Raw genomic sequence first — 49,532 nt, 5'->3', positions numbered from 1 at the left:
TCCAGGTACTCGACGATCACGCGCGAGTCGAACACCGCTTCGCCACCTTCCATGACCAGGCAGGGCACCTTGCCCAGCGGGTTGGAGGTGGTGATCTGCGTGTCGGCCGACCAGACGTCTTCCAGGATGAGTTGGTAGTCCAGCTTTTTCTCGGCCATGACGACACGCACTTTGCGCACGTAAGGGCTGGTGATGGCGCCGATGAGTTTCATGGAGGACTGCAAGGTGAGGACGGTTGCCCGTGGGAACGCGATTTTAGCCAGCCGGTCCTCGGCCCAGCTGACAAGGTCCACCGAAAGCCCCCGCCTCCTACAATCCCGGGATGCGCCCGACCACCCCAACTCCCTCCGCCTCCACCCCCGCTGCCGCCGCTTCCCCGGCCCTGTCCCCCATTTCTGCCCTGTCCCCGCTGGACGGCCGCTACGCCGGCCGCCTGGGCCAGTTGCGCCCGTTCATGAGCGAGCTGGGCTACATGCACCGCCGCGTGCAGGTCGAAATCGCCTGGTTCATCGCCTTGTCCGACGCCGGGCTGGCCGAGTTCAAGCCGCTGTCACCCGGTGCACGCACCTACCTCATGGGCCTGGTGAAAAACTTCAGCGAAGCCGACGGCCAGGCGATCAAGGACATCGAGAAGATCACCAACCACGACGTGAAAGCGGTGGAGTACTGGATCAAATCCAAGTTCGAAGCCCGGCCCGAACTGGAGAAAGCCGCCGAGTTCGTGCACTTTGCCTGCACCAGCGAAGACATCAACAACACCAGCCACGCGCTGCAGCTCAAGGGCGGGCGCGACGCGGTGCTGCTGCCCTCGCTGGACGCCGTCATCACCAAGCTGCGCGAGATGGCTCACGCCTTCGCCGCCGTGCCCATGCTCAGCCGCACCCACGGCCAGACCGCCAGCCCCACCACCGTCGGCAAGGAAATCGCCAACGTGGTGGTGCGCCTGAGTGCCGCGCGCGAGAAGATCGCCAGCGTGAAGCTGCTGGGCAAGATGAACGGCGCGGTGGGCAACTACAACGCCCACCTGAGCGCCTGGCCCGAGTTCGACTGGGAAGCCTTCAGCCGCAACGTGATCGAACAACCGGAGCCACTCGGCCTGGGCCTGGTCTTCCAGCCCTACAGCATCCAGATCGAGCCGCACGACTACATGGCCGAGCTGTTCGACGCGGTGGCGCGCACCAACACCATCCTGATCGACCTCTCGCGCGACATCTGGGGCTACGTGAGCCTGGGTTATTTCAAGCAGCGCTTGAAAGCCGGCGAAATCGGTTCGTCGACCATGCCGCACAAGGTCAACCCGATCGACTTTGAAAACGCCGAGGGCAACCTGGGCCTGTCGAACGCGCTCTTGCGCCACCTGTCCGAGAAGCTGCCCATCAGCCGCTGGCAGCGCGACCTGACCGACTCCACCGTGCTGCGCAACATGGGCGTGGCCCTCGGTTACGCGGTGCTGGCCTACCACGCCATGGGCGTGGGCCTGGGCAAGCTGGAGATCAACGAAGAAGCGCTGGCCGACGACCTGGACCAGGCCTGGGAAGTGCTGGCCGAGCCGATCCAGACCGTGATGCGCCGCTACGGTGTGTCGGGCGCTTACGAGAAGCTCAAGGAAGTCACGCGTGGCAAGACCGTGACGGCCGAAGCCCTGCACGGGCTCATCCGCAGCCTGGAGATTCCCGAGTCGGAAAAAGAGCGGCTGCTGGCCATGACGCCGGGCAGTTACACCGGCAAGGCGGCCGAGTTGGCCAAACGGGTCTGAGCTCGATTCACCGCGCCCGCTCCGCGTAGCGGTTGAAGCGCCAGGCGTCGTCTTCGATGGTGATGCGCCGCCAGGTGGCGCGTTTTTCGCCGGGCGACATCTCCGTCCAGCGTTGCACCTCGTCAAAGAGGCGGCCGCAGCCCTTGCACACCTCGTCGCCCTGGCTGGTGGAGCAGATGGCGATGCACGGTGTGTCGGGCGTGGTGTCGTACCACGTCAGCCAGGCTTCGCGCGCGGCGCCGGGCAAAGTGGCCTCGTCGGCCTCGGTTTCATGGAAATACACCATCAGGGCATACACCTCGGCCAGCGCGCGCGTGGGCTTGGGCAGGGCCACACCGTCGGGCGAGGGCGCGCGCTCGCGCCAGAAATTGATCGCGGCTTCGATGTCGGTGATGTGGATGCCGGCCATGGGTGGGTCTCTGGAGGGAGGCCGATCATAGCCAGATCGGTCCCGGCCTTGAGCCCGCGCGGGCGCTGTGGGAACTGCGTATCGCGTTCAAGAAGGACAGCCCAGTACAATCGCGGGCTTCGAAGGGGAGTAGCTCTCCGCTCCAGCGCCCAAGGCCCCGCGCCCTGACGCGCCGGACAGTCGGTTTGTCGTCAATACGAAGCCCCTGGCTTCCGGCAACCCGGGCCTGGTGACCCTGTCACCGTGTCGAGCAAGACCTTTGATGGGCTCACCGCGGGTCGATCAAGGCACTGTCCTAACCCTTCGCCAGCGCGACAGCGCCCGCAGGTGAGAGAGACGGGCCTCGGTCGATCACAAGATGCCCCGCGCCCCGCTCTTTTGAACAAACGACAACGAGGAATTTATGGACTTCCTGACTTCGCTTCCCTTCTGGATCGCCCTCGGGCAGATCATCATGATCGACATCCTGCTGGGCGGCGACAACGCAGTGGTCATTGCGCTGGCCTGCCGCAAGCTGCCGCCCGCGCAACGCACCCAGGGCATCATCTGGGGCACCGCCGGCGCCATCATCCTGCGCGTCATCCTGATCTTCTTTGCCATGACGCTGCTGGCCCTGCCGTGGCTCAAGTTCGTCGGCGCGATCCTGCTGGTGTGGATCGGCGTCAAGCTGCTCGCACCCGACGAAGACGGCCATGGCGAACTGGCCACCAGCGACAAGCTGCTGGCCGCCATCAAGACCATCATCGTGGCCGACCTGGTGATGAGCGTGGACAACGTGATTGCCATCGCCGGTGCCGCGCAGAACGCGGGCGAACACCAGATGCTGCTGGTGGTGCTGGGTCTGTTGATCTCCATCCCGATCATCGTCTGGGGCAGCCAGCTGGTCATCAAGCTGATGGCGCGTTTCCCGATGATCATCACCGCCGGCGGCATGCTGCTGGGCTGGATCGCCGGCGGCATGCTGGTGTCCGACCCGGTGATGGCCAACCCGGACAAATGGCAGTGGATGCTCAAGCTGCCACAAAACGACATGGTCAAGTACGGTGCTTCGGTCGCCGGCGCTCTGATCGTGCTGGTGATCGGCAAGTACGTGGCATCGCGTCAGGCCAAGGCCGCACCGGCGCACTGAGATCGGACCCAAGCCAGCTGACCCGATGAAACTCATCGTCAAATGGCTGCTGGCAGCCTGCGCCCTGCTGCTGGTGGCCTACCTCTACCCGGGGGTGCAGATCCAGAGCTTCACCGCCGCGCTCATTGCCGCGGCGGTGATCGGTCTGTTCAACGTGGTGCTGCGCCCGGTGCTCGTGATCCTCACGCTGCCGGTGACGGTGATCACCTTGGGCCTGTTCCTGTTCGTGATCAATGCGCTGCTGTTCTGGGCGGCGGCCAGCCTCATGGACGGTTTTGGCGTCAGCGGCTTCGGGGCCGCGCTGCTGGGCTCGCTGATCTACTCGGCGCTCATGCTGGTGGTGGACGCGGCGGTCAAAGCCGTGCTCTGACAAGCGCTCAGCGCTTGCTTTCTTCCTCGTCGCGCACGCTTTCACGCAACTGCGCTTCCACTTCACGCCGGCGGCTGTCGACGATGGCAAGCTCCATCGGGTCGGCGTTGCGCTGCGCCACCGGCAGTGACTGGGCCGCGCGGAAGCGGTCTGCAGCGCCGGCGTAATCGCGCTGCGCAGCCCGTGCCTCGGCCTCGGCCCGCACCGCACGCAGGGGCTGACCCTGCACCTGGTAGGCACGGGCCAGGGTTTGCCACGCCAGCGCATCGCGCGGCTGCAGCACCACCCAGCTTTGCAGCCGGCTCACCGCCCGCTGCGGTTCGCCTGAAGCCATGGCCGCCTGCGCACCCAGCAAAACACCAGCGCGCGCGCTGCTGCCCAGAAACCGGTCCCGCAGTTCGGCCAGCAAGGCGGTCTGTGCCGGTGTGGCGGGCGAGGTGGCCGGCGACAGCAGCAACTCCAGCATCAGGGCATCCGCCACAAAGCGGGTGTCGGGTGTGGCCGAATCGCGCAGCTTGTGCGCCAGTTCCAGCGCAAGGTCGCGCTGGCCCAATCGCAAAGCCGAGAGGGTGGCCGCGTAGCGCTCACCCGGTTTGGCGTTGGCCGCCCGTCCCACCTGCAGCCAGCTGCGCATGCGGTCGGGCCCGTTTTCGGCCAGCACACGGGCGCGAGACGACATGAGGCTGTGCACCGCCACGCTCGGTCCGGGCCGCCCACCAGCGGCGGGCAGGCTGGTGTTGTCGGCACTGAGACCCGGCAGATCCAGCTTGAGACCAGCAGCCATGGCCGGCGTTGCCGAGCCCGCCGCGGAGGCCGGGCCGGGCGCCGTCGCTGGGGCAACCGGCCCCTGAGGCAACCGGGCACGCATGTCGGCGATGCGCTCGCTGCTCAGCGGGTGGCTGCGCAGGTAGGGAAAGGCACCGTCATCGTTCAGCCGCGAGGCCTGCTGCAACTTGTCGAACATGGTCACAAAGCCCTGGCCATCAAAACCAGCACCCGACAACACACCGAAGCCCACCCGGTCAGCCTCGCGTTCCATGTCGCGCGAGAAGTTCAGCTGCGACTGCGCCGCCACCGCCGTGCTGCCAGCGATCGCCGCGCCCGCCACCTGCGCGTTGGAGCCGGCGGCCAGCGCGCCGAGGATCATCGCGCCCATCATCCAGGGCGCCATGCGTTCCTCGCGCGTCATCAGGCGCGCAATGTGCCGCTGCGACACGTGGCTGAGCTCGTGCGCCAGCACGGACGCCACCTCTTCCGGCCGATCGGTCACCGCCAGCAGGCCCAGATTCACACCCAGATAACCCCCCGGCATCGCAAATGCATTGACCGTGCGGTCGCGAGAAATCATCAGCTCCCAGGCCAGGCGCTCGGCCAGCTCCGGCGGCACATCCCCACGGGCCCGCGCGGCACCCATGAGCGGCTGCCAGAGCGCCTGCAAGTAGTCGACCAACAAAGGGTCGTCAAGGTAGTCCGGGTCTTGGTAAATGGAGCGCGCGATCCGGTCGCCCAGGCGCCGCTCCGCTGAAATCGACATGCCCTCGGCGCCACCCAGGCCGGGCAAAGCTGACGTGTTGGCTGGCTCGGTGACACCTTGCGCGCTCGACAACGAAGCCGGCAACAACGTGGTCGAAGCAACGATCACCGCACCGAGGGACCACAGGCGAAGTCTGCGCGGACGTGTCGGGGTCGTCGACCGTGAGGTCTGGGGAATGAAACGCATCGCCGTATGATGCCGCCAAGCCGCCCCGGTTCAGTCAAGCCCGTGCAAAACACACACCATGTCCGTTACAAACCCGCCCGCCGCCAGCCCACCGTCCAGTCCGCTCACCCACTTTGACGCCCAGGGCCAGGCCCACATGGTGGACGTGGGCGACAAAGCCAATACCCGCCGAGTCGCCGTGACCGAAGGCCGCATCACCATGCTCCCCGAGACCCTGGCACTCATTCAGGCCGGCAACGCCAAAAAAGGCGACGTGCTCGGCATCGCCCGCATCGCCGGCATTCAAGCCGCCAAAAAAACCAGCGACCTCATCCCCCTGTGCCACCCGATCGCACTGACCCGCGTGGCGGTCGAGTTCGAGATCGAGCCCGAAACCCACAGCGTGCTCTGCCGCGCGACTGCGGAATGCACGGGTCAGACCGGCGTGGAAATGGAAGCCCTGTCCGCCGTTTCAGTTGCACTGCTCACGATTTATGACATGTGCAAGGCGGTCGATCGGGGGATGGTGATCGGGGGGGTGCGGTTGATGGAGAAGATGGGGGGGAAGAGTGGGCGGTTTGTGGCGGATGTCTGAATGACATCTTCAAGAAGCTGTTTTCTTCAGTTTCACTTAGCTTCTCTCAACCTCGCTGCACTCCATTCGGAAAATTCTTTTGGCCATGCCGCTCTAAAACGCTCGGTGTGAAGCTCAACCAAGCTTGTCTCACCATTCATATTCCCAGCCTCAATCACTTTGATAATGATTTCAGGGTCAGGAAAATCCTTGAGTACCTCAAGTGCTGCATCGAGCACCAAGCTAGCGTTGGCCGCGTCTACTTTGGTCGTGTTCACAACCGCGTAAAGCACATAGGATTGGAACAGCCAACTTTTTCCTACCTTTTTCAGAGTTTCTGATCGATAGCTTTCGTGCCGATCAACGCTGGTCAAGAAGAGTTGTGTCACCTTGAAGTAATCCCAGGCAACATAGGTCAAGCCAGCGAGCGCTAGCGCCGACAATGCAGCTCGTACCGGAAACGACGAAAAAATTATGAAGAGTTCAGACATGCCGGCCAGATTTTTGCGATTGCTCCGCCAAATCAGCCAGACTGCACATATAGCCATCAATTGAGGTACTCCGAACCACAATGGATATTCAAGCATGCTATGCAAGCCCAACAGCAGCAGCACCCCCCAAGCAAGCTGTTCTGACGATTCTTGAGCATTCCATGGTTTGAATTTCAATACAAACAACATTAAAGTCAAAATCATCAACAGAGCCATAGGTAAGCCAATACTGACGGCAAGTTGAAGCGGCAAGTTATGTGCATTGGATAACTTTTCACAGAATCGAAGACCATCGTATGGCGTTATGTAGTGGGCGTATGCAAGCCCATCCCAGCCCCAGCCTGTCCAAGGCTTCATTGATATCAGTTGCAGCACGTTCGACCAAATCACCTTCCGGCTGGAGCACGGAGATGTCACAGCAAACCGGCTAACCAGGTCCCGGCCAGAGGCAACGCCCAGGGTTTGCTGCAGCCACGGCAGACACACGGCCGCGAGTGCGTAGAGAAGGAGTCCGACAGCAACCGCAACCGCAACTCGCCGATCGAGTCGTCCCCAATACAGCAGCAGCCCAGACACCAGAATGGCATGAAGCATCCCTGTACGAGATGCGGTCGCTGCTAGGGAAGTAATCAGCAGCACAGCAATGGTGCTGGCCAAGAAGGGCTTGAGGCGCCGATTCGTCACCATCCACCAAAGGCTCAACAAACCTGCGCCCAACAATGTTGCGAGCAAATTGACTTGATGGACGTTTGCGAGCACGTCACCTGGTCTCGTCAACAGCACCCACGGAGAAAATTTGTTCTCAAGATCAAAGAACTGCAATAGCCCTATCGCCGCACTGACTGTAGCGGCCAAGAGCCAGCCTGTGGCAATTGCAATGGCTGCCCGCTCACGTGTCCATGGCAAGAGCACGAACAGCGCAGCTCCAGATGACCACGCCACAAGATTCGGCCACAGTTCGTTTTTCGGTCCGTACAGCAAGGGCCACAACCAAGGCAAGGCCACCAAAAAACAGCAGGCTGCAACGGCAACCGACGAACCAGCCGGCCCACGCTTGCCGCTTGTGGATTCAGATTTGAGTGTGGTTGCCGACGAGAACAGAATCATCACCATCCATCCAAATGCAGGTAAGCGAGCAGCCGGCCATCCGAGCGATCCACCAACACCACCCAATCAGTGACCACATCGAGCACGAGGGGCAGATATCCCACTTGTTCGCTATTCAACTTCAATTCAGCCAGCGAAGCATTGAGCAAGTTCACTTTCTCGGCGTTTTTGGCGCGAAGTTCATCCAAGGGTTTGAGTTGCGCCAACACCTCAGGAAACTGGGATTCGTAGTTCCGCCAACGCGAAGGACGAAAGGCTGGATGCAGTCCCTGGATGGACATTTGCAGACTGGGCAAATGGTCAGGATCACCGGACTTTGCCAAGCGCACGCCAATGACTTTGGGCCCCAAGTAACTCAAAGATTGCAGTTCTGAGGGTGCCTCGCTCAAACGGTCGGCATTCACATCCAGCGCTTGGACAATACGAAAGCGGTCTCCTTCAAACGCCACGAAGACTGGACGCGCACTGGCAACCTGACCCAATCCGTACACCAGGGCTGTCAGCTGGATGAGCACAATCAGTCCAAGATCCAGCGACCACTTTTTCCTCGATTTGGCGGGGCTGTAGAGCACCAGTGTGAGCACCGGACCACAGACCACATCCACGGCCATCAGGATGAAAAAAAGTTCAACGCCACTGGTGAGTTCGCGCAATGCACCGGGGAACCATGCGACAAAAACCAGCCACGCAACGCCCAGCGCCACCAGAAGACTGGCGGAAAAATGCAGCAAGGCAATGCGCGTTGCCGACCGAATTCTGATGCTCAAAGACATTCTTGAACTCTCCAAAAAAAAGAGCGCCGAAGCGCTCTTTTTTAGCATGTAGATAACTTCACTTGCATTCAGAGGGCGCAAAACGAGCTGCAAGCTGTGTAGCAACGGGCGCTGGAATGCCCACGAAGCCTGCGGCACCAGCGCCAGCTGCGGAGCAACGCCATGCAACTGACTGCGCAGGGGGCGTGAAAGTGACACCAGCAGCAGGAGGAAGAACCACACCAGTCGGAGCATTGGGTGTCATGGTCAACACACCTGCGCCTGCGGCGGCGGTGGTGGTGATGGTGATCACACCGGTGTTGGGAGTAATTACGATCGAGGCAACATTTCGCGTTGCTGCCGGGGCGGTAAATCCACCAGCGTATCCGCTCGCATCAAGTTGTGGGTTGCCTGAAGACAACACATCCTGAACGTTAACCTTAGCAGCAGAAGCGCCGACCAGACCTTCAGAAACACGCGCACGAACCGTGTAGTCCTGATAAGCCGGCAGAGCCACAGCAGCCAAAATACCGATGATGGCCACCACGATCATCAGTTCGATCAGGGTGAAACCTTTTTGCATGGAACGCTTCATGGAAAAAACTCCTTGGGGGTTTGGGTTGGGAACGCGTTCTACTGAGCAGACGGCGTGCCAACTGAAACTGGGGTGTTTTTTGCGGTCTATTTCACGCTTCACGGCCTACCAGTGACGGTTTGTGACATCTGGGCCGGTTCTTGACCGACGTTTTTTGTCACCTCGGCCAGCCTCGACCGTTTTTGTCACCCGGCCGTGGGCGCTTTCAGAGCTCGAAGGTCTGTCCGGCGCTGAGCCAGCGGATGTCGTGGCGGGTGTTGTCTGCGGCTTGAGGCACATCGTCGAACCGGCGGATCTCGTCCATGATCAGGCCGGTTTCGGCGGGCTTGGTGTGGGTGATGTAGATCGGGTAGTGCTGGTGGCTGTCGATCTGCGCCAGCTCTTCGGCCAGCAGGCCTGGCGCCAAGTGCAGGCTGCGTTGGGCCAACGCTTCTTCGCGGTCGCTGAAGGCGGTTTCGATCACCAGTTGGGCCACATGCAACTGGTTGATGCGCTGCCAGAAGGCGGGGTTGCGGCCGGTGTCGCCGCTGAACACCCAATGGCCCGATGGCGTGTTGGCAGCAAAGCCCACCGCCGGCACGGTGTGCACCGCCGGCAGCACTTCGACCGCCTTGTCACACACCTGCAGCACATCCCCCACTGCGATGGGCACGAAGCGCATGAGCGGGCGTTCGGCGCTCGGTATGGCCGAAAAGTCGGGCCAGATCAGGTTGTTGAAGATGTGCGCCCTCAGGGCGGCGATGGTGCCGGGCAAGGCGTGCACCTGGAGTGGCTGTGCACCGGCAGAGAGCCTGCGGGCGGCCACGGCATCGAGCATGAGCGGCAGAGACGCCACATGGTCCAGGTGCGAGTGCGTGAGCAGCACGTGGTCGATCTGCGCCATTTCGTCCAGCGTGAGGTCGCCCACGCCGGTGCCGGCGTCGATCAGGACGTCGTGGTCGAGCAGAAACGAGGTGGTGCGGCAGCCATGGGCAATGGCTCCGGAGCACCCCAGCACGCGTACCCTCATTGGCTGTTTGGCATGGTGTGGCCGGCCGCGCCGGTCCCGGGTTGCGGGGCTTGAAGGGTTTCGATCGGCGTTGTGCCGTCCCATGCGGGAGCCAGCGGCAACTGCCTGCGGAAGGCTACCCTTTGCGCGTACAGGCGGTAAAGGACTTTTTTGGCATTTTGCCGCTGCAGGTTGAGCAGATGGACGTCGCACGCATCCCAGTCTTGAGCGCGCCATGCCCGCAGGGCTTGCTGCCACAGTCGCAGTTCGTCCCGCACATCGGCGGGCAGGTCGTGGGTGGTGCCGAGGGGGGTGTACAGGGCAATGGGCGCACCACCCGGCACCACGGTCAGGCGATCGATCTCCTGCCACACCAGATCGGGCTGACGCTCTCGGTCGTGGTCGGTGACGACCTGATCGACACCGTAGATGGCGCGCAGAGCGGCTGGGCTCAGCGTGGCGGGCCAGCCGGCTTGTCCGCCAAAAAATCGCCCGATGCGAGCGCTGGACAGCCCCAGCAAGGTCGCGGTCAATACCATCAACACGGTGGCGGCCAGCGGCAACACCAGTCCCTGGCGCAGATGCAGCCAGGTGTTGAGTCCAGCCACCACCGCCAGCACGGCAACGCCCAGCGCCGCGCCCGACCACAACCCCAGGCGAGGCAGGGCGATGGCCAGCAACAGGCCCGACGCAACCAGGACGACCAGCTCGTAGCCCATCGCGTAGTCGGGCTTGACGGGGAGGTGTCCGTCCAGCAAGCCGGTGATGAGGTTGGCGTGGGTTTCGACACCGGGGTAGTCGGCACCCACGGGCGTGAGGCGCAGGTCCTTGAGTTCAGGCGCGGTCGTGCCCATGAGCACGATCTTGCCTTTCAACTGCTCTGCGGGCAGCCGCCCTGACAGCACCTCGGCGGCCGAGACATATGCGAAAGATCCACCCTCGGGGCCCCCACGTCCACGGTACGGCACCAGAGCTGACACGCGCTCATCCACCGGGATGGCGGCGGTTTGCCCGCCGTGCTGGAGGCGCAGGCTCTCCAGGCCGCTGAAGCGGCGCGCCATCATGAACCCCGACGCAAACCCGGGCTCGACCGCAGGGTTGCCCAGCACCCGGCGAAAAACAGCCAGGGCCAGCGACTCATACACACGGCCCTCGTGCTCGGCCAGCAACGGCAGGGAACGCACCACGCCGTCCTTGTCGGGCAGGGCATTGAAAGCGCCCGCTTGCGGAGCCGCCTGGGCCAACGCCGGGATGTTGGATTCGGCTGTATCCCAATGGGTGATGCGCACCGGGCGACCCCGCAAAGCATCGGCCGCCAGCACCGGGGCTGGCAACACGCCGCTGGTGCGGGCGGCCGGCTCGTTGCTGAAAAAGTAGCCCAGCACCACCGGGCGGTTCCGAAGCGCGTCGGCCAACAAGGCATCGCCTCCTGCCAGCGGGTCGGGCTGGGGAAACACGATGTCGAAAGCCAGCAGCGCGATGTCTTGCTGCTCAAACAGCGTGTTCACCAAGCCGGCCACCCGGTCGCGCGGCCAAGGCCAAGGCCCCACCGCCTGAAGGCTCGCACGGTCGATGTCCACAATGACCACGCGCGATTCAAACGTGCCAGGCATGCTGGCGCGCAGACGGACGTCGTACAACTGGTGGTCGAGCCGATGGAGCGCATCGGTCGGAACAAAGCCCAGCGCATGCAGCAGGGCCAGTCCGAGCGGGATCAATGTGATCAGGGAGCGCAGACCGCGCTGTTTCAAGGTCTGCAGCATGAGGGTGGGGCGGCCCGCGACCTGGACCGTGGTGGTCACGCGCCCCGGTCGTTCGCGACAGAGGCAAAGCGGGCGGAGGTGGGGTTATTGCTGCACGAACTGCATTTTGGTTCCGGCCAACTCCAACATGTCACCGTGGCGCAGGTTGACCGCGTCGGTACCGATGGGGTTGCCGTTGATGGTGGGCTTCTGCACACCTTCGACCAACGCGACCACGAATCCATGGGGGCGGCGGGTGATGGCGGCCACGGCGACACCGGGTTTGCCGATGGTGGTGACCACTTTCACCAGCGGCACCTCGCGGCCGGCTGCGGTGCCCGACATGACCTTGATGGCGGCGTTGGCGACCACCATGGCCACCGTGGGCTCTGGCGCCACGACCGAGCCCGCATTGATCACCATCGTCTTTTCGTGGCTCTCGCTGGCGCCTTCGTGCACGAACTTGATCTTGTATTTGCCGAACTCGACCGTGTCACCGCTTTGCAGCTGCTGCTTCTTGATCGCCTTGCCGTTGACGTATGTGCCGTTGGTGCTGTTGAGGTCTTCGAGGAACACGTCGCTGCCGGACATCTGCATGACAGCGTGCTCACCGCTGACGGCCAGGTTGTCGATCACGATGTCGTTGTAGGGACGGCGGCCGAGTGTGGTGCGGTCTTTGGTGAGCTGCACTTCCTTGATGACGACACCGTCGATGGAAACGATCATTTTCGGCATGGCCGACTCCTCTGGAACCTGTAGATTTGTTGGTGGAAGTCTGAGTTACTTGCCCAGCATGCGCGAAAGTATGCCCTTGCGCACCGGCTTGGATCTAGCATACGCCAGTATCACCGATATGTTGTCCCGCCCCCCGCAGTCGTTGGCAGCGTCGACCAGGGCCTGGGCTTTTTCTTCCAGCGTGCCTGCTGTGACCAGTATGGCGGCGATGCGCTCGTCGCTCATCATGTCGCTGAGGCCGTCCGAACAAAAAAGGTAGAGATCTTCATCCTCCACCCGGTATTCGTTGACTTCGAGCAACACCGTGTCTTCCACGCCCAGCGCGCGCGTCACCAGGTTTTTGTGGGTGGCGTATTGCGCCTGTTCGAGCGAGATCAGTCCGGCGTCGATCTGCTCCTGCAACAAGGAATGGTCGCGCGTGATCTGGGTGAAGCCGCCCTCGCGCAGGCGGTAGCAGCGCGAGTCGCCCACGTGGCCGATCATGGCCCGCACGCCCAGGAACACGCCCATGACCAGCGTGGTTCCCATGCCCGCGTACTGCGGATTGGAGTTGGCGGCGTTGAAGATGGAGCGGTTGGCGTTGTCGATGCAGATCTCCATCGCCCGGCGCAGCTCGCGCACGCTCGCTTCATGGCCACCCTCGGCCATCCAGCGTCCCAGTTCGGTCTTGATGAAGGTGGTGGCCATGGCGCTGGCGACTTCGCCCGCGTTGTAGCCGCCCATGCCGTCGGCCAACACCACGATCTGGTTCTCGGCATCGAGCGACACCGAATCTTCATTGTTGTCTCGAACCAGACCCGGGTCGGTCAGACAAAAATACTCAAAATTCATAGTGTTCAAGTTATACCCGCAGAACGATGCTGTCTTTTCAGGAACCGCGTGCCGAGTCGGGGCGAGGCGTGACAAGCGTGGCAGCCATGGCGTTTTCTGCGTCACGCGGCAGGGCCTGCGTGGCTTCAAACGGGTCATCGCCGCTCGCGTCGGGGTGATGTGACGGCGGGGCTGCATCATCACCAGGATGGATGCAACGCCGCAGCTGGGCAGCCAGCTCGGCCCCCGTCTGATAGCGGTCACCGGGCGATTTGGCCAGGGTGCGGTCCAGCACGTCGGCCAGGGCTTGCGGGAGCTCGGGGCGCAGGCTGCGCACGCTGGGTGCGGGCTGGTTGGCGATCTGGTACATCAGCGCGGCCATCGAATCGCCCTTGAGCGGCAGCACGCCGGTGAGCAGCTGGAACAGCATCACGCCCAGTGAATAGAGATCGGATCTGCCGTCCACATGCAGCCCCGCAAGCTGCTCGGGCGACATGAAGCTGGGCGTGCCCAGCACCATGCCTGTTTTGGTCTTGCTCGATCCGGTGATGCGCGCAATGCCGAAGTCGGTCACCTTGACCGACTGGGTCGTCGGGTCGTACATCACATTGGCGGGCTTGATGTCGCGGTGCACCACCTGCTGGCGGTGCGCGTGGTCCAGCGCGGCGGCCACCTGTTCGCCGATGCCCAGCACGGTGGACACGGGAAGCAAATTGCCCGCACGCGAAAACTCCACGAGATCACGGCCCGGCAAAAACTCCATGGCGATGAAGGCAAGGTCGTGTTCTTCGCCGGCGTCAAAAATGGTGACGATGTTGGGGTGCTGCAGGCGACCTGCGGTTTCGGCCTCGCGAAAGAAGCGCTCGCGCACATCCACGAGTTCGGAGCCTTCGAACTCGGCGCTCAGCGCCAGCGTCTTGATGGCCACGGTGCGGCCGATCTTCGGATCGCGCCCTTGGTAAACCACGCCCATTGCGCCCTTGCCCAGTTCCTTCTCCACCTGGTAGCGGCCCAGCATCGGCTTTTCAACGCCGCCGTTGTCCAGCAGCAGCGTGCCGCCCGGGTGCGATGAACCGCCGCCGAGCACCACGGTTTCCGACAGGTTCTTGGCGCGCTTCAAACGGCGCTGCACATCGGCATCGGTGCGGTCGAGCTTGGCCATGTGTTCGTACACCGCCTCGGCCTTGTTGAACTGGCGCTTGCGCTCGAAATCCAGTGCGAGGTGTTTGAGGTTGTCCATCAGCGCGTCGCTGAAAGGGACGCGGCGCATGCGGTCAAACGCCATGTCCAGCTGGCCCTGACCTTGCAACGCCAGGCCCATCATGCGGTTGGTCTCGGCCGACTCTTCGTCGGACTTCGCCTTGCCCGCCTCGGTGACCAGGAAACGCCGGGTGGTGAGCGCCAGGTGCCCGATGAGCAAGAGCGCGGCCGGAAAGACCAGTTGCAACCACGTGGCCGCCACCGACAACAAACCGAACTCTGCGCCCAGCAACGCCACGAACAACACGGCGGTGCAGGCCGCGCCTGCGGCGGCCGACAACCGGGGCAGCAACCACACCACATAGCCCACGATCAGCAACAAGGCCAACAGCACCGCAAGGCCACCCCACACCGGCTGCGCAATGTGGTGACCGCCGAGGATGCTGGAGGTGATGTGGGCCAGGATGGTGGCGGGCGACATGGCAGCCGACACCGGCGTGGTGAACAAGGTGCCCACGCCCGCAGCGGTGGCGCCGATGATGACGATCTTGTCGGCGTACTTGGTGGCCGGGATGCGGCCGGAGAGCACGTCGTAGAACGAGTCCACCGCGAACGCGGGTTTGCCGTCGCGGTCGGGATAAAACTGCGGCAGCAGGCGGGCCGCATCATCGGTCGGAATCAGGCTGCGGCCGAGCTGCACACCCTCGCCGGGCAACAGCTGGATGTCGCTGGCCGTGAGGTTCAGGCTGTTCGCTGCAATGGCCAGGCCCATGGAGGGAACAGCGAAGCCGTCGAAGTGGACCAGCAAGCCGTCCTGGCGCACCGACCCATCGACATCGGGCAGCTGGTTGAGGTGGCCCACGGCTCGGGCGGCCTCGCCAATGGCTGGCAACGGTTGTTGTGAGCGCAGGGCGGGCACGCCGAAAGCCGAGTTGTCGGGCACCGCGCTGCGCTGCGCGAACGCGGGCAAAGGCTGATCGGCTCGGCCTTGCAACTCACCCAGTTCAAACACCGACGGCACGATGACATTGCCCGCACGTGCCATGCTGGCCACCAGGCGGGCGTCGGAATCAAGCCGCTGCTCGGCCTGCCCGATGAAGCCCAGCAAGCGCTGGCGTCCGGCGTCGCCCAGATCGTTCAATGGCGCGCCACCGGTTGCAGAACCGTCCAGCAAACCACGCAGTTCACGCAGCTGAACCAGGCCCCGGTCGGTCTGGGGTTCGAAGAAGAACGCGGTGTGCGCCACCGTCTTGGCACCGGCGGCGCTGAGCTGATCGATCAGCTGGCCGTGCACTTCGCGCGGCCAGGGCCAACGACCGATGTTGGCAATGCTCTGGTCGTCGATGGCAATGATGGCAATGCGGTCGCTGGGCAGGCGGCTGGTCTGCGTGCTGGCCAGATCAAAGAAGCGGCGCTCCAGACCACCAAAAAAATCCGTGGCGGCGTGCAGGAGGAACACCGCTGCGACCACGGCCAGCCCCATGGCGGCGTCCGAACGCCACAGGGGGCGTTTTCGCTTGGGCCGGCTCTGGCGTTGGTGGGTGGACACGGATGACGAATGATCAGGTTGGTTTCACTGCGGGCTGTCGAGCACGCATCGGAGCGCAACCCTACACAAGACGTCGGGCATCAGCGGCCAGCGTTGAGCCCGAGTGGTTGCATTCTGTTTCATGGCCAGCCCTTGGAGCAAGCAGATCTGTGCGTTTGACGCCGAACACACGCCGCAAGCGAAAAAAAAGGCAACGCAAGCGTTGCCTTTTTCACGTCAGCCCCGGAGCTGTTTCACAGCTGGGCCTTGAGCAGCTTGCCCAGTTCGGACGGGTTGCGCGTGATGATGAAACCCGACTCCTCCATGATGGCGAGTTTGGCGTCGGCCGTGTCGGCACCACCGGAAATCAGCGCACCGGCATGGCCCATGCGCTTGCCGGGAGGCGCTGTGACGCCGGCGATGAAGCCGACGATGGGCTTCTTCATGTTCGCCTTGCACCACAGGGCGGCTTCGGCTTCGTCCGGGCCACCGATCTCGCCGATCATGATGACGGCGTCGGTGTCAGGATCGTCGTTGAAGGCCTTCATCACGTCGATGTGCTTGAGGCCGTTGATGGGGTCGCCACCAATGCCCACCGCGCTGGACTGGCCCAGACCCACTTCGGTCAGCATGGCCACGGCTTCGTACGTCAACGTGCCCGAACGGGACACCACGCCAATGCGGCCCTTGCGGTGGATGTGGCCGGGCATGATGCCGATCTTGATCTCGTCTGGCGTGATCAGGCCGGGGCAGTTCGGGCCCAGCAGCAGGGTTTTCTTGCCACCGGCGGCTTCCTTGGCCTTCATGCGGTTGCGCACTTCGAGCATGTCCTTGACCGGAATGCCTTCGGTGATGCAGATCGCCAAGTCCAGGTCGGCTTCAACGGCTTCCCAGATGGCCGCAGCGGCGCCAGCGGGCGGCACGTAAATCACCGACACGGTGGCGCCGGTTTGTGATGCGGCTTCCTTGACGGAGGCGTAGATCGGGATGTTGAAGATCGACTCGCCGGCCTTCTTCGGGTTCACGCCGGCCACAAAGGCGTTTTTGCCGTTCGCGTATTCCTGGCACTTTTCGGTGTGGAACTGACCGGTCTTGCCGGTGATGCCCTGGGTGATGACCTTGGTGTCTTTGTTGATGTAGATCGACATGGTGTATTTCCTAGTCAGTTGAGGACAGCGCTGAGGGCTGCCCCCAAGGTCATTACTTAACGGCTGCGACGATCTTGGTCGCGGCTTCGGCCATGGTGTCGGCCGCGATGATCGGCAGGCCGGATTCGGCCAGCATCTTCTTGCCCAGCTCTTCGTTGGTGCCCTTCATGCGCACGACCAGGGGCACGCTGAGGTTGGTCGCCTTGCAGGCGGTGATCACGCCGGTGGCGATGGTGTCGCACTTCATGATGCCGCCGAAGATGTTGACCAGGATGCCTTTGACCTTGGTGTTCTTGAGCATGATCTTGAAGGCTTCGGTGACCTTCTCGGCGGTGGCGCCACCGCCCACGTCCAGGAAGTTGGCCGGCTCACCTCCGAACAGCTTGATGGTGTCCATGGTGGCCATGGCCAGACCGGCGCCGTTGACCAGGCAGCCGATGTTGCCGTCCAGGCTGATGTAGGCGAGGTCGAACTTGGACGCTTCGACTTCGGCCGGATCTTCTTCGTCCAGATCGCGGTAGGCCACGATCTCGGGGTGGCGGAACAGCGCGTTGGCGTCGAAGTTGAACTTCGCATCCAGGGCCATCAGGTTGCCCTTGGAGTCGCAGTTCAGCGGGTTGATCTCCACCAGCGACGCGTCGGTGTCCATGTAGCACTTGTAGATCTTGGCGAAGATGTCCACCGCCTGGTCCACGGAGGCGCCGGTCAGGCCGATGGCCGCAGCCACCTTGCGGGACTGTGCCTCGGTGATGCCGGCGAGCGGATCGATCATCTCGGTGACGATCTTCTCGGGCGTGGAGTGCGCCACTTCCTCGATGTCCATGCCGCCTTCGCTGGATGCGATCAGCGCCACCTTTTGCGTGGCGCGGTCGGTCACCAGCGACACATAGAGTTCGTTCTTGATGTCGGCGCCGTCTTCGATGTAGAGGCGACGCACCTTCTGGCCTTCGGGACCGGTCTGGTGGGTCTTGAGCTGCATGCCCAGGATTTCACCGGCGATGCGCTTGACGTCTTCAACGGTTTTGGCCACTTTGACGCCACCACCTTTGCCACGGCCACCGGCATGGATCTGGGCCTTGACCACCCACACGGGGCCGCCCAGTTTCTGGGCGGCTTCGACCGCCTCCTGCACCGTGAAAGCCGGGATGCCGCGGGGCACCGGCACACCAAACTGGCGCAAGATTTCCTTGCCTTGGTATTCGTGGATCTTCATGAGGGCTCTCTCAGGAATGGGTAGAGGGATCGTCGACCGACCGTATCGGGGGCCGTAGGGATGGCACTGAAAAACAGCAACCGGGAACTGTATCATGGTGCATCGCACCAAAATCGCTCGCTGCAGCCACTGAACGCGCGGCGATTGTTGGACGCTCTCCTGAACCCTCACTGACAAGGCGGACCGGCCATGGCCAAGGTTTTCATCGACGGCGAAGCCGGCACCACCGGGTTGCAGATTCGCGAGCGGCTGCAGCGCATGCCCGCCATCGAGGTGGTGAGCATCGCACCCGAGCATCGCAAGGACCCGGCCGCCAAACGCGAGTTGATGGCCCAGGTGGATCTGGTCATCCTGTGCCTGCACGACGACGCGGCGCGCGAGTCGGTGGCCATGATCGACGCGATGGTCGGCCACCAGCCCAAGATCATTGATGCCTCCACGGCGCACCGCACCGCGCCGGGCTGGGTGTTCGGTTTTCCCGAGCTCGCGATCGATCAGCGTCAAGCGGTGGTGAAGGCAAGTCGTGTGGCCAACCCGGGCTGTTACGCCAGCGGCGCCATCGCCTTGCTGCGCCCTCTGGTGGACGCCGGCGTGCTGCCTGCCGATCACCCGGTTTGTTTGCCGGCGGTGAGCGGTTACTCGGGCGGCGGCCGCACCATGATCGAGGCGTACGAGAAGGGCGAAGCGCCCGCCTACGAGTTGTATGCGCTGGGTCTGCAGCACAAGCACATTCCGGAGATCATGGCCTACACCGGCCTCACACGCCGTCCCATCTTCATGCCGGCCGTGGGCAACTTTGCCCAAGGCATGTTGGTGGAGCTGCCGCTGCACCTGGACACCCTGCCTGGCAAGCCCACGCTGGCCGACTTGCATGCCATCTATGCGAAGTACTATGCGGGCAGTGAATGGGTGAGCGCCGAGGCTGCCACCGAAAGCGGCAAGCTCGACGCGCTGGCGCTCAACGACACGAACAAGCTGGAGATTCGGGTGTTCGGCAACGAGGCGGCCCACCACGCTGTGGTGGTGGCCCGGCTGGACAACCTGGGCAAAGGCGCCAGCGGCGCCGCAGTGCAAAACCTGAAATTGATGCTCGGGCTTTAGAGCCCGGCGTCGTCGTCTTCGGCGCCCTGCACCACGCGCCGGATCGCTTCACCGCCAAATCCGCGTGAGGCCAGGAACCGCATCTGCTTGCCGCGCTCGGCCAGATCGGCGGGCAGCTGACCAAACTTCTTGCGCCAGACCTCGCGGGCGCGCGCCACCTCGGTGCCTTGCAGATCTGCAACCGCTTGCGCCACAGCCTCGGGATTCAGGCCCTTGGCTTGCAATTCCTGGCGCACGCGGGATGCGCCGAGCTTGGCCGAGCGCTGATGCACCACCGATTCGAGCACACGCTGTTCGTTGATGAAGCCCTTGGCCTCCAGCTCGTCCAGCGCTTTCGCCAGCTCGCCAGGTTCGGTCTCGTGCGCTTTGAGCTTGCGCTGCAGCTCGGCGCGCGAGTGCTCGCGGCCCGAGAGCAGGCGCAGCGCGCGGCCTTTGAGGGATATCTGGTCAAAGCCCATGTCGAATGCTCACGGCCTTGGCCGTGAGCACACCTCACTCGGCCAGCGGCGCGGTGTCGGTCGCCGCGGCCTTGGCGGCTTTTGCAGCCTTGCCACCCTTGGCAGGCGCTGGCGCCTCATCCACCGGCAGCAGCGGAACGCCCAGCTCGGTGCGCACCTTGTTCTCGATCTCGACGCGCAACTCGGGGTTCTCGCGCAGGAATTCGCGCGAGTTGTCGCGGCCCTGGCCGATCTTCTCGCCGTTGTAGGCGTACCAGGCGCCCGACTTCTCCACCACGCGGTGCACCACGCCCAGGTCGAGGATCTCGCCTTCGCGGCTGATGCCTTCACCGAACAGGATGTCGAACTCGGCGGTCTTGAAGGGCGGTGACACCTTGTTCTTGACCACCTTGACCTTGGTCTCGTTGCCGATCGCGTCCTCGCCCTTCTTGATGGTGCCGGTGCGGCGGATGTCCAGGCGCACCGAGGCGTAGAACTTCAGCGCGTTGCCCCCGGTGGTGGTCTCGGGGCTGCCGAACATCACACCGATCTTCATGCGGATCTGGTTGATGAAGATGACCATGCAGTTGGTCTTCTTGATGTGCGCGGTGAGCTTGCGCAGCGCCTGGCTCATCAGACGGGCCTGCAGGCCGGGCAGCGAATCGCCCATCTCGCCTTCGAGTTCGGCCTTGGGCGTGAGCGCGGCCACCGAGTCCACCACGATCAGGTCGACCGCGCCGGAGCGCACCAGGCTGTCGACGATTTCGAGCGCCTGCTCGCCGGTGTCGGGCTGCGAGATGAGCAAGTCCTGCAGGTTCACGCCGAGTTTCTGCGCGTACTGGATGTCCAGCGCGTGCTCGGCGTCGACGAAGGCGCACTGGCCACCGAGCTTCTGCATCTCGGCGATCACCTGCAGCGTCAGCGTGGTCTTGCCCGAGGATTCCGGGCCGTAGATTTCGACCACCCGACCGCGCGGCAGGCCGCCGACGCCCAGGGCGATGTCCAGTCCCAGCGAGCCGGTGGAGACCACCTGGATGTCCTCGATCACCTCGCCTTCGCCCAGCCGCATGATGGTGCCCTTGCCGAACTGCTTTTCGATCTGGGCCAGCGCGGCCTGCAAGGCCTTGGCTTTTTCGCTGTTGAGGGGATTGGGCTTGACGGCTGCGTCCATGGGGGGCTCCTGGGCTGGTTGGAAGGGTTGGCAAGGCCTGTGTGGTTGTGTACAGGCTGGATGCTTGAACAGCAGTTTACAGGCGGGTTGAAATCAATCCATCTGTTATTTGGTCAGTTTGCCTTACCATTTGCCGATGACCGACACCGCCGCTGAAACACCCTCAGAACCCGACGACCGCTGGCGCGGCGGCCACCTCGGCCGGCTCATGGGCCTGGCGCTGCGCCGCTTTGACGAGCGCGTGCTCAGCCTGATGGCGCACGACGCCAACGTGCCGCTGGCGCTCTCGCACCTGGCAGCGCGCGCGCAGGTCGGCGCCGCGCACATCCACATCACGCGCCACCTGGGCCTGCACGGCTCGCGCCTGACCGAGCTGGCGCACCAGGCCGGCATGAGCAAACAGGCCATGGGCGATCTGGTGACGCAGTGCGAGGCCTGGGGGCTGGTGCGGCGCGAGCCCGACCCGCGCGACGCGCGGGCGCGGCGCATCGTCTTCACCGACACCGGCCTGCTCTGGCTGGACGCCTTTCGCACGGCGGTGGCGCAGGCCGAGGCCGAGTTCCGCTCGCAGGTGGGCGACGCGGTGGCCACCGTGGTGGCGCTGGGTCTGGAAGCCTATGGATCGGAAACAAGCTCCCCCCGCAGCGCCTTCGGCGCTTCCCCCCGCGGGGCAACACCTGCGGCCCGGCAGAGCCGGTTCCGCGGTGTTTCTGGATGAGGCCTCTTCACGCGTGGCAGCCCAACCCTAAAATGAAACCGTTCTGTGCGGCCACCGGCGCTGGTCATGCACAAGGCACGCACAACCACGAGAACGACCGCACCGACGGTCCACAGGAGACTCCCCATGCGCATCCTGATTGCAGAAGACGACCAGGTCCTGGCCGACGGCCTGTTGCGCAGCCTGCGCGCGGCCGGCGCTGCGGTGGACCACGTGTCCAGCGGCAACGAGGCCGACGCCGCCCTGATGACCAACAACGAATTCGACCTGTTGATCCTCGACCTCGGGCTGCCGAAACTGCACGGTCTGGAAGTGCTGAAACGTTTGCGTTCGCGCGGCTCCGCGTTGCCGGTGCTGGTGCTCACCGCCGCCGACAGCATCGAAGAGCGCGTGAAAGGCCTGGACTACGGCGCCGACGACTACATGGCCAAGCCGTTTTCGCTGCAGGAACTCGAAGCGCGCGTGCGCGCACTCACCCGGCGCGGCATGGGCGGCAGCACCAACACCATCCGCCACGGCCCGCTCGAATACGACCAGGCCGGCCGCGTGGCCACCATCGACGGCAAGATGGTCGAACTCTCGGCGCGCGAGCTGGGTCTGCTGGAAGTGTTGCTGCAACGCGCCGGGCGCCTGGTCAGCAAGGACCAGCTGGTCGAGCGGCTCTGTGAATGGGGCGAAGAGGTGAGCAACAACGCGATCGAGGTCTACATCCACCGCCTGCGCAAGAAGATCGAAAAGGGTCCGATCCGCATCGCCACGGTGCGCGGCCTGGGCTACTGCCTTGAAAAAATCGCCAGCTGACGGTCGGGTCTTCAGCGAGCCGCTGCCCCCGGCGGAGAAGCGGTCGGCGCCGATGTCCTTCGGCCTGTTCCAGCGCGAACAGCGCAGCCTGTTTGGCGAGATCCTGGACTGGATGCTCACGCCGCTGTTGCTGTTGTGGCCGCTGTCGCTGGCCCTCACCTGGTTTGTCGCCCAGGGCATCGCCAGCAAGCCGTTTGACCGCGCACTCGAATTCAACCTGCAGGCGCTCACCCAGTTCGTGGTGCGCGAGGACGAGCAGATCACCTTCAAGCTCAACGCGCAGGCGCGCGACCTGCTGCGCGCCGACGACAGCGACCTCGTGTACTACCAGGTGCTCGACCCGCGCGGCGCGCTCATCAGTGGTGAGCTCGACTTCCCGCCGCCGCGCGACAACGAAGCTCCCGAGCCGGGGCGGGTCTTGCTGCGCGACGACGTGGTGCGCGGCGACAGCGTGCGGGTGGCCTACACCTGGCTGGCGCGCAACGATCCCCAGCGCCTGGTGCTGATGCAGGTGGCCGAGACCAAGGGCAAGCGCTCGACGCTGGCCACCGAAATCATCAAGGGCGTGATGGTGCCGCAGTTCGTGATCCTGCCGCTGGCGGTGCTGCTGGTGTGGCTGGCGCTGGTGCGCGGCATCCGCCCGCTCAACGAACTGGAGCAGCGCATCCGCGCACGCAAACCCGACGACCTGAGCCCGATCGAGGAGTCGTTCATCCCGCAGGAGGTGGCGCCGCTGGTGTCCTCGATCAACGACCTGCTGACCCGGCTCAAGGCCTCGCTCACCACGCAGAAACGTTTTCTGGCCGACGCCGCGCACCAGCTCAAGACGCCGCTGGCCGGCTTGCGCATGCAGGCCGAGCTGGCGCAGCGCGAGACCGATCCGGTGGAGATCCGGGGCTCGCTGCAGCAGATCGCGCGATCGAGTGCACGCGCCACGCACACGGTCAACCAATTGCTGGCGCTGGCCCGCGCCGAGACCACTGGCCGCACGCTGCCCAGCGCCCGCATCGACCTAGCCCGGCTGGTGCCCGACGTGGTGCAGGACTCGGTGCCGCGCGCGCTGGAGGCGGGCATTGACCTAGGCTTCGAGGGCCCGGACGACATCCCCGATGACTGCCTGATGGACGGCAACCCGACGCTGTTGCAGGAGATGGTGCGCAACCTGGTGGACAACGCAATCCACTACACCGGGCAGGGCGGCGTGGTCACGGTGCGGGTGCTGCTGGACCGTTTCAGCGGCGTGCAGATCCTGCAGGTGGAAGACGACGGCCCGGGCATTCCGGAGAACGAGCGCGAGTTCGTGATGCAGCCGTTTTACCGGGCGCTGGGCACCAACGTCGACGGCTCGGGTCTCGGCCTGGCGATCGTTCTGGAGATCGCGCAGCAGCACGGCGCCACGGTGTCGATGGAAGACGCGCACCCGGAGCGCGGCCGGCGCGGTCTGCGGGTGTCGGTGCGCTTCACACCGACCAAGCCACAGATCGTGCAGGAATAGCGCAGCTCAGGCAGGCTTGTAGACGTTGAGCTGCAGCTTCTCGCGCTCGATCGCGCGGGCCACGCCGGGCAGTTCGGCGAAGCGCTGCACCAGCTCCCAGGTGGCGGGGAAGTCCATCGGGTTGATGCCTGCATAACCACCCCAGCGCAGCAGCGTGAGCGCGTACGCATCCAGCGCACCGGGCCGCGCACCCACCATCCAGGGCGCGGCTTTGGCGGCCAGGGCTTCGATCTCACCCAGCAGCTCGCGGTACCGCGCCGCACCGAACTCGCGAATGGCTTTTTGCGCGGCCTCGTCATCGGTGAACTTGTGCGGCATGAACACGTGGGTGAACGTGGGGTGCACCGTGTTGTTCATCCAGGCCAGCACCTGCAACGCGCGCGCACGCTCCAGGCCTGCGGGCGGCAGGATGCCGGCCATGGGCAGCTTCTCGTCCAGGTACAGCAGGATCGCCACGATCTGGGTGACCACCTCGTCGCCATCGACCAGCACCGGCACCTGGCCGCGCGGGTTGAGGGCCAGGTACTCGGGCAACCGCTGCTCACCCTTGTGCAGCTTCACCATTTGCGGCTCGAAAGCCACCTCGGCGAGTTCGAGCATGGCGTGCGGGACGAAAGAACAGGCGCCGGGGGCGAAGAAGAGTTTCAGGCTCATGGGTGTCTCTCTCTGTTTCAGTTCAGGTGCGGGCTCAAGAGGCCAGCGATCTCAAACATGGTCACTTGCGGCTTGCCGAACACCGCCGCCAGCTTGGCGTCGGCGTTCACGCGGCGCTTGTCGCCCGCGTCCTGCAGACCGTTGGCCTTGATGTAGTCCCACAGCTTCTTCACCACCTCGGGGCGCGACACGGCGCCTTCGCCGATCACCGCGGCCAGCGCGGCGCTGGGCTGTTTACCGGTGGCGGCGGTGGTCTTGCGCGGGGCCTTGGCCGCCTTGACGGCGGGCGTTTTCTTCGCGGCGGCCTTCTTGGCGGGCGCCACTTTCGCAGCGGCTTTCTTCGCTGGCGCACCTTTCGCCGGCGCGCCGGCCGCCGTCTTGCGCGGCGGGAACTTGGACGGCGCGAACTCGAAGTTCACCTTGCCCGCTTCCTTGTCCCAGGCGAGGAAGGCCTTGAACGCGCGGCGCGTGCGCATGGAGACGAACTTGTCGAGCAGATCCGTCTTGCCGGTCTCCAGCAGTTTGCTCATCTGCTCGCGCGCCACCGGCTGCTGCAGGATGATCTTGCCGCTCTTGAAGTCGCAGGTGGGCGTCGGCTGCTGCTCGGTGGGCACCGAACGGATGCACACGTAGTTGCTGCCGTGCTCGTGCACCGCGCCGCCGCACTTGGGGCAGGCGCCCAGTGTTTCGCTGGCGGAGAAGTCCACCAGCTCGCCACTTTCTTCGCCCTTCTTGTCATCGCCAAAGTCGAATTCCAGCTTCCAGTTCTTGTCGTCCTCGCTGTACTTGAGCACGATCTCGGCCACGAAAGGCCAGCCCGCCTTGGAGCGGAAGCCGTCCAACGGGCCGATCTTCTTGTCGCGCAGCAGTTGTTCGGATTCGTCGGGCTCGAAGGTGCGGCCGGCCGGCGACTTGCCGAACGAGAAGCCGCAGCCTTCGCTGTTGCCATCGGCACCGGTGCAGCCGTAGCGGCGGTAGTTCTCCTTCACCACACCGCCGCAATTCGGGCAGGGCGTGGCCAGCGTGGCGTAGTTGCCGGGAATGGTGTCGCGGTCGTATTCCTTGGCCTTCTTCACCATGCGCTCGGTCATCTGCGCAATCTCGGCCATGAACGCGCTGCGGCTGAGCTTGCCGTGCTCCATCTGGGCGAGCTTGTATTCCCATTCGCCGGTGAGTTCGGCCTTGGAGAGTTCTTCCACGCCCAGGCCGCGCAGCAGCGTCATGAGCTGGAACGCCTTGGCCGTGGGGATGATCTCGCGGCCTTCGCGGAACATGTACTTTTCGGTCAGCAGACCTTCGATGGTGGCGGCGCGCGTGGCGGGCGTGCCCAGGCCTTTTTCCTGCATGGCTTCGCGAAGCTCGTCGTCGTCGACCAGCTTGCCCGCGCCTTCCATCGCGCCCAGCAGCGTGGCTTCCGAATAGCGCGCAGGCGGTTTGGTTTTCAGGCCCTTGCTCTCCACCGACTCGGTGCGCACGGTCTCGCCTTCGCGCACCGGCACCAGGTTCTGGCCCTTGTCGCCCTCTTTCGCGTCGGCCACGTCTTCAGCGGCTTCCTTGCCGTACACCGCCATCCAGCCGGGCTTCACGAGCACCTTGCCTTCGGTCTTGAAGTGGTGGCCCACCCGCACCGGGTCGCCGGGCCGCCCCAAGCCCGGTGCAGCCCCCTCGGGGGGCAGCGAACCACGCGCAGCGGGGAGCGTGGGGGCACTGATGCTCGTGATGCGCGTGGTCACCATGAACTCGGCGCTGGGAAAGAACACCGCGAGGAAGCGGCGCACGACCAGGTCGTACAGCTTCTGCTCGGCGTCGCTCAGGCCGTGCGGCGCCTGCAGCGTGGGGATGATGGCGAAGTGATCCGACACCTTGCTGTTGTCGAAAATGCGCTTGCTCGGGCGGATGTAGTTGTTGTTGAGCGCGGTCAGCGCGTGGGGTGCCAGGTGCTTCATGCCGCTGTCGGCCAGCATCTCGAAGGTCTGCTTCACCGTGGGCAGGTAGTCCTCGGGCAGGGCGCGCGAATCGGTACGCGGGTAGGTCAGGGCCTTGTGGCGCTCGTACAGGCTTTGCGCAAGCTGCAGCGTGGTCTTGGCCGAGAAGCCGAAGCGGCCGTTGGCCTCGCGCTGCAGGCTGGTCAGGTCGTACAGCAGACCGCTGGCCTGCGTGGTGGGCTTGCTTTCTTCCTTGACGCTGGCGGCCTTGCCGCGCACCGCCTCGGCAATGGCCAGGGCCTCGCGCTGGCTCCACACGCGGTCGGCGCGCAGTTCCGGGTCGGCGTCGTCGCCGGTGGGTTTCTTGAACGTGGGGTCGAACCACTTGCCGGGGTACTCCCCAGCCTCGGCCAGGAAGCTCGCGTGGATTTCCCAGTAGTCGCGGCTGCGGTGGGCGCGGATCTTTTCTTCGCGCTCGACCACGATGGACAGCGTGGGCGTCTGCACCCGGCCGACCGTGGTGAGGAAAAAGCCACCGTCGCGCGAGTTGAACGCGGTCATGGCGCGCGTGCCGTTGATGCCGACCATCCAGTCGGCTTCAGAGCGGCTGCGCGCGGCGTCGGCCAGGCCCTGCATCTGCTCGTTGGTGCGCAGGTGCTCAAAACCATCGCGGATGGCCGCGGGCGTCATCGACTGCAGCCACAGGCGCTGCACCGGTTTGCCCAGGGTCTGGTAACTGCCGCCTTTCAAGCCACCGGCGTACTGCTCGATCAGGCGAAAGATCAGCTCACCCTCGCGGCCCGCGTCACACGCATTGATGAGCCTGCCCACGTCCTTGCGCTTGGCCAGCTTGACCACGGCCGAGAGGCGCGACTTGGTCTTGTCGATCGGCTTGAGTTCAAAGTAAGGCGGCAGCACCGGCAGGTGGGCAAAGCTCCATTTGCCGCGCTTGACGTCGAATTCTTCGGGCGCAGCGATTTCCACCAGATGGCCCACGGCGGAGGTGACCACGTACTGGTCGTTCTCGAAATGGTCGTCGTGCTTCTCGAACTTGCCCGCCACCGGGGTGAGCGCACGCACGATGTCCTGGGCCACGGACGGCTTCTCGGCAATGACCAGCGTTTTGGCTGAACCTTCGTTTTTCATCTCTACAATCAACTTTCCACGCGCGTGTACACGCGCACATGGGCACGCGCACACTCGCGCGCACCTGCATGAAACAACCTTACCAAATAAACCGGCCGTGACGAAAAGCCCCAAAAAGTCGACTGCGCCCGCCGAAAAATCCGCTGCGGCGCACCAGCCGAGCGGCGCCGGCCGGCGCATCCAGACCCGCAAGTCCGGCGTGCACGGCCGGGGGGTTTACGCGGTGGTGGACCTGGCCGAGGGCGAAACGCTCATCGAGTATGTGGGCGAGGTCATCGCCTGGGACGAAGCGCTGCGCCGCCACCCGCACGACCCGACCGATCCGAACCACACCTTCTATTTCCACATCGACGAAGAGCACGTGATCGACGCCAAGTTCGGCGGCAACTCCGCGCGCTGGATCAACCACAGCTGCGCGCCCAACTGCGAAGCCGAGGTCGACGAGGGCCGCGTGTTCATCCGCGCGCAGCGCAACATCGCGGCCGGCGAAGAACTGTTCTACGACTACGGCCTGGTGATCGACGAGCCCTACACACCCAAGCTCAAGGCCGAGTACCCCTGCTGGTGCGGCGCGAAAAAGTGCCGCGGCACCTTGCTCGCGCCCAAGCGCTCGGGCAAAGCGTCAAAGTTGGGCTGAACCATGACCCCCACGCTCCACCGCTGCGCGGGTCGCTGCCCCCCAAGGGGGCTGATCCGCCTTGGGGCGGCCCGGCGGCGGATCGTTTCTGCCCATGGCTGACTCGCTGATCCGCCACGCAGAAGCCATCTGGCAAGCCGTTGAGCCCACGCTGCCCGGCTTCACGGTCGAGGTGCTGCCCAGCATCGACTCCACCAACAGCGAGCTCATGCGCCGCGCGCGCAGCGGCTTGATGGAGCCGGTCCTGCTCGCAGCCGAAGACCAGACGGCTGGGCGCGGGCGCCTGGGCAAGGGCTGGCACAGCAAGCCCGGGCAATCGCTCACCTTTTCACTGGCACTGCCGCTGGCGCCCGCGAACTGGTCCGGCCTGTCGCTGGTGGTCGGGGTGAGCCTGGCGAACAGCCTGCACGCGGATGTGCGCCTGAAATGGCCCAACGACCTCTGGCTGCACCAGCGCAAGATCGGCGGCATCCTGGTCGAGACGGCCAGCACGGGTGAGGCCGGACAGGGTCAGCGCATGGTGGTCATCGGCGTGGGCATCAACGTGGCGCGGCCCGAGGTGTCGGCGGTGGCCGCGCTCGTGCCCGATGGCTCTGCGGTGACGGCCATGGCGCCGGCCGGGTTGTCCGAGGTGCTGGTGGGCATCACGCCGGGCGAGGTGCTGGAGCGCGTGGCGCCTGCGCTGGTGCGCGATGTTCAGGCCTTTGCCTCGCAGGGCTTCGCTGCATTTGCCCAGCGCTTTGCACAGCTCGATGCCCTGCAAGGCCAGGCGGTGCAGCTGTCGGACGGCACGCGCGGCACGGCCTGCGGCGTGAACAGCGACGGCGCGTTGCAGGTGCTGACCGAGCGCGGCATGCAGACGGTGTCCAGCGCCGAAGTGAGTGTGCGGCCATGCTGAGATGGGTGATCTGGTTGCTGGTGCTGGGCAATGCGGGTTACTTCGCGTGGTCGCAGGGATATCTCGACACGCTGGGCTGGAAGCCTGCCGAGCAGCGCGAGCCACAGCGGCTGACCCAGCAGGTGCGACCCGAAGCGCTGCGTTTGCTCAACGGGCCCAAGGCCGATGCAGCGCAGCCCGCAAGCGCTGCCCCGGTGCAGGCCACTGCGGCTGCGGCGCCCGAGACGCCCACAGCCGCAGCGGGCACACCAGTGGATGCCGCCGTGTCGGTGCCCGCGCCCACAGCGTCCGCACCCGAGGCGGCGGCCCCTGTTGTTGCACCCGCTGCCGCGCCCACCGCCCCGCTGGCGGCCAGCAGCGGCCCACGCGCCTGCTGGCAGGTCGGCGGGTTCACCGCAGCGCAGGCCGAGCTGCTGCGCGCCGAGCTGGCCCTGCTCGGGCTGCCCGCCGCCGGTTTTTCGTTCACCGAGGTGCGCAGCGGCGGCCGCTGGATCGTCTACATGGGGCGCTACGACAACCAGCAGCAGCTCGATCGCAAGAAAGACGAGTTGCGTGCGCTGGGCGTGTCGTACCGCGAAATCACGGCGCCCGGCCTCGCACCGGGGCTGGCACTGGGCACGTTCTCCACCGAGGCTGCTGCCCAGCAGGCCCGGCAAAAGGCCGAACGCGACGGCATCCGCACCGCCAAAGTGGCGCAGGAGCGGGCCGAGAGCGTGAGCACCAACCTGCGCCTGCCTTCGATCAACGACGCCCAGCGCACCGCCATCGACGGCCTGGGAGAAGCCATGGCGGGCAAGCGCCTGCAGCGCTGCAGCTGAGGCGCTCGGCGCGGCGTCGGGTCGTCGCGTTCAAGCCTGAGCTGCCTGGTGGTGGCCGAGGCTGGCAAACCAGTCGAGCGCTTCGTTCCACAGCGGCGCAGCCTTGGGCCTGAAGTAGCCCATGTGGCCGATGGCGCCCAGACCCGCGCGCCTGGAGTCCAGGGTGACGCTGCGCACCGCGGCGTTTCGGTAACCGGCCATGAAGGCGTCGCGCGAGGCCGGGGGTGCCCAGGCGTCGTCCAGCGCGTTCACCGCCACGATGGGGAAGCGCACATCGCCGAATCGCTCGGTGGTCGCCTGCATGGTCGGGTCGTCAAAGAAATAGCGCGGATACCGGCACCACTGGCGCCACTGGCGGTACACGTCGATGGGCAAGTCTTCGCCCATGCCCAGGCGGCTCCACGGCAGATAGCCGTGCATGCGTGTCCACACGGGGCCCAGCACGCGCCACAGGAAGAGCACGCGCAGGCGCTCCAGCGGTGGCATCCAGCCGTGCCAGCCGGCGCCGGTGGCAAAGGTGTACGCGCCGTCCACCGCATTCGGGTCGGGCAGGAGGCCCAGCGCATGGCCGCCGTACGAATGGCCCACCAGGTACAGCGGCACGCCCGGGCGGCGCATCGCGTTCACGGCAGCGGCCAGATCGAGCCGGCCCCAGTCGAGGTAGTCCATGCGAAAGCCCTTGAGCGAGCTGGGGGCCGACTGGCCGATGCCGCGGTAGTCCAGCGTGAGCACATCAAACCCGCGCCGCGCCGCGTGTTCGGCAAAGCGTTTGTAGAAACCCTGCGGCACCGCGGTGGCGCCGCCCACCACCACGTGGGCCTGTGGCGGCGTGGGGCTGTGGTAACGGTGCGCCACCAGCGGGTAGCCGTCGGCGGCGGTGAGGGTGAGGCGCTCGGTGCGCACGGCCTGGTTGCTGTGGTCGGTGGGTGGGAAGGTGTTCATGGCGGTTCTCCTGGGGGGTGTTCAGCGGCTCGCGCGGGTGGCCAGCAGCGAGAGCAAGGTCTCGGTGGCCTGCGTGATGGGTTCGGTGCTCTGTGCCACGCGGGCCTGGAGCAGGCCGCCTTCGTAGGTCGCCACGATCAGGGCGGCGATGCCCCGGGCCTGGGCCTGCGGCTCGCCGTGCTGCTCCAGCGCGAGCGCGATGCGTTCGCGCAGCGTGGCGAACGCGCGCGCCAGGGCGTCGCGCAGCACCGCATCGTCGGGTGTGGTCTCCAGCGCGACGGTGGCCAGCGGACAGCCCGACTCAAAGCCGGTGTCGCTCAGACGCGCGGTGGCGCCCGCCATCCAGCGGCGCGTGGCCTCGATCGGGTCTGGCGTGTCGGCCAGCAGCGCGTCGAGCCCGCGCAGCATGCGCGCCACCACGTCGTCGATCGCGGCCACGGCCAGCTCGGTCTTGCCGCCGGGGAAGTGGTGGTACAGCACGCCCTTGGGCGCGCCGGCCTGGGCCAACAACTCGGTGAGGCCAATGCCATGCAGGCCACGCCGACGCAAGGCGTCGGTCATGGCGGCGATCAGGCGTTCGCGGGTGCCGGGGGTGGGTGTTTCGATCATGGCGTGCAATCTATAGACCGGTCGGTCTAGTGTCAAGCCATGGCGTGTCGCGCAGGTTCTCCAGGCAACAAAAAAGCGCCCGAAGGCGCTTTTTTAATAGGTGCAAGCGGGCGCTTACTTGGCGACCACACGAACCATTTCCAGACATTTGTTCGAGTAGCCCCATTCGTTGTCGTACCAGCTCACCACCTTGACGAAGGTGCTGTCCAGCGCAATGCCGGCGTCGGCGTCGAAGATGGAGGTGCGGGTGTCGCCGCGGAAGTCGGTGGCCACGACCTTGTCGGTGGTGTAGCCCAGCACGCCCTTCAATGCGCCTTCGCTTTGCGACTTCATCTCGGCGCAGATTTCGGCGTAGGTGGCGGGGCTGTTGAGCTCCACCGTGAGGTCGACCACCGATACGTCGGACGTGGGCACGCGGAAGCTCATGCCGGTGAGCTTCTTGTTCAGCTCGGGGATCACCACGCCCACCGCCTTGGCCGCGCCGGTGCTGCTGGGGATGATGTTTTCCAGGATGCCGCGGCCGCCGCGCCAGTCCTTGTTGCTCGGGCCGTCCACGGTCTTCTGCGTGGCGGTGGCGGCGTGCACGGTGGTCATGAGACCGCGCTTGATGCCCCACTTGTCGTTGAGCACCTTGGCGATCGGCGCCAGGCAGTTGGTGGTGCACGAGGCGTTGGAGATGATGGCCTCGCCCTTGTAGGTGGCGTGGTTCACACCGTAGACGAACATGGGGGTGTCGTCCTTGGAAGGCGCGGACAGGATGACCTTCTTCGCACCGGCGTCCAGGTGCTTCTGGGCCGTGACCTTGTCGAGAAACAGGCCGGTGGACTCGATCACGATGTCGGCGCCGACCTCGTTCCACTTCAGGTTGGCCGGGTCGCGCTCTTGCGTGAGGCGGATCTTCTTGCCGTTGACCACCAGCGTGTTGCCCTCGACACTCACGTCACCCTTGAAACGGCCGTGCACGCTGTCGTACTGCAGCATGTAGGCCAGGTACTCGGGCTCCAGCAGGTCGTTGATGGCGACGACTTCGATGTCGGCGAAGTTTTGCAGCGCGCTGCGCAGCACGTTGCGCCCGATGCGGCCAAAGCCGTTGATGCCGATCTTGATGGTCATGAATGCTCCTTCGTTTGAAAAACTGTTCCGTTCGCCCTGAGCTTGTCGAAGGGCTCTCGATCCGATCATCCTGAGCTTGTCGAAGGACAGGCTCAGCCCGAACGGGCTTATCGTTTCGCCAGCACGGCGCGCACCGTGTCGGCCACGTTGGCGGGCGTGAAGCCGAAGTGCTCGAACAGCACCGGCGCCGGGGCCGACTCGCCGTAGGTGTCCAGACCCACGACCGCGGCCACGCCGTACTTCCACCAGCCGTCGGTGGAGCCCATTTCCACCGCCACGCGCGGCACGCCGGCGGGCAACACCGAAGCCTTGAAGGCAGCGCTCTGGCGGTCAAACGTGGTGGTGCTGGGCATGGAGACCACGCGCACGGCAATCTTGAATTCTTTGGCCAGCAGCTCCTGCGCTTTCAGGGCCAGCTGCACTTCGGAGCCGGTGGCGATGATCACCGCCTGCGCCTTTTTCTTCAGGCCCACTTCGCTCGGCTCGGCCAGCACATAGGCGCCTTTGCTGATGTCGCCCAGGTCGCTCTTGGGTGCGTAAGGCAGGTTCTGACGGCTGAGCAGCAGCGCGGTTGGGCGGCTGGCGTTTTCCAGGGCCACGGCCCAGGCCACGGCGGTCTCGGCGGTGTCGCCCGGACGCCAGACGTCCAGGTTCGGAATCAGGCGCAGGCTGGCCGCGTGTTCCACCGACTGGTGGGTCGGGCCGTCTTCGCCCAGTCCGATGGAGTCATGCGTGAACACATGGATGACGCGCTGCTTCATCAGCGCGGCCATGCGGATCGCGTTGCGGCTGTAGTCGGAGAACGTGAGGAAGGTGCCGCCGTAGGGAATGAAGCCGCCGTGCAGCGCCACGCCGTTCATGATCGCGGCCATGCCGAATTCGCGCACGCCGTAGTTGATGTGGCGGCCGCCCTGGCCCTGCTCGTTCTTCACCACGTCACCGGCCAGGTTGAAGCGCAGGCTCGGGGTGGACTTGGTGTTGGTGAGGTTGGAACCGGTGAGGTCGGCACTGCCGCCGAGCAACTCGGGCAGCGCGGCGGTGAAGATTTCGAGCGCGAGCTGGCTGGCCTTGCGGCTGGCCACGGTTTCGGCCTTGGTGTGGGCGGCCACGGCCGCGTCCACCGCCACCTGGGCGAAGTTCTTGGGCAGCTCGCCCTTCATGCGGCGCACGAACTCCTTGGCGAGTTCGGGGAAGGCGGCCTTGTAGGCGGCAAATTTCGCGTTCCAGTCGGCTTCAGCGGCCTTGCCGGCGTCCTTGGCGTCCCAAGCGGCGTACACGTCTTTCGGAACAGCAAAGGGTGCGTGCGTCCAGCCCAGGGCTTCGCGCGTGAGCTTGATTTCTTCAGCGCCCAGCGGCTCGCCGTGGGCCTTGGCGGTGTTGGCGCGGTTCGGGCTGCCTTTGCCGATGTGGGTCTTGCAAATGATGATCGTGGGGGCGTCGGCCTTGTTCTTCGCGTCGGCAATCGCGCGTTCCACCGCCTCAGCGTCATGGCCGTCGATCGGGCCGATCACGTTCCAGCCGCAGGCGGCAAAACGCAGCGCGGTGTTGTCGATGAACCAGGGCGTGACCTGGCCGTCAATGGAGATGCCGTTGTCGTCGTACAGCGCAATCAGCTTGTTGAGTTTCCAGGCGCCGGCCAGGGCCACGGCTTCGTGGCTGATGCCTTCCATCAGGCAGCCGTCGCCCATGAACACGTAGGTGTGGTGGTCGACGATGGTGTGGTCCACGTCACCCACCTTGCGGTTGAACTCGGACGCCAGCAGCTTCTCGGCCAGCGCCATGCCCACCGCGTTGGTGATGCCCTGGCCCAGCGGGCCGGTGGTGGTTTCCACGCCGGGCGTGTGGCCGACTTCGGGGTGGCCGGCGGTCTTGCTGCCGAGCTGGCGGAAGTTCTTGAGTTCGCCGATCGGCAGCTTGTAGCCGGTGAGGTGCAGCAGCGAATAGATCAGCATGGAGCCGTGGCCGTTGGACAGCACGAAGCGGTCGCGGTTGGCCCATTGCGGGTTGGTCGGGTTGTGGCGCAGGTGCCGGCCCCACAAGGCCACCGCCATGTCGGCCATGCCCATGGGCGCGCCCGGGTGGCCCGAGTTGGCGGCTTGCACCGCGTCCATGGCCAGGGCGCGGATGGCATTGGCCTGGGTCTGGGCTGACACGGCAGGGGCGATGGGGGTGGAGGTGCTGGTGTCGGACATGGGGGTGCTGGAAAGTGGGGTGAAGCCGGGTCAACGCTGGAAAAAACCGGATACAGCGAAGACCCGCGCGATGGCGCAAAACAACGGATTTTATCGGCCACGCCATCGCGGGCAGCGTTGCACGGCAACCGGCGAGCGCGCCAGCCCATAATTCTTCGACGTGTGCGGCCTTGCGTGCCCGGCACGCGCATCCACCCGCTTCCCATGAACCGACTCGCCACCGCACCCTCATCCCCACCCCCCCGGGCCACGGCCATGGTGCTCGCTGCCGGACGCGGCATGCGCATGCGCCCACTCACCGATGCGACGCCCAAACCCCTGCTGCACGTGCACGGCAAACCCTTGATGCAGTGGCCCATGGAAGCCCTGCTGGCGGGCGGCTTCCGGCGCATGGTGGTCAACACCGCCTGGCTGGGCGAGCAGATCGACGAGCACTGCGCGGCCTGGAGCCGTGAGCAGCCGGGCTGCGACGTGACGATGTCGCGCGAAGGCGCCGACTTCGGCTACGCACTGGAGACGGCCGGCGGCATCGCCCGCGCCCTGCCGCTGCTGGCCGACGTGTTCTGGGTGCTGGCGGGTGATGTGTACGTGCCCGACTTCCAGTTCAGCCAGGCCAGCGTCGAGCGCTTCGAGGCCAGCGGCCTGCTGGCCCACATCTGGCTGGTGCCCAACCCGCCGCACAACCCACGCGGCGATTTCGGTCTGGGCACCGACGGTCTGGCGATCAGCCGGGCCGACGAGGCCTGGACCTTCAGCACCATCGGCCTGTACCGGCGCGAACTCTTCGAGCTGCCCTGGTGCGAGGTGCTGCCCGGCAACCCGCAAGGCACGGCTGAGCCGCTGGCGCCGCTGCTGCGCCGGGCCATGGAAGCGGGGCAGGTGAGCGCGGAGATCTATGAGGGCCCATGGGTCGATGTGGGCACACCCGAACGCCTGAAGGAATTGGGATAACCCCCCGCGCCGCTTGCGGCGTCACCCCCCAAGGGGGGCGCACCTGGCGGCCCGGCAAAGCCGGTTCCGCGGGTGCTCTGGTCAAACACCACAGCGCTTCGGCAAAAGTCAGAGAATGGCCACCATGGACTCCACCACCCACACCTCTCTGTACGCCCAGCGTCGCGCCCGCGTGGCCGCCTCGCTCGGCCCCGGCGGCATCGCCATCGTGCCCACCGCGCTGGAGCGGCCACGCAACCGCGACAGCGACTTCCTCTACCGGCACGACAGTTACTTCTACTACCTCACCGGTTTCACCGAGCCCAACGCCTGGCTGGTGATCACCGCCGAAGGCAGCACCACACTGTTCTGCCAGCCCAAAGACCTGGAGCGCGAGATCTGGGACGGCATCCGCCTGGGTCCGCAGGCCGCACCCGAGCACCTGGGCGTGAGCGACGCGTTCTCGGTCAGCGAGATCGACCAGCGCCTGCCCAGACTGCTGGAGAACCGACACACCGTGTGGTACCCGTTCGCCACGCACGAGGGACTGGAGAGCCGGGTCAACGGCTGGTTGCGGCCGGTGCGTGCGCGCGTGCGCTTTGGTGCGCTGTGCCCGGATTCGCAGCGCGACCTCTGCGGCGTGCTCGACGAAATGCGCCTGGTGAAAGACGCCTTCGAGCAAGACACCATGCGCCGCGCCGCGCAGATCAGCGCCCAGGCCCACATCCGCGCCATGCAGCGCAGCGCGGCCATGCTGCGCGCGGGGCAGGACGTGCGCGAGTACCACCTGGACGCCGAGCTGCTGCACTGCTTTCGCGAACACGGCTCGCAGTACCCGGCCTACGGCAGCATCGTGGCCGCCGGGGCCAACGCCTGCGTGCTGCATTACCGCGCCGACGCCGCACCCATCCGCAGCGGCGAGCTGGTGCTGATCGACGCCGGCTGCGAACTCGACGGCTACGCCAGCGACATCACCCGCACCTTCCCGGCCAACGGCGTGTTCACCGGAGCGCAGCGCGAGCTCTACGACCTCGTGCTGGCCAGCCAGATCGCCGCGGTCCAGGCCACCCAGGCCGGTGCGCGTTTCGTCGACCCGCACGAGGCCACCGTGGCGGTGCTCGCGCAGGGCCTGCTCGATGTCGGCCTGCTGGACAAGAACAAAGCGGGCAGCGCGCAGGACGTGATCGCCAACCGCGCCTATTTCCAGTTCTACATGCACCGCACCGGCCACTGGCTGGGCATGGACGTGCACGACTGCGGCAGCTACGTGGAGCCGTCCGAGCTCGGCACCGCACAAGAGCGCAAGGACCCCCTGAGCGGCGAGACCATCAAGGACCGCCCCAGCCGCATCCTGCGCCCGGGCATGGTGCTCACCATCGAGCCCGGCCTCTATGTGCGACCGGCCGAAGGCGTGCCGGAAAAGTTCTGGAACATCGGCATCCGCATCGAGGACGACGCCATCGTCACCGAGAGCGGCTGTGAACTGATCTCGCGCGGTGTGCCGGTGCAAGCCAGCGAAATCGAAGCGCTGATGCGCGGCTGAACCCGTGCGCGTCGTCAGCGTCAACACCGGTGCCGTGCGCGCCCTGCGCATCGGCTCGCGTACCGTGGTCTCGGCCATCGGCAAAGCCGCCGCAGGCGGGCCGGTGGCGGTGATGCCGCTGGGTCTGCTGGGCGACGAGCAGGCCGATCTCAGCGTGCACGGCGGCCTGGACAAGGCGGTCTATGCCTACCCGCTGGAGCACTACGCTTTCTGGGAGGCGCAGCGCAGCCGACAAGGCGCCCATCTTTTCGACGACCCGCTGCCTCCCGGATTTCTGGGCGAGAACCTCACCATCGAAGGCCTGCTGGAAACCGAGGTGTGGATCGGCGACCTGCTGCACTTCCCCGGCTGCAGCCTGCGCGTGACCGCGCCGCGCGAACCTTGCTACAAGTTCAACGCCGTCATGGGCCTGCGCGATGCGGGCCGCCTCATGATGGAGCAGCTGTGCCCGGGCTTCTACTTGTCGGTGGCGCAGCCGGGCCCCATTGAAGCCGGCCAGACCTTTGCGCTGGAGCCCGGCACGCGCGGCCTGCGCGTGAGCGAGGCCTTCGCGGCCAAACGCCTCAAGCACCTGCGCTGAACCCCGCGCGCATGGAGTACAACGCAGGCATGACCTCGCTTGCGGGCACCGTGCTGTGCCTCACCATGAACCCCTCGGTGGACGTGTCCACCCACACCGATCGGGTCGTGCCGGCGGACAAACTGCGCTGCGGTCCGGCCGGCCGCGATGCCGGGGGTGGCGGCCTCAACGTGGCCAGCGTGGTGCACCGGCTGGGCGGCCACAGCCGTGCGCTGCACCCGGCCGGCGGTGCGGCCGGCCAGTGGCTCACGCAACACCTCGCGCGTGTCGGTTTGCCCGCCCATGCGCTGCCGATTGCCCAGGACACCCGCGAAAACTTCACCGTGCAGGCGCTGGACACCGGCGCCGAGTACCGCTTTGTGCTGCCCGGGCCCACGCTGACCGAGAGCGAGTGGCAGGCCAGCCTGAACGCGGTGGACAGCTGGCCCGAGCCGCTGGCGCTGGTGGTGGCCAGTGGCAGCCTGCCACCCGGCGTGCCGGCCGACTTTTACGCCCGGCTGGCCAAAGCGGCAAGGCAGCGCGGCGTGCCGCTGGTGCTCGACAGCTCGGGCCCGGCGCTCGCCGCCGCGCTGCAAGCTGGCGTGTTCCTCGTCAAACCCAACCTGCGCGAGTTGCGCGAACTCACCGGCCTGCCGCTGGAGACCGCGACCGACTGGCGGGCCGCGGCGCAAACCCTGATCGACCGTGGCCAGGCCGAGGTGGTGGCGCTCACCCTGGGCGCCGGCGGCGCGCTGCTGCTTTCGCACGGTGGCGCCTGGCGGGCCGAGGCGCTGCCGGTGGAAGTGGCCAGCTCGGTGGGCGCGGGCGACAGCTTTGTGGGCGCACTGGTCTGGGCGCTGCAGCAAGGGCATGCCTTGCCCGACGCCTTCGGCTGGGCCATGGCGGGCGGGTCGGCCGCGCTGCTCACGCCGGGCACCGGCTTGTGCCTGCCCCAGGACGTGCGCCGCCTGCAACCGCTGGTGCAGGTGATGGCCGCCTGAACCCCCACATTGCCCCCGAAAAAGTCAGCACCGCCCCAACCATTTACGCAGTTCTACCGACTAGGGTTTTCCCGGGCGCGGAACTAGAATGCGCAACTCGCTTTCACATAGCAAGAATTCAGCACGACCGGAGACAAGATCATGACGATGGACAACAGCCCCGAGAACAAACGCGCCGAGCTGCGCCGCGCCGCACTCGAATACCACGAGTTCCCGACGCCCGGCAAGGTGGCCATCGCGGCCACCAAGCAGCTCACCAACCAGCGCGACCTGGCCCTGGCCTACTCGCCCGGCGTGGCCGCGCCATGTGAAGAGATCGTGGCCGACCCGGTCAACGCCTTCAAGTACACCAGCCGCGGCAACCTGGTGGGCGTCATCACCAACGGCACCGCTGTGCTGGGCCTGGGCGACATCGGCCCGCTCGCGGCCAAGCCGGTCATGGAAGGCAAGGGCGTGCTGTTCAAGAAGTTCGCCGGCGTCGACGTGTTCGACATCGAAATCGACGAGAAAGACCCGGCCAAGCTGGTCGAGATCATCGCCGCGCTGGAGCCGACCTTCGGCGCGATCAACCTGGAAGACATCAAGGCACCGGACTGCTTCTACGTAGAGCGCGAGCTGCGCAAGCGCATGAAGATCCCCGTGTTCCACGACGACCAGCACGGCACGGCCATCACCGTGGCGGCGGCCATGCTCAACGGGCTGAAGGTCGCGGGCAAGGACATCGGCCAGGTCAAGCTGGTCACGTCGGGTGCGGGCGCAGCGGCGCTGGCCTGCCTGAACCTGCTGCTCAAGGTTGGTCTGAAGCGCGAGAACGTGTTCGTCACCGACCTGGCCGGCGTGGTCTACGAGGGCCGCGAGGAGCTCATGGACGACGACAAGCGCCAGTACATGCAGAAGACCGAAAAGCGCAAGCTCGCCGAGGTGATCGAGGGCGCCGACGTGTTCCTCGGCCTCTCGGCCGGCGGCGTGCTCAAGCCCGCGATGGTGGCGTCGATGGCTGCCAGGCCGGTGATCTTCGCGCTGGCCAACCCGAACCCCGAGATCGCCCCCGAGGATGCGCACGCGGTGCGCAGCGACATCATCATGGCCACGGGCCGCACCGACTACCCGAACCAGGTCAACAACGTCCTGTGCTTCCCCTACATCTTCCGTGGCGCGCTGGACGCCGGCGCCTCCACCATCACGACCGAGATGGAGATCGCTGCGGTGCACGCCATCGCCGAGCTTGCGCAAGCCGAACAAAGCGAGGTGGTGGCCGCCGCCTACGCCGGTGAAAAACTCGCCTTCGGTCCGGAGTACCTCATCCCCAAGCCCTTCGATCCGCGCCTGATGATGAAGATCGCGCCGGCCGTGGCCCAGGCCGCCGCCGACAGCGGCGTGGCCGTGCGCCCGGTGACCGACATGGCCGCCTACCGCGAACGTCTGCAAAGCTTCGTGTTCGCCTCCGGCACGATCATGAAACCGATCTACGCCGCGGCCAAGACCGCTGCGCGCAAGCGCGTGGCCTACGCCGAGGGCGAAGAAGAGCGCGTGCTGCGCGCCTGCCAGATCGTGGTGGACGAAGGCCTGGCCCGCCCCACGCTGATCGGCCGCCCGGCCGTCATCGCGCAGCGCATCGAAAAGTTTGGCCTGCGCCTGCGTGAAGAGCTCGACTACGACATCGTCAACGTCGAGCAGGACAGCCGCTACCGCGACTTCTGGCAGACCTACCACCAGATGACCGAGCGCAAGGGCGTCACGCAGCAGCTCGCCAAGATCGAGATGCGCCGCAGGCTCACGCTGATCGGTTCGATGCTGCTGCACAAGGGCGAGGTCGACGGCCTGATCTGCGGCACCTGGGGCAGCACCCACAACCACCTCGAATACATCGACCAGGTGATCGGCAAACGCGCCGGCGGCAGCCCGAGCACCGCGCAGGACGTGCGCATCTACGCCTGCATGAACGGCCTCATGCTGCCCGGTCGCCAGGTGTTCCTGGTGGACACCCACGTCAACCACGACCCCACGCCCGAGCAGCTGTGCGAGATCACGGTGATGGCGGCCGAGGAAATGCTGCGTTTTGGCCTGACGCCCAAAGCCGCGCTGCTGTCGCACTCCAACTTCGGATCGAGCAACCAGCCCAGCGCGATCAAGATGCGCCGCACGCTGGAGCTGCTGCGCGAGCAGGCGCCCTGGCTGGAGGTGGACGGCGAAATGCACGGAGATGTGGCGCTGGACCCCGAGGCACGCGCCACGATGATGCCCAACTCCACCCTCAAGGGCGCTGCCAACCTGCTGGTGCTGCCCAACATCGACGCCGCCAACATCGCCTACAACCTGCTCAAGACGGCCGCCGGCGGCAACATCGCCATCGGTCCGGTGCTGCTGGGTGCGGACAAACCGGTGCACATCCTCACGGCAAGCGCCACCGTGCGCCGGATCGTGAACATGACAGCCCTCACCGTGGCCGACGCCAACGTTTCCCGTTGACGCCTTGACAAAAAGCAAGCACTAACTCTTTCACACATCTCACACGGTCGAATTTGCCTCCTTTTTCAGCAATCGCTTGCGTTTTTGGGCCGCCTCAGGCACACTAGACGGCTTGGAATACAGGGTTAACCCGCCCCGTGACACCCCCACAAACACCGCGCAAGCGGGCACTTTTGTGGCGTGTTGCAGGCGGGTTGATTGCATCAGGAGCAGGGAATTTCATGGACCTGAGGCGGATCGGGAGCGTTCGAGGCGTGGCAACACTGGCCTTGGCACTGGTTCTGGCGGCATCGCTGGGCACCTTTTTGGTGCAGGCTCGAACACCGCAAGACCAACTTCTTCCCGGCCCGAACGCCACGGTCCTCGCCGAAGCTGGCTTGCCCGTTCAAGGCAGGCAGGTGATGGATCTGATCAGGCAAGGCGGTCCATTCCGGTACGAGAAAGACGGCACGGTGTTCGGCAACCGGGAAAGGTTGCTGCCGAGCCAACGGCGAGGTTTCTACCGTGAGTACACGGTGCCCACGCCGGGTCTGAAGCACCGGGGCGCCAAGCGGATCGTGTGTGGTGGATTGCAGCCCAAAGCGCCTGAGGCTTGTTATTACACCGAAGACCACTACAGCAGCTTCAAGCTGATCGTGCAGTGAGTCTTGGGTGGTGTGAGCGGTTTTTTAACTTTGACCTTTGAAAGAGACGCGGAGATGGACACGCCACTTCGTAACGTACGACCCAATATCGTTCAGTCGATTCGCGCCCACGGCGTGAAAGACCTGCAGGCCGCGGCCGAGCACTTGGGGCACCACTTCCTGTACGCCAACCTGGCCAAAGCCCAGAGCAAGCAGGACGTGCTGGAATTGATCGCAGCGCAGTACACCCTGCCCTCGCACTTCGGCAAGAACTTCGACGCGCTCTACGACTGCATGACCGACATGGTCCACAAGTCGGGCGCGCAGACCGGGTTCATCGTCGTGCTGGAGCACATTCCCGCGCACGCCAAGTTCGACAAGGAAGCGCGCGAGCAACTGCTCGACATCTTCCGCGACGCAGCCGACTACTGGTCGGACCGCAAGGTGCCTTTCCGCTGCTTCTACTCGTTCTCGGTGGCCCGCTCGCCCAAGGGTGAAGAGCCGATCGAAGTGCAGAGCGACGAGCCCATGCCCACGGACAAGATCCTGGACGTGAGCCCGATGGCGCTGCGCATGAGCAGCCCGTTCAACGCAGGCTACTGGCTGGCCGCGGCCTGAGCCCAGGCCTCCCGAAAAAAAGCCGCTGCTGTTGCAGCGGCTTTTTTACGCCGGCAGGTTTTTGATCAGTGCGACGTATTCGCTCACCGGCACTTCTTCGGCCCGGCGCTGCAGGTCGAATTCACCAGTGAAGCCTTGTTCTTCCAGCCACCGGCCCAGCGTGTTGCGCAGGATCTTGCGGCGCTGGCTGAAGGCCACCTGCACCATCGTTGAAAAGCGCGCCACATCGATCACCGGCGGCTCGGCGAGCGGCACCATGCGCACGATGGCGCTGTCCACGCGCGGTGGCGGGTCGAAGCTCTCGGGCGGCACGAACAGCACGTTGTCCATGGCATAGCGCCACTGCAGCATGACCGAGAGGCGGCTGTAGTCCGATGTGGCCGGGCGCGCCACCATGCGGTCGATCACTTCCTTCTGCAGCATGAAGTGCTGGTCCTGCACCACGTTCACGTGATCAAGCAGGTGAAACAGGATGGGCGTGGAGATGTTGTACGGCAGATTGCCCACCACCCGCAGCCTGGGCGCTGCCAGCTGCGTGGCCAGCGACGTGAAGTCCACCTTCAGCACGTCGGACTCCTCCACCTGGAGCTGGGCATGGGCGCGCAGGCGCACCGCCAGATCGCGGTCGAGTTCGATCACGGTCAAGCGGCCCAGGCGCTCCACCAGCGGCTGCGTGAGCGCCGCAAGACCGGGACCGATCTCCACCATGGCATCACCGGGCTGCGGCGAGATGGCGTCCACGATGGCGTCGATGATGGCGCCGTCGGTCAGGAAGTGCTGCCCGAAGCGCTTGCGGGCGATGTGCTTCATGCGCTGGCCGCCAGCAAAACCCGCAGCGTCACAGCAGCGGCGCTTCGCGGTATTCGACGTAGGCGCGGCCGCGCACGTCCAGCACCCAGGTGCGCAGGGCTTCGTTGATCTTTTGCTCGCGCACCAGACCGCGCACCATCTCGCGCTGATCGCGTGCCGACAGCGTGCTCTGGCGGCGCTCGTCCACGCGGATCAGATGCACACCGAAACGCGACACCACGGGAGGCGACATTTCACCGGGACGCAACCGCCCCATGGCGGCTTCAAACTCGGGCACGAACTGGCCGGTCTGCGCCCAGCCGAGGTTGCCGCCGTCCTGCGCCGAGCCGTCCTGGCTGTGCTCGCGCGCCAAGGCCTCGAAGGTGGCCTGTCCGCTGGCGATCTGCTGGCGGTAACCGGCCAGGCGCGCCACGGCGTCGGCCTCGCTGAGCTGCGGGCTCAGGCGCAAGAGGATGTGGCGGGCCCGGGTTTCGTTGACGGTGACATCGGGCAAGCCGGCCTGGCGCTTCTCGATCACCTTGAGCACGTGAAAACCCGCCGGGCTGCGCACCGGGCCCGTGATCGCGCCAGCGCTGAGCGAGCGGGTGGATTCGACAAACAACTCGGGCAGGCGATTGGCGGGGCGCATGCCGAACTGGCCGCCATTGGCGCGTTCGGCGCCTTCGGAGAACTCGCGCGCCAGCTCGCCGAAATCGCCGCCTGCGCGGGCGCGATCGGCCACGCTCTGCGCACGCGCCTGCAGCGCCTGCACGCGCTCAGGTGCTGCGTCTTCGGGCACCGAGATGAACACCTGCGCCAGATGGAGCTGCAGGCTGGCCACGTCGTTGCTGCCCTGGCGCTCGCGAATGAAGTCGTCGATGTCGGCTTCGGTCACGCGCACCTTGGAATCAACCTCGCGCTCGCGCACGCGCTGCAGCAGCAGCTGGCTGCGCAGGTCGTTGCGCAGCTGGTTGATGTCGACGCCGTCGGCGGCGATGCGGCGGCGGAACTCTTCGGGCGTGAGCTGGTTCTGCGCAGCAATGGATTGCTCGGCCTGCGTGAGCGCGGCCTCGTCAACACGAATCCCGAGCTCGGCGCCGAGCTGCAACTGAGCACGTTCACTGATGATCTGCTCCAGCACCTGGCGGGAGAGCTGGTCGCGCTCGGGCACGGGCGCCGATTGCTGGGTGAGCTGCTGTTCCAGGCGCACCATGCGCTGGCGCACTTCGTTGTTGGTGATGGGCTCGGAGTTGACCAGCGCCACGATGAAGTCGGCGGTGCGCGACGTGGCGCTTGAGGCTGCCGGTGCTGCGGGCACACGCAGTCCGCTGGAGGGCCTCAGCGCCTGCGCGTGCACGACCGACGTGCCGAACATCGAACTGCACAGCAGCCAGACGGCGAGACAGGGGAAGCGGTGGTTGGAACGGCTGGTAGAGCGGTCAGTCATATTGTTGGAACCGGCTGGGCGGGTTGATTTCTTCGCGCAGGTACTGGTAGCGCGGCACGTTGTCTTTGAGGGTTTTCAGCGGGTTGGAACCCAGGCGGGAGAAGCCCGTGAATTCCAGCTGGAACAGGATACGCTGGTTGGCAGACGCGTTGCTGCGCTGCAGGCGTTCGAGCACGACGCGCCCGAGCCAGCAGCCGCCGTCGAATTCGAAGCCGGCCACCAGATCGACCACCTTGCGGTCGGGCACGCTGTAGTTGATGCGGCCCACGCTGTACCACTGGCCCGGGCCCAGGGCGCGGCCGCGCACTTCGGTGCGCGCGGGCTCACCGAAGAGGTCGTTGAGTGGCCACTGCCAGCCCACATCGAACTGTTCGCTGCTGCCGCGCTGCAGGCGGTAGGCGGCGCTGAGCACGCGGAAGTTGCTCGGTGTGTAACGCCCACTCAGCGTGGTGCGCACCGATTGGCGGTCGCCCGGGCTGTACTGCACGTTGGCGTCGGTGAGCCAGCGTGGGCTCCACTGCACACGCGCCGCCAGCAGGATGTCGCTCAGCCGCTCGTTGATCGGGTCGCCGCCGGCCAGGCCCGTGGCGTTGGGCAGGAACACGTTCTGGTCGCGAAAGAGGTAGCGCTGGGCCACGCCCAGGCGCACCACCTCGGCACCGTTGTCGGGGTCGAGCAGGCGCGAACTCACGCCCACCGTGACCGCGCGGGTGTCGGAGATGCGGTCGTTGCCACCGAAGGCGTTCTCGGTGTAGATCGAGGCGAGGTTGAAGTCGTTGGCGGCCGAATCGTAGTTGGGCAGCAGGCGCTGGTCGCGGTATGGCGTCCAGGTGAAGAAAGCGCGTGGCTCCAGCGTCTGGGTGAAGCCCCGGCCGAAGTAGCTGGCGTCGCGCTCGAAGATCAGGCCGCTGTCCAGACTGAGGGTGGGCAGCACCCGCGAGGCACTGCGCGAGCCGTTGGCCAGGGCGTTGTCAAAGCTGTATTGGGTGGCGTGGATCTGGGCGCGGGGCTTGATGAACCAGCCTGGCGCCTGAAAGCGGCGGCTGATCTCCGCCACAGTCAGCGCTCGATCGCCGTTGGTCTGGCCGGTGAGTCCGGGCACCGACTGGAAGCGCGTGTACTCGGTCAGCACCGACCAGTCGACCCCGCTGAGGTTGGCCACTTGTGCGTCGTTGCGGCCGTAGCGCACCGCCACCGACGGCAGCCGGTCGTAGGGCGGGGTGATGGGCGCGTCGACGTCTTGCAGCGTCTGCCAGGTGTAGGCGCCCGCGCTCACCGACCAGGGCCCCTGGCCCCAGCTGTACACGGCGTCGCTGGCGAGCAGGCGGGTGGTGAGCGAGGCGGTGGCGCGCGGGAAGTCGCGCCAGTAGTCGTCGTCGCTCACGCGGTTGAGGTTGAGGTACAGACCCGCCGAGCCACCGAACGCCAAGCTGCTGCCGGTGAGGTTCTGGTTGTGCTGGGCGGTGTAACCCCAACGGTTGGCGTCGCGCAGCTGGTCGGACGGCATGTACGCGCCGCGCACCAGGCCGGCGTACGTGGGCTGCAAATAGCGCACCTCGGCACCCAGGTCGACGCCGCGTTTGCTCATCACCGTGGGGTAGAGCGTGGCGTCCAGGTTGGGCGCGATGTTGAGGTAGTAGGGCAGCGTGACCTCAAGGCCGCTGATGTTGTCGATGTTCAGCGTGGGCGGCAGCAGGCCGGACTTGCGCGCGTCGGTGAGCGGAAAGGAGAAGTGGGGCCAGCCCAGGATGGGCACGCCCTTGAACTCCAGCGCGCCGTTGGTGGCGGTGCCGGTCTGGGCCACGTTGTCGAACTCGATCCTGGTCGCGCGCACCATCCAGTCGGGCATCCAGTCGGCCCCGGGCGTGCGGGGGCAGGTGGAGTAGCGGGCGTCATGGGCCACGGCCTTGTCTTCACCCAGAAAATCCACGCGGCTGGCGTCGCCCTGGCCTTCGTTCTTGAGCAGGTTGAAGGTGGGCTGGGTGAACGTGCCTTGATAGGTCTCCACGTTGATCTGCAGCTCGGGGCCTTGAAACCGGTCACCGCTGCGGTTGATCAGCACGTTGCCCTTGGCCTGCGCCTCGTTGGTGCGCTGGTCGAGCTGCAGCCGGTCGGCGCGGATCACGGTGTCGTGGCGGCGCAGCTCGGCGCTGCCCTCAACCGCCGTGACACCGTCGGTCTGGCCTTCAATGCGGTCGCCCGAAACGAAGGTGGGCGCCTGGCGTTTCGCGTCTTCGGGCAAGGTTTCCACCAGCATGCCGCTGGAGCGCAACGAAACGCCGGGCTGTGGCGCCTCGTCACCATCGCCGGCCTGGGCGTGGCCCAGGGTGTGCGCGCCCAGCGCCAGCACCGCGATCAGACCGCGCACCGCCAGCGCCACGGGCGCCGCCTTGAGACGGGGTTGCTCGTGCCCACCGGGCAGGGCTGAAACACAGGGTGGGTGGGTGCGGCGATTCAAGGGGAGGAAGTCGTTGACCGGGTCGATCAATAGCGTGCGGGGCCCGCGGATCGGCACAGGGGGTTTGTAGAATCAGCGGCCATTATCCACTGCGCGATCCCGCGTGCAGCCCATTGACACGTGGCGCAAAAACACCCTCCACCATGACCCCGTCCAACACCGCTGTCGAGTGGGCCGATCCCCAGCGCAAAGCCGCTTTTTCGGCCTGGTTGAGCCCGCTCGCCGAACGGCTGGGTTTGCTGCCCGCGACCTTGCGCGCGGCCTCGGCCGATGCCAGTTTCCGGCGTTACCTGCGCATCGACACGCAAGCCGGCCACAGCCTCATCGTGATGGACGCACCGCCCGCGCACGAGAACTGCAAACCCTTCGTGCACGTGGCCACGCTCATGCGCGAAGCCGGTCTGCTGGTGCCCGAGGTGCTGGCCTGGGACGAGCCGCAGGGCTTCATGCTGCTGAGCGACCTGGGCCACCAGACCATGCTCGACGGCATCGACCAGGACAACGCGCAAGCCAACCACGAGCGCTACATGCAGGCGCTCGACGCGCTGCTGGCCTGGCAGCTCTCATCGAAGCCCGGCGTGCTGCCACCCTACAACGAAGCACTGCTGCGCCGTGAACTGCAGCTGTTTCCCGACTGGTACCTGCAGCAGCACAAACAGTTTGTCTTGAACGACACACAGGCCAACACCTTGCAGAAAGCCTTCGACTCGATCGTGGCGCACAACCTCAACGCGCCGAGCGTGTATGTGCACCGCGACTTCATGCCCCGAAATTTAATGATCCCCCACGCTCCGCCGTTTCACGGGTCGCTGCCCCCTGGGGGGGCTGATTCGCCTTGGGGCGGCCCGGCGGCGAATCGTTCTGCTGCACAACAGCTCGGCGTGCTCGATTTCCAGGACGCGGTGCACGGCCCCATCACCTACGACATCGCCAGCCTGATGCGCGACGCCTTCCTCACCTGGGACGAGGACTTCGTGATCGACGTGACCGTGCGCTACTGGGAAAAAGCGCGCAAGGCCGGCTTGATGGACTTCGAGGACTGGCACAGCGACTTTGGTGCCTTCTACCGCTCGGTCGAGTGGATGGGCCTGCAGCGCCATTTGAAGGTGGCCGGCATCTTCGCGCGGCTCACGCTGCGCGACGGCAAACCCAAGTACCTGGCCGACGCGCCGCGCTTCATCGGCTACATCCGCCACACCGCGCACCGCTACCGGGCGCTCGGTCCCTTCCTGCAACTGATCGACGAGGTCGAGGGCCTGCAGGCCGCATCGGGCTACGCCTTCGGGCGCGTCTGATGCCGCGCTTTCACTGCCCCGCGCCGCTGCTCGCTGGCCAGAGCCTGGCCCTGCCCGCATCGGCCGCGCGCCATGTGCAGGTGCTGCGCCTGCAGCCGGGGCAACCCATCACGCTCTTCAACGGCGAGGGCGGCGAGTGGGAGGCCACCATCACACGCATGGGCCGCAGCGACGTGGAGGTGACCGTGGGCGCCCACACCGCCACGGAGCGCGAACCCGCCCGCGCCGTGACACTGGCCATGGGCATGCCCGCCAACGACCGCATGGACTGGCTGGTGGAGAAGGCCGCCGAGCTCGGCGCGGCGGGCCTGCAGCCGCTGCACACCGCACACAGCGTGCTGCGCCTGGCCGGCGAGCGCGCCACCAAAAAGCAGGCTCACTGGCAGTCGGTGGCCATTGCGGCGTGCGAACAGTGCGGCGGCAACCGCGTGCCGACCGTGCAGCCCGTGGCCGACTTCGCGACCTGGCTCAAGGCCCTGCCACCCGTGGACGCCGCAGCGCCCGTGCTGCGCTGCCTGCTCTCGCTGGCCGAAGGCACAGAGCCGCTCCATCAAGCCTTGCAAGCGCTGGCCGGCGACACGCCCGTGTGTTTCCTCAGCGGCCCCGAGGGCGGCCTGAACCCGCAGGAAGACGCCCAGGCACGCGCGGCAGGCTTCATCCCCGTGACCTTGGGCCCGCGTGTGCTGCGCGCGGAAACGGCGGCCCTCGCGGCACTGACGCTCGCGCTGGCTTGAGCCCCGGTCGGTTCAGGCGGCCTGAGGCGCCAGGCGGAACACCGCCACGGTGGCCTGCAGGCGTGAGGCCTGGTCCTTCAAGCTCTCGGCGGCGGCGGCACTCTCTTCGACCAGCGCGGCGTTCTGCTGCGTCATCTGGTCCAGCTGCGTCACCGCCACGTTG

The 49,532-nt window shown here is 65.7% G+C and carries 42 protein-coding genes and 3 pseudogenes; 20 read left to right on the top strand and 25 right to left on the bottom strand.

All coding sequences use genetic code 11. The features are described from left to right. Positions 1-212: glutathione S-transferase N-terminal domain-containing protein (locus ACN4F8_RS04435; protein ID WP_419472436.1), on the bottom strand; the 212-nt coding region annotated here is incomplete at its 3' end. Positions 213-322: 110 nt separating this feature from the next. On the opposite strand from ACN4F8_RS04435, the gene purB reads away from it, so the two are divergent. Continuing rightward, positions 323-1,756 (top strand): adenylosuccinate lyase, encoded by a 1,434-nt coding sequence (gene purB / locus ACN4F8_RS04430; RefSeq protein ID WP_419472435.1) that lies wholly within the window; start codon positions 323-325, stop codon positions 1,754-1,756. Between the two features lie 7 nt (positions 1,757-1,763). On the opposite strand, the gene ACN4F8_RS04425 is transcribed toward purB, so the two are convergent. Continuing rightward, positions 1,764-2,165 (bottom strand): DUF3717 domain-containing protein, encoded by a 402-nt coding sequence (locus ACN4F8_RS04425; RefSeq protein WP_419472434.1) that lies wholly within the window; start codon positions 2,163-2,165, stop codon positions 1,764-1,766. Between the two features lie 403 nt (positions 2,166-2,568). Between ACN4F8_RS04425 and ACN4F8_RS04420 the strand changes: the two genes are divergently transcribed. Both ACN4F8_RS04420 and ACN4F8_RS04415 read left to right on the top strand, forming a co-directional pair. Continuing rightward, on the top strand, positions 2,569-3,294 hold the full coding sequence (locus tag ACN4F8_RS04420) for a TerC family protein (RefSeq protein WP_419472433.1): 726 nt from the start codon (positions 2,569-2,571) through the stop codon (positions 3,292-3,294). Positions 3,295-3,319: 25 nt separating this feature from the next. Beyond that, complete coding sequence (locus ACN4F8_RS04415; RefSeq protein WP_419472432.1) at positions 3,320-3,664, top strand: phage holin family protein; 345 nt, start codon at positions 3,320-3,322, stop codon at positions 3,662-3,664. Between the two features lie 7 nt (positions 3,665-3,671). Here the strand turns inward: ACN4F8_RS04415 and ACN4F8_RS04410 are convergent, their stop codons facing one another. Next, the gene (locus ACN4F8_RS04410) at positions 3,672-5,306 is read right to left on the bottom strand and encodes a M48 family metalloprotease (protein WP_419472431.1); all 1,635 of its coding nucleotides are present in this window, start codon (positions 5,304-5,306) and stop codon (positions 3,672-3,674) included. Positions 5,307-5,442: 136 nt separating this feature from the next. On the opposite strand from ACN4F8_RS04410, the gene moaC reads away from it, so the two are divergent. Next, positions 5,443-5,958, top strand: a complete 516-nt coding sequence (moaC, locus tag ACN4F8_RS04405; protein WP_419472430.1) for a cyclic pyranopterin monophosphate synthase MoaC — start codon at positions 5,443-5,445, stop codon at positions 5,956-5,958. A gap of 32 nt (positions 5,959-5,990) precedes the next feature. Here moaC and ACN4F8_RS04400 read toward each other — a convergent pair whose 3' ends face one another. From ACN4F8_RS04400 to sucC, 10 genes are all read right to left on the bottom strand, one after another. Further along, the gene (locus ACN4F8_RS04400; protein ID WP_419472429.1) at positions 5,991-7,535 is read right to left on the bottom strand and encodes a Wzy polymerase domain-containing protein; all 1,545 of its coding nucleotides are present in this window, start codon (positions 7,533-7,535) and stop codon (positions 5,991-5,993) included. After that, complete coding sequence (gene tfpZ, locus ACN4F8_RS04395; RefSeq protein ID WP_419472428.1) at positions 7,535-8,308, bottom strand: TfpX/TfpZ family type IV pilin accessory protein; 774 nt, start codon at positions 8,306-8,308, stop codon at positions 7,535-7,537. The genes ACN4F8_RS04400 and tfpZ overlap by 1 nt, the downstream gene beginning before the upstream one ends. A gap of 58 nt (positions 8,309-8,366) precedes the next feature. After that, entirely contained in the window at positions 8,367-8,882 is a 516-nt protein-coding gene (locus tag ACN4F8_RS04390) for a pilin (protein ID WP_419472427.1), read from the bottom strand. A gap of 205 nt (positions 8,883-9,087) precedes the next feature. Next, positions 9,088-9,891 (bottom strand): MBL fold metallo-hydrolase, encoded by an 804-nt coding sequence (locus tag ACN4F8_RS04385; RefSeq protein WP_419472426.1) that lies wholly within the window; start codon positions 9,889-9,891, stop codon positions 9,088-9,090. Beyond that, positions 9,888-11,672: a CHASE2 domain-containing protein gene (locus tag ACN4F8_RS04380; protein WP_419472425.1), complete on the bottom strand. Its 1,785-nt coding sequence runs from the start codon at positions 11,670-11,672 to the stop codon at positions 9,888-9,890. Before ACN4F8_RS04380 ends, ACN4F8_RS04385 begins: the two co-directional genes overlap by 4 nt. A 45-nt stretch (positions 11,673-11,717) precedes the next feature. Further along, complete coding sequence (locus ACN4F8_RS04375) at positions 11,718-12,347, bottom strand: FHA domain-containing protein (RefSeq protein ID WP_419472424.1); 630 nt, start codon at positions 12,345-12,347, stop codon at positions 11,718-11,720. Between the two features lie 45 nt (positions 12,348-12,392). After that, positions 12,393-13,178: a Stp1/IreP family PP2C-type Ser/Thr phosphatase gene (locus ACN4F8_RS04370; RefSeq protein WP_419472437.1), complete on the bottom strand. Its 786-nt coding sequence runs from the start codon at positions 13,176-13,178 to the stop codon at positions 12,393-12,395. A gap of 37 nt (positions 13,179-13,215) precedes the next feature. Continuing rightward, complete coding sequence (locus ACN4F8_RS04365; protein ID WP_419472423.1) at positions 13,216-15,906, bottom strand: CHASE2 domain-containing serine/threonine-protein kinase; 2,691 nt, start codon at positions 15,904-15,906, stop codon at positions 13,216-13,218. A gap of 233 nt (positions 15,907-16,139) precedes the next feature. Beyond that, positions 16,140-17,033 carry a succinate--CoA ligase subunit alpha gene (gene sucD / locus ACN4F8_RS04360; protein WP_419472422.1) on the bottom strand — a complete coding sequence of 298 codons (894 nt, stop codon included), beginning with the start codon at positions 17,031-17,033 and terminating at the stop codon, positions 16,140-16,142. A 52-nt stretch (positions 17,034-17,085) separates the two neighbouring features. Next, positions 17,086-18,246 carry an ADP-forming succinate--CoA ligase subunit beta gene (gene sucC / locus ACN4F8_RS04355; protein WP_419472421.1) on the bottom strand — a complete coding sequence of 387 codons (1,161 nt, stop codon included), beginning with the start codon at positions 18,244-18,246 and terminating at the stop codon, positions 17,086-17,088. Positions 18,247-18,435: 189 nt separating this feature from the next. On the opposite strand from sucC, the gene argC reads away from it, so the two are divergent. Further along, entirely contained in the window at positions 18,436-19,347 is a 912-nt protein-coding gene (gene argC / locus ACN4F8_RS04350) for an N-acetyl-gamma-glutamyl-phosphate reductase (RefSeq protein ID WP_419472420.1), read from the top strand. Here the strand turns inward: argC and recX are convergent. Both recX and recA read right to left on the bottom strand, forming a co-directional pair. Beyond that, positions 19,344-19,805, bottom strand: a complete 462-nt coding sequence (gene recX / locus ACN4F8_RS04345) for a recombination regulator RecX (RefSeq protein ID WP_419472419.1) — start codon at positions 19,803-19,805, stop codon at positions 19,344-19,346. The two genes, argC and recX, sit on opposite strands and share 4 nt — an antisense overlap. A gap of 34 nt (positions 19,806-19,839) precedes the next feature. Continuing rightward, on the bottom strand, positions 19,840-20,955 hold the full coding sequence (gene recA, locus ACN4F8_RS04340; RefSeq protein WP_419472418.1) for a recombinase RecA: 1,116 nt from the start codon (positions 20,953-20,955) through the stop codon (positions 19,840-19,842). A 136-nt stretch (positions 20,956-21,091) separates the two neighbouring features. Between recA and ACN4F8_RS04335 the strand changes: the two are divergent. The 3 genes and pseudogenes from ACN4F8_RS04335 to ACN4F8_RS04325 all read left to right on the top strand — a co-directional run. Further along, positions 21,092-21,574: pseudogene (locus tag ACN4F8_RS04335) on the top strand (MarR family winged helix-turn-helix transcriptional regulator); the annotation flags it as partial. Positions 21,575-21,799: 225 nt separating this feature from the next. Then, entirely contained in the window at positions 21,800-22,474 is a 675-nt protein-coding gene (locus tag ACN4F8_RS04330; RefSeq protein WP_419472417.1) for a response regulator, read from the top strand. Between the two features lie 52 nt (positions 22,475-22,526). Next, positions 22,527-23,969, top strand: a complete 1,443-nt coding sequence (locus ACN4F8_RS04325) for a sensor histidine kinase N-terminal domain-containing protein (RefSeq protein ID WP_419472416.1) — start codon at positions 22,527-22,529, stop codon at positions 23,967-23,969. A 6-nt stretch (positions 23,970-23,975) separates the two neighbouring features. Here ACN4F8_RS04325 and ACN4F8_RS04320 read toward each other — a convergent pair whose 3' ends face one another. Then, positions 23,976-24,623, bottom strand: coding sequence for a glutathione S-transferase family protein (locus ACN4F8_RS04320; RefSeq protein WP_419472415.1), 648 nt, complete (start codon positions 24,621-24,623; stop codon positions 23,976-23,978). 17 nt (positions 24,624-24,640) lie between these two features. Continuing rightward, positions 24,641-27,694 (bottom strand): DNA topoisomerase III, encoded by a 3,054-nt coding sequence (locus ACN4F8_RS04315; protein WP_419472414.1) that lies wholly within the window; start codon positions 27,692-27,694, stop codon positions 24,641-24,643. A gap of 97 nt (positions 27,695-27,791) precedes the next feature. On the opposite strand from ACN4F8_RS04315, the gene ACN4F8_RS04310 reads away from it, so the two are divergent. The 3 genes from ACN4F8_RS04310 (at position 27,792) to ACN4F8_RS04300 (ending at position 30,047) form a co-directional block, all read left to right on the top strand. Then, complete coding sequence (locus ACN4F8_RS04310) at positions 27,792-28,331, top strand: SET domain-containing protein (protein ID WP_419472413.1); 540 nt, start codon at positions 27,792-27,794, stop codon at positions 28,329-28,331. Positions 28,332-28,425: 94 nt separating this feature from the next. Then, positions 28,426-29,229, top strand: coding sequence for a biotin--[acetyl-CoA-carboxylase] ligase (locus ACN4F8_RS04305; protein WP_419472412.1), 804 nt, complete (start codon positions 28,426-28,428; stop codon positions 29,227-29,229). Then, positions 29,223-30,047 (top strand): SPOR domain-containing protein, encoded by an 825-nt coding sequence (locus ACN4F8_RS04300; RefSeq protein WP_419472411.1) that lies wholly within the window; start codon positions 29,223-29,225, stop codon positions 30,045-30,047. The genes ACN4F8_RS04305 and ACN4F8_RS04300 overlap by 7 nt, the downstream gene beginning before the upstream one ends. 30 nt (positions 30,048-30,077) lie before the next feature. Here ACN4F8_RS04300 and ACN4F8_RS04295 read toward each other — a convergent pair whose 3' ends face one another. From ACN4F8_RS04295 to tkt, 4 genes are all read right to left on the bottom strand, one after another. After that, positions 30,078-30,989 carry an alpha/beta fold hydrolase gene (locus tag ACN4F8_RS04295; protein ID WP_419472410.1) on the bottom strand — a complete coding sequence of 304 codons (912 nt, stop codon included), beginning with the start codon at positions 30,987-30,989 and terminating at the stop codon, positions 30,078-30,080. A gap of 21 nt (positions 30,990-31,010) precedes the next feature. Continuing rightward, complete coding sequence (locus ACN4F8_RS04290) at positions 31,011-31,598, bottom strand: TetR/AcrR family transcriptional regulator (RefSeq protein ID WP_419472409.1); 588 nt, start codon at positions 31,596-31,598, stop codon at positions 31,011-31,013. A gap of 114 nt (positions 31,599-31,712) precedes the next feature. Next, complete coding sequence (gene gap, locus ACN4F8_RS04285) at positions 31,713-32,711, bottom strand: type I glyceraldehyde-3-phosphate dehydrogenase (RefSeq protein WP_322272213.1); 999 nt, start codon at positions 32,709-32,711, stop codon at positions 31,713-31,715. Between the two features lie 107 nt (positions 32,712-32,818). Next, on the bottom strand, positions 32,819-34,903 hold the full coding sequence (gene tkt, locus ACN4F8_RS04280; RefSeq protein WP_419472408.1) for a transketolase: 2,085 nt from the start codon (positions 34,901-34,903) through the stop codon (positions 32,819-32,821). Positions 34,904-35,107: 204 nt separating this feature from the next. On the opposite strand from tkt, the gene ACN4F8_RS04275 reads away from it, so the two are divergent. The 7 genes and pseudogenes from ACN4F8_RS04275 to ACN4F8_RS04245 form a co-directional block, all read left to right on the top strand. Then, the gene (locus ACN4F8_RS04275; protein ID WP_419472407.1) at positions 35,108-35,854 is read left to right on the top strand and encodes a nucleotidyltransferase family protein; all 747 of its coding nucleotides are present in this window, start codon (positions 35,108-35,110) and stop codon (positions 35,852-35,854) included. A 124-nt stretch (positions 35,855-35,978) separates the two neighbouring features. Next, positions 35,979-37,376, top strand: a complete 1,398-nt coding sequence (locus ACN4F8_RS04270) for an aminopeptidase P N-terminal domain-containing protein (protein ID WP_419472406.1) — start codon at positions 35,979-35,981, stop codon at positions 37,374-37,376. A 4-nt stretch (positions 37,377-37,380) separates the two neighbouring features. Next, a complete protein-coding gene (locus tag ACN4F8_RS04265) occupies positions 37,381-37,956 on the top strand; it encodes an MOSC domain-containing protein (protein WP_419472405.1) in 576 nt (191 codons plus the stop codon). A gap of 11 nt (positions 37,957-37,967) precedes the next feature. Further along, positions 37,968-38,936, top strand: a complete 969-nt coding sequence (locus tag ACN4F8_RS04260) for a 1-phosphofructokinase family hexose kinase (RefSeq protein ID WP_419472404.1) — start codon at positions 37,968-37,970, stop codon at positions 38,934-38,936. Between the two features lie 141 nt (positions 38,937-39,077). Beyond that, entirely contained in the window at positions 39,078-41,405 is a 2,328-nt protein-coding gene (locus ACN4F8_RS04255; RefSeq protein WP_419472403.1) for an NADP-dependent malic enzyme, read from the top strand. A 221-nt stretch (positions 41,406-41,626) separates the two neighbouring features. Beyond that, positions 41,627-42,049, top strand: coding sequence for a ribonuclease domain-containing protein (locus ACN4F8_RS04250; RefSeq protein WP_419472402.1), 423 nt, complete (start codon positions 41,627-41,629; stop codon positions 42,047-42,049). A 54-nt stretch (positions 42,050-42,103) separates the two neighbouring features. Beyond that, positions 42,104-42,499 (top strand): annotated as a pseudogene (locus ACN4F8_RS04245) (barstar family protein); the annotation flags it as partial. 192 nt (positions 42,500-42,691) lie between these two features. Here the strand turns inward: ACN4F8_RS04245 and rsmA are convergent. From rsmA to ACN4F8_RS04230, 3 genes are read right to left on the bottom strand one after another with little or no spacing between them, the layout of a single operon-like run. Continuing rightward, the gene (rsmA, locus tag ACN4F8_RS04240) at positions 42,692-43,456 is read right to left on the bottom strand and encodes a 16S rRNA (adenine(1518)-N(6)/adenine(1519)-N(6))-dimethyltransferase RsmA (protein WP_419472401.1); all 765 of its coding nucleotides are present in this window, start codon (positions 43,454-43,456) and stop codon (positions 42,692-42,694) included. A 28-nt stretch (positions 43,457-43,484) separates the two neighbouring features. Then, a complete protein-coding gene (locus ACN4F8_RS04235) occupies positions 43,485-44,882 on the bottom strand; it encodes a peptidylprolyl isomerase (RefSeq protein WP_419472400.1) in 1,398 nt (465 codons plus the stop codon). Beyond that, positions 44,875-47,340, bottom strand: a complete 2,466-nt coding sequence (locus ACN4F8_RS04230) for an LPS-assembly protein LptD (protein WP_419472399.1) — start codon at positions 47,338-47,340, stop codon at positions 44,875-44,877. Before ACN4F8_RS04230 ends, ACN4F8_RS04235 begins: the two co-directional genes overlap by 8 nt. Positions 47,341-47,483: 143 nt before the next feature. Between ACN4F8_RS04230 and ACN4F8_RS04225 the strand changes: the two genes are divergently transcribed. Together ACN4F8_RS04225 and ACN4F8_RS04220 are read left to right on the top strand one after the other, a co-directional pair. Beyond that, a complete protein-coding gene (locus ACN4F8_RS04225; protein WP_419472398.1) occupies positions 47,484-48,635 on the top strand; it encodes an aminoglycoside phosphotransferase family protein in 1,152 nt (383 codons plus the stop codon). Next, positions 48,635-49,369, top strand: coding sequence for a 16S rRNA (uracil(1498)-N(3))-methyltransferase (locus tag ACN4F8_RS04220; RefSeq protein WP_419472397.1), 735 nt, complete (start codon positions 48,635-48,637; stop codon positions 49,367-49,369). Before ACN4F8_RS04225 ends, ACN4F8_RS04220 begins: the two co-directional genes overlap by 1 nt. 12 nt (positions 49,370-49,381) lie before the next feature. On the opposite strand, the pseudogene ACN4F8_RS04215 reads toward ACN4F8_RS04220, so the two are convergent. After that, positions 49,382-49,532: pseudogene (locus ACN4F8_RS04215) on the bottom strand (methyl-accepting chemotaxis protein); the annotation flags it as partial.

It is taken from the genome of Hydrogenophaga sp. (assembly GCF_048549895.1).
In the GTDB taxonomy this organism is placed as follows: Bacteria; Pseudomonadota; Gammaproteobacteria; order Burkholderiales; family Burkholderiaceae_C; genus Hydrogenophaga.
This window is presented reverse-complemented; position numbering and strand designations above follow the sequence as displayed.

Bases quoted from the DNA above. Each gene is read 5' to 3' on its own strand.
- purB (WP_419472435.1), top strand. From the start codon at position 323: ATGCGCCCGACCACCCCAACTCCCTCCGCCTCCACCCCCGCTGCCGCC.
- ACN4F8_RS04425 (WP_419472434.1), bottom strand. From the start codon at position 2,165: ATGGCCGGCATCCACATCACCGACATCGAAGCCGCGATCAATTTCTGG.
- ACN4F8_RS04420 (WP_419472433.1), top strand. From the start codon at position 2,569: ATGGACTTCCTGACTTCGCTTCCCTTCTGGATCGCCCTCGGGCAGATC.
- ACN4F8_RS04415 (WP_419472432.1), top strand. From the start codon at position 3,320: ATGAAACTCATCGTCAAATGGCTGCTGGCAGCCTGCGCCCTGCTGCTG.
- moaC (WP_419472430.1), top strand. From the start codon at position 5,443: ATGTCCGTTACAAACCCGCCCGCCGCCAGCCCACCGTCCAGTCCGCTC.
- ACN4F8_RS04400 (WP_419472429.1), bottom strand. From the start codon at position 7,535: ATGATTCTGTTCTCGTCGGCAACCACACTCAAATCTGAATCCACAAGC.
- tfpZ (WP_419472428.1), bottom strand. From the start codon at position 8,308: ATGTCTTTGAGCATCAGAATTCGGTCGGCAACGCGCATTGCCTTGCTG.
- ACN4F8_RS04390 (WP_419472427.1), bottom strand. From the start codon at position 8,882: ATGAAGCGTTCCATGCAAAAAGGTTTCACCCTGATCGAACTGATGATC.
- ACN4F8_RS04385 (WP_419472426.1), bottom strand. From the start codon at position 9,891: ATGAGGGTACGCGTGCTGGGGTGCTCCGGAGCCATTGCCCATGGCTGC.
- ACN4F8_RS04375 (WP_419472424.1), bottom strand. From the start codon at position 12,347: ATGCCGAAAATGATCGTTTCCATCGACGGTGTCGTCATCAAGGAAGTG.
- ACN4F8_RS04370 (WP_419472437.1), bottom strand. From the start codon at position 13,178: ATGAATTTTGAGTATTTTTGTCTGACCGACCCGGGTCTGGTTCGAGAC.
- sucD (WP_419472422.1), bottom strand. From the start codon at position 17,033: ATGTCGATCTACATCAACAAAGACACCAAGGTCATCACCCAGGGCATC.
- sucC (WP_419472421.1), bottom strand. From the start codon at position 18,246: ATGAAGATCCACGAATACCAAGGCAAGGAAATCTTGCGCCAGTTTGGT.
- argC (WP_419472420.1), top strand. From the start codon at position 18,436: ATGGCCAAGGTTTTCATCGACGGCGAAGCCGGCACCACCGGGTTGCAG.
- recX (WP_419472419.1), bottom strand. From the start codon at position 19,805: ATGGGCTTTGACCAGATATCCCTCAAAGGCCGCGCGCTGCGCCTGCTC.
- recA (WP_419472418.1), bottom strand. From the start codon at position 20,955: ATGGACGCAGCCGTCAAGCCCAATCCCCTCAACAGCGAAAAAGCCAAG.
- ACN4F8_RS04330 (WP_419472417.1), top strand. From the start codon at position 21,800: ATGCGCATCCTGATTGCAGAAGACGACCAGGTCCTGGCCGACGGCCTG.
- ACN4F8_RS04325 (WP_419472416.1), top strand. From the start codon at position 22,527: ATGTCCTTCGGCCTGTTCCAGCGCGAACAGCGCAGCCTGTTTGGCGAG.
- ACN4F8_RS04320 (WP_419472415.1), bottom strand. From the start codon at position 24,623: ATGAGCCTGAAACTCTTCTTCGCCCCCGGCGCCTGTTCTTTCGTCCCG.
- ACN4F8_RS04315 (WP_419472414.1), bottom strand. From the start codon at position 27,694: ATGAAAAACGAAGGTTCAGCCAAAACGCTGGTCATTGCCGAGAAGCCG.
- ACN4F8_RS04305 (WP_419472412.1), top strand. From the start codon at position 28,426: ATGGCTGACTCGCTGATCCGCCACGCAGAAGCCATCTGGCAAGCCGTT.
- ACN4F8_RS04300 (WP_419472411.1), top strand. From the start codon at position 29,223: ATGCTGAGATGGGTGATCTGGTTGCTGGTGCTGGGCAATGCGGGTTAC.
- ACN4F8_RS04295 (WP_419472410.1), bottom strand. From the start codon at position 30,989: ATGAACACCTTCCCACCCACCGACCACAGCAACCAGGCCGTGCGCACC.
- ACN4F8_RS04290 (WP_419472409.1), bottom strand. From the start codon at position 31,598: ATGATCGAAACACCCACCCCCGGCACCCGCGAACGCCTGATCGCCGCC.
- gap (WP_322272213.1), bottom strand. From the start codon at position 32,711: ATGACCATCAAGATCGGCATCAACGGCTTTGGCCGCATCGGGCGCAAC.
- tkt (WP_419472408.1), bottom strand. From the start codon at position 34,903: ATGTCCGACACCAGCACCTCCACCCCCATCGCCCCTGCCGTGTCAGCC.
- ACN4F8_RS04275 (WP_419472407.1), top strand. From the start codon at position 35,108: ATGAACCGACTCGCCACCGCACCCTCATCCCCACCCCCCCGGGCCACG.
- ACN4F8_RS04270 (WP_419472406.1), top strand. From the start codon at position 35,979: ATGGACTCCACCACCCACACCTCTCTGTACGCCCAGCGTCGCGCCCGC.
- ACN4F8_RS04260 (WP_419472404.1), top strand. From the start codon at position 37,968: ATGGAGTACAACGCAGGCATGACCTCGCTTGCGGGCACCGTGCTGTGC.
- ACN4F8_RS04255 (WP_419472403.1), top strand. From the start codon at position 39,078: ATGACGATGGACAACAGCCCCGAGAACAAACGCGCCGAGCTGCGCCGC.
- ACN4F8_RS04250 (WP_419472402.1), top strand. From the start codon at position 41,627: ATGGACCTGAGGCGGATCGGGAGCGTTCGAGGCGTGGCAACACTGGCC.
- rsmA (WP_419472401.1), bottom strand. From the start codon at position 43,456: ATGAAGCACATCGCCCGCAAGCGCTTCGGGCAGCACTTCCTGACCGAC.
- ACN4F8_RS04235 (WP_419472400.1), bottom strand. From the start codon at position 44,882: ATGACTGACCGCTCTACCAGCCGTTCCAACCACCGCTTCCCCTGTCTC.
- ACN4F8_RS04225 (WP_419472398.1), top strand. From the start codon at position 47,484: ATGACCCCGTCCAACACCGCTGTCGAGTGGGCCGATCCCCAGCGCAAA.
- ACN4F8_RS04220 (WP_419472397.1), top strand. From the start codon at position 48,635: ATGCCGCGCTTTCACTGCCCCGCGCCGCTGCTCGCTGGCCAGAGCCTG.